Origin of the sequence: Citrobacter enshiensis, assembly GCF_029338175.1 — a bacterium.
GTDB classification, from domain to species: Bacteria; Pseudomonadota; Gammaproteobacteria; order Enterobacterales; family Enterobacteriaceae; genus Citrobacter_D; species Citrobacter_D enshiensis.
The window spans coordinates 3,045,955-3,103,625 of the sequence record NZ_CP119862.1; the positions used below are offsets into that span (position 1 = coordinate 3,045,955).

The 57,671-nt window shown below is 52.2% G+C and carries 41 protein-coding genes and 4 pseudogenes (2 of these 45 only partly in view); 19 read left to right on the top strand and 26 right to left on the bottom strand.

The genetic code is table 11. The features are described from left to right. The 4 genes in view from P2W74_RS14785 to ssuB are tightly spaced (at most 11 nt apart) and all read left to right on the top strand, a layout consistent with a single transcriptional unit that may run on beyond the window. Window positions 1-99: the 3' portion of a sulfonate ABC transporter substrate-binding protein gene (locus P2W74_RS14785; protein ID WP_276292199.1), read on the top strand. Its footprint begins 876 nt before the window's first position; only the last 99 of its 975 coding nucleotides appear in the window; its start codon lies beyond the left edge, outside the window; it ends in the stop codon at window positions 97-99. Continuing rightward, window positions 96-1,241 (top strand): FMNH2-dependent alkanesulfonate monooxygenase, encoded by a 1,146-nt coding sequence (gene ssuD, locus P2W74_RS14790; protein ID WP_276292200.1) that lies wholly within the window; start codon window positions 96-98, stop codon window positions 1,239-1,241. Before P2W74_RS14785 ends, ssuD begins: the two co-directional genes overlap by 4 nt. 11 nt (window positions 1,242-1,252) lie before the next feature. Then, window positions 1,253-2,044: an aliphatic sulfonate ABC transporter permease SsuC gene (gene ssuC / locus P2W74_RS14795; protein WP_276292201.1), complete on the top strand. Its 792-nt coding sequence runs from the start codon at window positions 1,253-1,255 to the stop codon at window positions 2,042-2,044. Then, entirely contained in the window at window positions 2,041-2,808 is a 768-nt protein-coding gene (gene ssuB / locus P2W74_RS14800) for an aliphatic sulfonates ABC transporter ATP-binding protein (RefSeq protein ID WP_276292202.1), read from the top strand. Before ssuC ends, ssuB begins: the two co-directional genes overlap by 4 nt. Window positions 2,809-2,895: 87 nt before the next feature. On the opposite strand, the gene pepN is transcribed toward ssuB, so the two are convergent. Continuing rightward, complete coding sequence (gene pepN / locus P2W74_RS14805) at window positions 2,896-5,508, bottom strand: aminopeptidase N (protein ID WP_276292203.1); 2,613 nt, start codon at window positions 5,506-5,508, stop codon at window positions 2,896-2,898. A gap of 266 nt (window positions 5,509-5,774) precedes the next feature. Here pepN and pncB point away from each other — a divergent pair, with 266 nt between their 5' ends. The 4 genes from pncB (at window position 5,775) to aspC (ending at window position 11,626) form a co-directional block, all read left to right on the top strand. Beyond that, window positions 5,775-6,977 carry a nicotinate phosphoribosyltransferase gene (gene pncB, locus P2W74_RS14810; RefSeq protein ID WP_276292204.1) on the top strand — a complete coding sequence of 401 codons (1,203 nt, stop codon included), beginning with the start codon at window positions 5,775-5,777 and terminating at the stop codon, window positions 6,975-6,977. A gap of 169 nt (window positions 6,978-7,146) precedes the next feature. Beyond that, entirely contained in the window at window positions 7,147-8,547 is a 1,401-nt protein-coding gene (gene asnS / locus P2W74_RS14815) for an asparagine--tRNA ligase (RefSeq protein WP_276292205.1), read from the top strand. A 607-nt stretch (window positions 8,548-9,154) separates the two neighbouring features. Next, window positions 9,155-10,252: a porin OmpF gene (gene ompF / locus P2W74_RS14820; protein WP_276292206.1), complete on the top strand. Its 1,098-nt coding sequence runs from the start codon at window positions 9,155-9,157 to the stop codon at window positions 10,250-10,252. Between the two features lie 183 nt (window positions 10,253-10,435). Next, complete coding sequence (gene aspC, locus P2W74_RS14825) at window positions 10,436-11,626, top strand: aspartate transaminase (protein WP_203358268.1); 1,191 nt, start codon at window positions 10,436-10,438, stop codon at window positions 11,624-11,626. A 61-nt stretch (window positions 11,627-11,687) separates the two neighbouring features. On the opposite strand, the pseudogene P2W74_RS23825 reads toward aspC, so the two are convergent. The 8 genes and pseudogenes from P2W74_RS23825 to cmoM form a co-directional block, all read right to left on the bottom strand. Further along, window positions 11,688-13,061 (bottom strand): annotated as a pseudogene (locus P2W74_RS23825) (IS3 family transposase). 73 nt (window positions 13,062-13,134) lie between these two features. Continuing rightward, a pseudogene (locus tag P2W74_RS14835) lies at window positions 13,135-13,783 on the bottom strand (MBL fold metallo-hydrolase). Window positions 13,784-13,811: 28 nt separating this feature from the next. Continuing rightward, entirely contained in the window at window positions 13,812-14,360 is a 549-nt protein-coding gene (locus P2W74_RS14840) for a YcbK family protein (RefSeq protein WP_276292207.1), read from the bottom strand. A 180-nt stretch (window positions 14,361-14,540) separates the two neighbouring features. Further along, window positions 14,541-16,391 (bottom strand): annotated as a pseudogene (gene ldtD / locus P2W74_RS14845) (L,D-transpeptidase). Window positions 16,392-16,619: 228 nt separating this feature from the next. Next, window positions 16,620-21,080: a chromosome partition protein MukB gene (gene mukB, locus P2W74_RS14850; RefSeq protein WP_276292208.1), complete on the bottom strand. Its 4,461-nt coding sequence runs from the start codon at window positions 21,078-21,080 to the stop codon at window positions 16,620-16,622. Beyond that, window positions 21,080-21,784 carry a chromosome partition protein MukE gene (gene mukE / locus P2W74_RS14855; RefSeq protein ID WP_162380051.1) on the bottom strand — a complete coding sequence of 235 codons (705 nt, stop codon included), beginning with the start codon at window positions 21,782-21,784 and terminating at the stop codon, window positions 21,080-21,082. Before mukE ends, mukB begins: the two co-directional genes overlap by 1 nt. Then, the gene (gene mukF, locus P2W74_RS14860; RefSeq protein WP_276292209.1) at window positions 21,765-23,087 is read right to left on the bottom strand and encodes a chromosome partition protein MukF; all 1,323 of its coding nucleotides are present in this window, start codon (window positions 23,085-23,087) and stop codon (window positions 21,765-21,767) included. Before mukF ends, mukE begins: the two co-directional genes overlap by 20 nt. Before the next feature lie 3 nt (window positions 23,088-23,090). Then, window positions 23,091-23,870, bottom strand: coding sequence for a tRNA uridine 5-oxyacetic acid(34) methyltransferase CmoM (gene cmoM, locus P2W74_RS14865; protein WP_276292210.1), 780 nt, complete (start codon window positions 23,868-23,870; stop codon window positions 23,091-23,093). Window positions 23,871-24,005: 135 nt separating this feature from the next. Here cmoM and elyC point away from each other — a divergent pair, with 135 nt between their 5' ends. After that, window positions 24,006-24,785, top strand: a complete 780-nt coding sequence (gene elyC, locus P2W74_RS14870; RefSeq protein ID WP_276292211.1) for an envelope biogenesis factor ElyC — start codon at window positions 24,006-24,008, stop codon at window positions 24,783-24,785. Here elyC and P2W74_RS14875 read toward each other — a convergent pair. From P2W74_RS14875 to P2W74_RS14940, 14 genes are all read right to left on the bottom strand, one after another. After that, window positions 24,762-25,655 (bottom strand): YcbJ family phosphotransferase, encoded by an 894-nt coding sequence (locus P2W74_RS14875; RefSeq protein ID WP_276292212.1) that lies wholly within the window; start codon window positions 25,653-25,655, stop codon window positions 24,762-24,764. The two genes, elyC and P2W74_RS14875, sit on opposite strands and share 24 nt — an antisense overlap. A gap of 154 nt (window positions 25,656-25,809) precedes the next feature. Further along, window positions 25,810-26,556, bottom strand: coding sequence for a 3-deoxy-manno-octulosonate cytidylyltransferase (gene kdsB / locus P2W74_RS14880; RefSeq protein ID WP_276292213.1), 747 nt, complete (start codon window positions 26,554-26,556; stop codon window positions 25,810-25,812). After that, window positions 26,553-26,735, bottom strand: coding sequence for a protein YcaR (gene ycaR, locus P2W74_RS14885; protein WP_162380057.1), 183 nt, complete (start codon window positions 26,733-26,735; stop codon window positions 26,553-26,555). Before ycaR ends, kdsB begins: the two co-directional genes overlap by 4 nt. 51 nt (window positions 26,736-26,786) lie before the next feature. After that, window positions 26,787-28,019, bottom strand: coding sequence for a winged helix-turn-helix domain-containing protein (locus P2W74_RS14890; RefSeq protein ID WP_276292214.1), 1,233 nt, complete (start codon window positions 28,017-28,019; stop codon window positions 26,787-26,789). A 41-nt stretch (window positions 28,020-28,060) separates the two neighbouring features. After that, window positions 28,061-29,038 (bottom strand): tetraacyldisaccharide 4'-kinase, encoded by a 978-nt coding sequence (lpxK, locus tag P2W74_RS14895; RefSeq protein ID WP_276292215.1) that lies wholly within the window; start codon window positions 29,036-29,038, stop codon window positions 28,061-28,063. Further along, a complete protein-coding gene (gene msbA / locus P2W74_RS14900; protein WP_276292216.1) occupies window positions 29,035-30,783 on the bottom strand; it encodes a lipid A ABC transporter ATP-binding protein/permease MsbA in 1,749 nt (582 codons plus the stop codon). The genes lpxK and msbA overlap by 4 nt, the downstream gene beginning before the upstream one ends. A 36-nt stretch (window positions 30,784-30,819) precedes the next feature. Continuing rightward, on the bottom strand, window positions 30,820-33,084 hold the full coding sequence (locus P2W74_RS14905; protein WP_276292217.1) for a ComEC family protein: 2,265 nt from the start codon (window positions 33,082-33,084) through the stop codon (window positions 30,820-30,822). A 218-nt stretch (window positions 33,085-33,302) separates the two neighbouring features. Next, the gene (gene ihfB / locus P2W74_RS14910; RefSeq protein WP_002463068.1) at window positions 33,303-33,587 is read right to left on the bottom strand and encodes an integration host factor subunit beta; all 285 of its coding nucleotides are present in this window, start codon (window positions 33,585-33,587) and stop codon (window positions 33,303-33,305) included. 160 nt (window positions 33,588-33,747) lie between these two features. Further along, window positions 33,748-35,421: a 30S ribosomal protein S1 gene (gene rpsA, locus P2W74_RS14915; RefSeq protein WP_004860074.1), complete on the bottom strand. Its 1,674-nt coding sequence runs from the start codon at window positions 35,419-35,421 to the stop codon at window positions 33,748-33,750. A 113-nt stretch (window positions 35,422-35,534) separates the two neighbouring features. Beyond that, entirely contained in the window at window positions 35,535-36,218 is a 684-nt protein-coding gene (gene cmk, locus P2W74_RS14920) for a (d)CMP kinase (RefSeq protein WP_203358283.1), read from the bottom strand. A 169-nt stretch (window positions 36,219-36,387) separates the two neighbouring features. Further along, window positions 36,388-37,155 (bottom strand): metalloprotease LoiP, encoded by a 768-nt coding sequence (gene loiP, locus P2W74_RS14925; RefSeq protein WP_276292218.1) that lies wholly within the window; start codon window positions 37,153-37,155, stop codon window positions 36,388-36,390. 156 nt (window positions 37,156-37,311) lie between these two features. After that, the gene (aroA, locus tag P2W74_RS14930) at window positions 37,312-38,595 is read right to left on the bottom strand and encodes a 3-phosphoshikimate 1-carboxyvinyltransferase (protein ID WP_276292219.1); all 1,284 of its coding nucleotides are present in this window, start codon (window positions 38,593-38,595) and stop codon (window positions 37,312-37,314) included. A gap of 70 nt (window positions 38,596-38,665) precedes the next feature. Next, window positions 38,666-39,754, bottom strand: coding sequence for a 3-phosphoserine/phosphohydroxythreonine transaminase (gene serC / locus P2W74_RS14935; protein WP_276292220.1), 1,089 nt, complete (start codon window positions 39,752-39,754; stop codon window positions 38,666-38,668). Window positions 39,755-39,968: 214 nt separating this feature from the next. Continuing rightward, window positions 39,969-40,661 carry a DUF421 domain-containing protein gene (locus P2W74_RS14940; RefSeq protein ID WP_276292221.1) on the bottom strand — a complete coding sequence of 231 codons (693 nt, stop codon included), beginning with the start codon at window positions 40,659-40,661 and terminating at the stop codon, window positions 39,969-39,971. A 136-nt stretch (window positions 40,662-40,797) separates the two neighbouring features. Between P2W74_RS14940 and ycaO the strand changes: the two genes are divergently transcribed. The 9 genes and pseudogenes from ycaO (at window position 40,798) to P2W74_RS14985 (ending at window position 53,691) form a co-directional block, all read left to right on the top strand. Next, the gene (gene ycaO / locus P2W74_RS14945) at window positions 40,798-42,558 is read left to right on the top strand and encodes a 30S ribosomal protein S12 methylthiotransferase accessory factor YcaO (protein ID WP_276292222.1); all 1,761 of its coding nucleotides are present in this window, start codon (window positions 40,798-40,800) and stop codon (window positions 42,556-42,558) included. A 405-nt stretch (window positions 42,559-42,963) separates the two neighbouring features. Beyond that, a complete protein-coding gene (gene focA / locus P2W74_RS14950; protein WP_203358289.1) occupies window positions 42,964-43,821 on the top strand; it encodes a formate transporter FocA in 858 nt (285 codons plus the stop codon). A 59-nt stretch (window positions 43,822-43,880) separates the two neighbouring features. Further along, window positions 43,881-46,163: a formate C-acetyltransferase gene (gene pflB, locus P2W74_RS14955; protein WP_276292223.1), complete on the top strand. Its 2,283-nt coding sequence runs from the start codon at window positions 43,881-43,883 to the stop codon at window positions 46,161-46,163. 997 nt (window positions 46,164-47,160) lie between these two features. Beyond that, window positions 47,161-50,196: a hypothetical protein gene (locus tag P2W74_RS14960; protein ID WP_276292224.1), complete on the top strand. Its 3,036-nt coding sequence runs from the start codon at window positions 47,161-47,163 to the stop codon at window positions 50,194-50,196. Further along, window positions 50,171-50,800, top strand: coding sequence for a hypothetical protein (locus P2W74_RS14965; protein WP_276292225.1), 630 nt, complete (start codon window positions 50,171-50,173; stop codon window positions 50,798-50,800). The genes P2W74_RS14960 and P2W74_RS14965 overlap by 26 nt, the downstream gene beginning before the upstream one ends. 19 nt (window positions 50,801-50,819) lie before the next feature. Further along, entirely contained in the window at window positions 50,820-51,215 is a 396-nt protein-coding gene (locus P2W74_RS14970) for a hypothetical protein (RefSeq protein ID WP_276292226.1), read from the top strand. A gap of 248 nt (window positions 51,216-51,463) precedes the next feature. Continuing rightward, window positions 51,464-51,649, top strand: a pseudogene (locus tag P2W74_RS14975) (tyrosine-type recombinase/integrase); the annotation flags it as partial. A 31-nt stretch (window positions 51,650-51,680) separates the two neighbouring features. Then, entirely contained in the window at window positions 51,681-52,478 is a 798-nt protein-coding gene (gene pflA, locus P2W74_RS14980) for a pyruvate formate lyase 1-activating protein (RefSeq protein ID WP_276292227.1), read from the top strand. A gap of 418 nt (window positions 52,479-52,896) precedes the next feature. Beyond that, complete coding sequence (locus P2W74_RS14985) at window positions 52,897-53,691, top strand: PA3715 family protein (protein ID WP_276292228.1); 795 nt, start codon at window positions 52,897-52,899, stop codon at window positions 53,689-53,691. 219 nt (window positions 53,692-53,910) lie between these two features. On the opposite strand, the gene P2W74_RS14995 is transcribed toward P2W74_RS14985, so the two are convergent. Together P2W74_RS14995 and P2W74_RS15000 are read right to left on the bottom strand one after the other, a co-directional pair. Next, window positions 53,911-54,393 carry an anti-virulence regulator CigR family protein gene (locus P2W74_RS14995; RefSeq protein ID WP_276292229.1) on the bottom strand — a complete coding sequence of 161 codons (483 nt, stop codon included), beginning with the start codon at window positions 54,391-54,393 and terminating at the stop codon, window positions 53,911-53,913. Window positions 54,394-54,515: 122 nt separating this feature from the next. Then, window positions 54,516-55,664: an MFS transporter gene (locus P2W74_RS15000; protein ID WP_276292230.1), complete on the bottom strand. Its 1,149-nt coding sequence runs from the start codon at window positions 55,662-55,664 to the stop codon at window positions 54,516-54,518. Window positions 55,665-55,977: 313 nt separating this feature from the next. Here P2W74_RS15000 and ycaC point away from each other — a divergent pair, with 313 nt between their 5' ends. Beyond that, window positions 55,978-56,604: an isochorismate family cysteine hydrolase YcaC gene (gene ycaC, locus P2W74_RS15005; protein ID WP_043001201.1), complete on the top strand. Its 627-nt coding sequence runs from the start codon at window positions 55,978-55,980 to the stop codon at window positions 56,602-56,604. A 114-nt stretch (window positions 56,605-56,718) separates the two neighbouring features. Here the strand turns inward: ycaC and P2W74_RS15010 are convergent, their stop codons facing one another. After that, window positions 56,719-57,671 carry the final stretch of an invasin domain 3-containing protein gene (locus P2W74_RS15010; protein ID WP_276292231.1) on the bottom strand. Its footprint extends 11,341 nt past the window's final position, so only the last 953 of its 12,294 coding nucleotides appear in the window; the start codon falls outside the window, past its right edge; it ends in the stop codon at window positions 56,719-56,721.

A 57,671-nucleotide genomic window follows, 5' to 3' on the forward strand; every position in this document is an offset into this window, starting at 1 on the left:
ACCGCCGATCTGTTTTACGACAACCGTCTGGTACCGAAAAAAATCGATATTCGCGACCGCATCTGGCACGCCACTCAGCAGGAAGGAGCAAAATTATGAGTTTGAATATGTTCTGGTTTTTACCTACACACGGTGACGGGCACTATCTGGGAACAGAAGAAGGTTCGCGCCCGGTTACTCACGGTTATCTGCAGCAAATCGCGCAAACCGCGGACCGCCTGGGCTTTACCGGCGTGCTGATCCCCACCGGGCGCTCCTGCGAAGATGCGTGGCTGGTTGCAGCGTCAATGATCCCGGTAACGCAACGGCTTAAGTTCCTCGTGGCGCTACGCCCCAGCGTGACGTCACCCACGGTCGCCGCACGCCAGGCCGCGACGCTCGACAGGCTCTCCAATGGTCGCGCGCTCTTTAATTTGGTCACCGGCAGCGATCCGCAAGAGTTGGCAGGCGACGGCGTTTTCCTCGATCACAGCGAACGCTATGCCGCTTCTTCTGAATTTACTCAGGTCTGGCGGCGGTTATTGCAGGGTGAAACCGTCGATTTTCACGGTAAACATATTCACGTTCGCGGGGCAAAACTGTTCTTCCCGCCGATACAGCAGCCGCACCCTCCCCTCTACTTTGGCGGCTCTTCCGACGTGGCACAGGATCTGGCCGCCGAACAGGTGGATCTTTATCTCACCTGGGGCGAACCGCCGGAGTTGGTGAGAGAGAAGATCGAACAGGTACGCGCCAAAGCCGCAGCGCGCGGGCGCAAGATCCGTTTTGGTATTCGTTTGCATGTGATTGTTCGCGAAACCAATGACGAAGCCTGGCAGGCTGCGGATCGGCTGATTGCGCATCTGGATGATGACACCATTGCCAAAGCGCAGGCGGCTTTCGCCAGAACCGACTCCGTCGGTCAGCATCGAATGGCAGCGCTGCATAACGGCAAGCGGGACAAGCTGGAGATCAGCCCAAATCTGTGGGCAGGCGTCGGGCTGGTACGTGGCGGTGCGGGAACCGCGCTGGTAGGAGATGGCCCAACGGTGGCGGCACGTATTAATGAGTATGCGGCGCTCGGTATCGACAGCTTTGTCCTCTCCGGTTATCCGCATCTCGAAGAGGCGTACAAAGTGGGTGAGCTGCTGTTCCCTCATCTTGATATCGCGATACCGGAAATTCCGCAACCGCAGCCACTGCTTCAGCAGGGCGAAGCGGTAGCCAACGAATTTATCCCGCGTAACGTCGCGCAAAGCTAAGGAGTACATCGATGGCAACGCGAACACACAAAGGGTTACTGCGCGTTGCCCCCTGGTTTTTACCGGTGGGCATCGTTGCACTCTGGCAGCTTGCATCTTCAATTGGCTGGCTCTCCGGTCGCATATTTCCTTCACCGGAGGGCGTGGTTGAAGCGTTCTGGACACTCTCCGTCAGTGGTGAGCTGTGGCAGCATTTGGCTATTAGCTCCTGGCGCGCGCTGATCGGCTTCTCGATCGGCGGATCGATTGGCCTGACGCTGGGGCTTATCAGCGGTCTTTCACGCTGGGGGGAACGTCTGCTCGATACCTCAATTCAGATGCTGCGTAACGTACCGCATCTGGCGCTGATCCCACTCGTTATCCTGTGGTTCGGTATTGATGAGTCCGCGAAGATCTTTCTGGTCGCGTTGGGGACACTGTTTCCTTTGTATATCAACACCTGGCACGGGATCCGCAATATCGATCGCGAATTAGTGGAGATGGCGCGCAGTTACGGCCTGTCCGGTTTCCCGCTGTTTATCCACGTGATCCTGCCCGGCGCCCTCCCCTCGATTATGGTTGGCGTACGTTTTGCGCTTGGGCTGATGTGGCTGACACTGATTGTAGCCGAAACGATTTCGGCTAACTCCGGGATTGGCTACCTGGCGATGAATGCCCGCGAATTTCTGCAAACGGATGTGGTCGTAGTCGCCATTATTCTCTATGCCCTGCTCGGTAAACTCGCCGATGTTAGCGCACAGTGGCTTGAGCGCAGCTGGCTACGCTGGAACCCGGCATATTACGTGAAGGAGGCAACCGTATGAATACCGCACGTCTGAATCAGGGTACGCCGCTGCTGCTCAATACGGTCACCAAACGGTACGCCAGCAATACCGTGCTCAATCAGTTGGATCTGCATATTCCGGCAGGCCAGTTTGTCGCCGTGGTCGGGCGTAGCGGCGGGGGTAAAAGCACCCTGCTGCGGCTGCTGGCCGGACTGGAATCACCGACGGCAGGCGAACTGCTCGCCGGAACCACCCCGCTGGCAGAAATCCAGGACGATACGCGAATGATGTTTCAGGATGCGCGCCTGCTCCCGTGGAAGTCCGTTATCGACAATGTCGGGTTGGGTCTGAAAGGCAGCTGGCAGGATGCTGCACGCAAGGCGCTGGCGGCAGTCGGTCTGGAAAATCGCGCAACCGAATGGCCAGCCGCACTCTCAGGAGGGCAAAAACAGCGGGTGGCGCTGGCGCGTGCCTTAATCCATCGACCCGGCCTGTTGCTGTTGGATGAACCGCTTGGCGCACTGGATGCCTTAACCCGTCTGGAGATGCAGGATCTGATCGTCTCGCTGTGGCAAGAGCATGGCTTTACCGTTCTGCTGGTTACGCATGACGTCAGTGAAGCGGTTGCCATGGCCGACCGCGTGCTGCTGATTGAGGACGGGAAAATCGGTCTGGACCTGACCGTGGATATCCCACGCCCACGCCGACGGGGTTCGGTACGTTTAGCAGAGCTTGAAGCAGAAGTGTTAAACCGGGTGATGCAACGGGGATACACTGAGCAACCGGTTCTTCGACACGGCTGATAATGCCGGATGGCGCAGTCGCTTATCCGGCCTACCTGTGAGTTGTGGGCCGGATAAGACGCGTTAACGTCACCATCCGGCAAATTATCAGGCTAGCGCCTTACTGATTTTCTCGAACAGATCGCCGGAGAGATTCTCCAGACCTTTTAACTGCTCCAGTGCCGCACGCATCTTCGCCTGACGTTTGGCGTCATAACGTTTCAGTCGGATCAGCGGTTCGATCAACCGTGAAGCCACCTGCGGGTTGCGACTGTTGAGTTCGGTCAGCATTTCGACCAGGAACTGATAACCGCTGCCGTCTTCGGCGTGGAACGCTGCCGGGTTGCTGCTGGCAAACGCGCCAATCAGTGAACGAATACGGTTCGGGTTGCTCAGCGTGAAGGAGCGGTGTTGCAGCAGGCCACGTACCGTCTCCAGCACGTTGTCGGCGGGGCTTGTGGATTGCAGGATGAACCATTTATCCATCACCAACCCATCCTGATGCCACTTATCGTCGTACTCTTGCATCAGAGCGTCGCGACACGGTAGTTGCGCCGCCACCGCCGCAGAAAGTGCTGCCAGCGCGTCAGTCATGTTGTTGGCTTTCTGGTACTGTCGGCTCACCAACGTATTCGCAAGTTCGGTTTCCCCAAAGGCCAGGAAACGCAGACAGGCGTTGCGCAGCGTGCGCTTGCCGATATCGGCATGCTCAACCCGGTACTCATCAAGGTGGTTAGCGTTATAAATCGCCAGGAACTCATCGGCCAGTTCCGTCGCCAGCGTGCGGGTTAATGCTTCGCGCACGGCGGCGATCGCTACCGGATCGATGACCTCAAACAGTTCTGCAATTTCATTGGCTGAAGGCAGCGTCAGGATCTCAGCCGCCAGCGCGGGATCAATCTTCTCGTCCAGAAGTACCGCGCGGAAGGCGTCAGCGACATGGACCGGCAGAGAGAGCGGTTGCCCCTGCTGATGACGCGCAACGTTCAGCTTGATATACGTCGCCAGCAGGCTTTGCGCCGCATCCCAGCGGGAGAAATCATTACGCGCGTGACGCATCAGGAAGGTCAGTTGCTGATCGCTCCATTTGTACTCCAGCTTCACCGGCGCGGAAAATTCGCAAAGCAGCGCGGGAACCGGCTGGAAGTAGACGTTATCGAAGACAAAAGTCTGTTCAGACTGCGTCACATTGAGCACGGCATTGACCGGATGGCCACCCTTCTGCAACGGAATCACTTTACCTTTGTTATCATACAGTTCGATAGCAAACGGAATATGCAGCGGTTTCTTCTCTGCCTGATCCGGCGTTGCAGGCGTACGCTGACTGATGGTCAGCGTGTACTGCTCGGTTTCCGGGTTGTAGTCGTCTTTTACGGTGACCACCGGCGTACCGGACTGGCTGTACCAGCGACGGAAATGGGAGAGATCGACGTTTGACGCATCTTCCATCGCCTGCACGAAATCATCGCAGGTCGCCGCGCTGCCATCGTGGCGCTCAAAGTAAAGCTGCATCCCTTTCTGGAAATTCGCTTCGCCCAGCAGGGTATGGATCATGCGAATGACTTCTGATCCCTTTTCGTAAACGGTCAGGGTATAGAAGTTGTTCATCTCGATGACACTATCCGGGCGGATGGGATGCGCCATCGGGCTGGCATCTTCAGCAAACTGCAAACCGCGCATTGTGCGCACATTACTGATGCGATTAACCGCGCGAGAGCCGAGATCGGAGCTGAACTCCTGATCGCGGAACACCGTTAACCCCTCTTTCAGACTCAACTGGAACCAGTCGCGGCAGGTCACGCGGTTACCGGTCCAGTTGTGGAAATATTCGTGTCCGATGACGCGCTCAATGTCGAGGTAATCTTTATCGGTGGCGGTATCAGTACGCGCCAGCACGTATTTGGAGTTAAAGATGTTAAGCCCTTTATTCTCCATCGCGCCCATATTAAAGAAGTCGACGGCGACAATCATATAGATGTCGAGGTCATATTCGAGACCAAAGCGCTCTTCATCCCACTTCATAGAATTTTTCAGCGACGTCATCGCCCACGGCGCACGATCCAGATTACCGCGATCAACGTACAACTCCAGCGCCACTTTCCGCCCGGAGCGGGTGGTGAAGGTATCGCTCAGTACGTCGAAATCACCGGCGACCAGCGCAAAGAGATAGCAAGGTTTCGGGAAGGGATCCTGCCACTGTACCCAGTGACGCCCGTTTTCCAGCTCGCCCTGCGCAACACGGTTGCCGTTGGAGAGCAGGAACGGATATTTGCTTTTATCAGCAATGATTTTGGTGGTAAAACGCGCCAGCACGTCCGGACGGTCGAGATACCAGGTAATATGACGGAAGCCTTCCGCTTCGCACTGAGTACATAACGCATCACCGGACTGGTATAACCCTTCCAGCGCGGTATTCGCCGCCGGACTGATTTCATTGACAATGCGCAGGGTAAAACGCTCTGGCAAGTCGCTGAGGATCAGCGCGCCCTCTTCTTCTTTATACGCTGTCCACGGCAGAGAGTTCACGTGGATTGACACCAGCGTCAGGTCTTCGCCATCAAGGCGAAGCGAAGCATCCGACGCGCCATGACGAACAGCCTGGCTCACGGCAGTGACCACGGTTTTTTTAGCATCCAGGTCAAAGGTCAAATCAATATCAGTAATCTGGTAATCCGGTGCACGATAGTCGTGACGGTATTTGGCTTGTGGCTGTTGTGTCATAAAAAAACCTTTAGCATCTTCTGTAGAGTCTCGACTCCAGTCTATTCCTGTTGTGTAAATCACGCTACGCAGAATGTTCATCTTTTCAGGCACAAACACCCTTTTTGCTACATTTTTATAACACGAGGCACGAAATGTACTCGACCCCAAAGAGCGCTTATGTTGTGATCGGGGTTCAATAAATCGCTAAACAAGGTATACTCCAGCGGTTTTCTTAGTTGTTTATTGTACTAAACGCTCCCGTGAGAGGATGCTACTGCGCACCTATGACACAATTCGCTTCTCCTGTTCTGCACTCGCTGCTGGATACAGATGCTTATAAGTTGCATATGCAGCAAGCCGTTTTTCACCGCTACTACGATGTTCACGTAGCGGCGGAGTTTCGTTGCCGCGGCGACGACCTGCTGGGTATTTATGCAGATGCAATTCGCGAGCAGGTGGATGCGATGCAGCACCTGCAACTTCAGGAGGACGAGTTTACATGGCTCTCCAACCTGCCCTTCTTTAATGCTGATTACCTTAACTGGTTACGGGATTTCCGCTACAACCCCGAACAGGTGAGCGTCACGAATGATAACGGTAAGTTGAATATCCGCTTAACCGGCCCGTGGCGTGAAGTCATCATGTGGGAAGTCCCGCTGTTGGCGGTGATCAGTGAACTGGTGCACCGGTATCGTTCGCCAGAGGTTGGCGTGGCGCAAGCGCTTGATGCGCTGGAAAGTAAGCTAGTCGATTTCTCTGCTTTAACCGCCGATCTCGATATGTCCCGCTTCCATCTGATGGATTTTGGCACTCGCCGCCGTTTCTCGCGCGAGGTGCAACAGGCGATCGTCGAGCGCCTCCAGCAGGAGCAGTGGTTTGTCGGTACCAGTAACTACGACCTCGCTCGCCGGTTGTCCCTCACCCCGATGGGCACGCAGGCGCATGAGTGGTTCCAGGCGCACCAGCAAATTAGCCCGGATCTGGCCACCAGTCAGCGTGCTGCTCTCGCGGCCTGGCTGAATGAATATCCTGACCAGCTCGGCATCGCGCTCACCGACTGCATCACCATGGACGCGTTTTTACGCGATTTTGGTATGGAGTTCGCGACCCGCTATCAAGGGTTGCGCCATGACTCTGGCGATCCCGTTGAGTGGGGCGAAAAAGCGATCGCCCATTATGAAAAACTGGGGATTGACCCGCTGACCAAAACGCTGGTCTTCTCAGACAATCTTGATCTGAAAAAAGCGGTCGATCTTTATCGTCACTTCGCATCACGCGTTCAGCTCAGTTTTGGCATTGGCACGCGCCTGACTTGCGACTTACCGCAAGTGAAGCCGCTGAATATTGTCATTAAGCTGGTGGAATGCAACGGTAAACCCGTGGCCAAATTGTCAGACAGCCCTGGTAAAACCATCTGTCATGACAAAGCGTTTGTGCGCGCACTGCGTAAAGCGTTCGACCTTCCGCATATCAAAAAAGCCAGTTAATCACCCCAGGGAGCCGTTTTGGCTCCCTTTATTTATTGTTTATTTCCGAAATCTTTCACTTTGCCTGTGAATTCTGCTTGTCTGATTGCAGATGCCAGGTAACATAGGTATCCCCCCAATCAGGGTGGACAAGTGTTTATTTTTTCCGACTATTAACAGAGAGAATATTATGAGCGTTGCGCCTGTTGCCGACGTACTCCAGGGCCGTGTAGCCGTTGACAGCGAAGTCACCGTGCGCGGATGGGTACGTACCCGCCGAGATTCAAAAGCTGGCATCTCCTTCCTCGCCGTTTATGACGGTTCCTGCTTTGATCCTGTACAGGCTGTCATCAATAATTCTCTGCCCAATTACAATGAAGACGTTTTACGTCTGACGACCGGTTGCTCGGTGGTTGTAACGGGCCATGTCGTTGCGTCGCCAGGTCAGGGACAAAGTTTTGAAATCCAGGCCACCAAAGTCGAAGTGACCGGTTGGGTTGAAGATCCAGACACCTATCCGATGGCGGCAAAACGTCACAGCATTGAATACCTGCGTGAAGTCGCGCATATGCGTCCGCGTACTAACATGATTGGTGCGGTAGCGCGTGTACGTCATACCCTGGCGCAAGCGCTGCATCGTTTTTTCCACGAGCAGGGTTTCTTTTGGGTATCCACGCCGCTGATCACGGCTTCCGATACGGAAGGCGCGGGTGAAATGTTCCGCGTTTCTACGCTGGATCTGGAAAACCTGCCGCGTAACGATCAGGGCAAAGTCGATTTCGACAAAGACTTCTTTGGTAAAGAAGCGTTCCTGACCGTTTCCGGTCAGTTAAACGGTGAAACGTACGCCTGTGCGTTGTCCAAAATCTATACCTTTGGACCGACTTTCCGTGCAGAAAACTCCAACACCAGCCGCCATCTGGCTGAGTTCTGGATGCTGGAGCCGGAAGTGGCGTTTGCCGATCTGAACGACGTCGCAGGCCTGGCTGAAGCCATGCTGAAATACGCGTTCAAGGCCGTACTGGAAGAACGTGCGGATGATATGAAGTTCTTTGCTGAGCGTGTCGACAAAGACGCCGTTTCCCGTCTGGAACGTTTCATCGAAGCTGATTTTGCTCAGGTTGATTACACCGATGCGGTGACCATTCTGGAAAACTGCGGTAAGAAATTTGAAAACCCGGTGTTCTGGGGCGTGGATCTGTCTTCCGAGCATGAGCGTTACCTTGCTGAAGAACACTTTAAAGCCCCTGTGGTCGTTAAAAACTACCCGAAAGACATTAAGGCGTTCTATATGCGCCTTAACGAAGACGGTAAAACCGTGGCCGCAATGGATGTGTTGGCGCCGGGTATCGGCGAAATTATTGGCGGTTCTCAGCGTGAAGAGCGTCTCGATGTGCTGGATGCGCGTATGGCAGAAATGGGGCTGAACAAAGAAGATTACTGGTGGTATCGCGATCTGCGTCGCTACGGTACTGTTCCGCACTCAGGTTTCGGTCTGGGCTTCGAACGTCTTATCGCGTATGTGACTGGCGTGCAAAACGTCCGTGATGTGATTCCGTTCCCGCGTACACCTCGTAACGCCAGTTTCTAATCACCTGTCACCTTTAAAGGCCAGCATCGCTGGCCTTTTTTCTCTGTGCAATTGTCAAGTTTTGTGAGCAAGAAGTAATCAAATCTAATAGCAACCCCGCAAAGCCCACATTCTTGTTACGTGATATTTCCCTGTAATATTTATGAATAAAATACATGCAATTTTATGTTGAAGATGAGTTTTCTCTTAGCTTATAGCATATTTTTTAACCTTCAATTTAGAAGTCCAGACGTCCTCAATTCAAATGCAAGTCACCTTATCAACGGGTCACTCACGTGAAAACACCCCGCCTTATCTAAATTAAATATAAGAAAATCATATAAATAGAATTAAAAATGCCGTTTCAAATCGCGAAATGGCGCTGAAATTTGACGCCGTTCACAAAGTTCATCGAATTTAATATTTTGTTACACACTTTTTCGTTTCGAAACAAAATCTTTATCTTTGTAGCATTTTCGCTGTAGCGAAACGGTAGTTTGAATGGAAAGATGCCTGTCAGACACATAAAGACACCAAACTCTCATCAATAGTTCCGTAAATTATTATTGACAGAATTTATTGACGGCAGTGGCAGGTGTCATATAAAAACCAATGAGGGTAATAAATAATGATGAAGCGCAACATCCTGGCAGTGGTTATCCCTGCACTGCTGGCAGCTGGTACCGCAAACGCAGCCGAAATCTACAACAAAGATGCCAATAAGCTGGACCTGTACGGTAAAGCCGTAGGTTTACGTTATTTTTCTAAAGACAATGGCAAAAACAGTTACGGCGGCAACGGCGACGAAACTTATGCCCGTCTTGGTTTCAAAGGGGAAACACAGATCAACTCCGATCTGACCGGTTACGGTCAGTGGGAATATAACTTTGCCGGTAACAACTCCGAAGGCGGTAGCGACGCTCAAGACGGTAACAAAACCCGTCTGGCCTTCGCGGGTCTGAAATACGGCGACTATGGTTCTTTCGACTACGGTCGTAACTACGGCGTAGTTTACGATGCACTGGGCTACACCGATATGCTGCCAGAGTTTGGTGGTGATACCGCCGCATCTGACATGTTCTTCGCTCAGCGTAACGGCGGTCTGGCGACTTACCGTAACGCCAACTTCTTCGGTCTGGTTGACGGTCTGAACTTCGCTGTACAGTACCTGGGTAAAAACGAGCGTGACAGCGATGTTCGTCGCTCTAACGGTGATGGTGTTGGTGGTTCAATCAGCTATGAATATGAAGGCTTCGGTGTCGTCGGTGCTTATGGCGCTGCAGACCGCACCAACGCTCAGGACGCGCTGACTTACGCTAACGGTGGCGGGAAAGCTGAACAGTGGGCAGCTGGCGTGAAGTATGATGCGAACAGCATCTACCTGGCGGCTAACTACAGCGAAACTCATAACGCAACCCGTATTTCTAACGGCCTCAATGGCCTTAATGGTTATGCTAACAAAACTGAAGACGTCCTGCTGGTTGCTCAGTATCAGTTCGACTTCGGTCTGCGTCCGTCCATCGCTTATACCAAATCTAAAGGTAAAGATATCGAAGGCATCGGCGATGTTGATCTCGTGAACTACTTCGAAGTGGGCGCAACCTACTACTTCAACAAAAACATGTCCACCTACGTCGACTACATCATCAACCAGATCGATTCTGACAACGAACTGGGTATCGGCTCAGACGACACCGTTGCTGTCGGTATCGTTTACCAGTTCTAATAGCAGACCTCTTTGTTAAATGCCTAAAAAACAGGACTTCGGTCCTGTTTTTTTATGTCTGCCAGCAAATTCTCGTGTCTTCTAAAAACAATCAGGCTTTTTGTCACTAACAGTTGGCATTTTGTAAATCTACCGTTAACCTGATTACGGATTTCCCTTCTGTAACTACAATGGAACCTCGTCATGTTTGAGAACATTACCGCCGCCCCTGCCGACCCCATTCTGGGTCTGGCCGATCTGTTTCGTGCCGATGACCGTCCTGGGAAAATTAACCTGGGTATCGGTGTCTATAAAGATGAGACTGGCAAAACGCCGGTGCTAACCAGCGTTAAAAAAGCCGAGCAATATTTACTCGAAAATGAAACGACGAAAAACTACCTCGGCATTGACGGTATTCCGGAGTTTGGCCATTGCACTCAGGAACTGTTATTTGGCAAAGGTAACGCCCTGATCAACGACAAACGAGCTCGCACTGCGCAAACCCCGGGTGGTACAGGCGCTCTGCGTGTTGCTGCTGATTTCCTGGCAAAAAATACCGCGGCCAAACGCGTATGGGTGAGCAATCCGAGCTGGCCAAACCATAAGAGCGTCTTTAATTCCGCCGGTCTGGAAGTGCGTGAATACGCGTATTACGACGCAGAAAACCATTGCCTGGACTTTGACGCACTGCTGAGTAGCCTGAGTGACGCTCAGGCGGGCGATGTCGTTCTGTTCCACGGCTGCTGCCACAACCCAACCGGTATTGATCCTACGCTTGAACAATGGCAAACGCTGGCTCAGCTTTCCGTTGAGAAAGGATGGCTGCCGTTGTTTGACTTCGCTTATCAGGGCTTTGCCCGTGGTCTGGAAGAAGATGCGGAAGGTCTGCGCGCTTTCGCCGGGCTGCATAAAGAACTGATCGTCGCGAGTTCTTACTCCAAAAACTTTGGCCTGTATAACGAACGCGTCGGTGCCTGCACGCTGGTAGCGGCGGATGCTGAAACCGTTGACCGTGCTTTCAGCCAGATGAAGTCCGTTATTCGCGCAAACTACTCCAACCCACCGGCGCACGGCGCATCGGTAGTAGCGACCATTCTGAGCAACGACGCTCTGCGTGCTATCTGGGAACAAGAACTGACCGATATGCGCCAACGTATTCAGCGTATGCGTCTGTTGTTCGTGAATACCCTGCAAGAGAAAGGCGCGAACCGCGACTTCAGCTTCATCATCAAACAAAACGGCATGTTCTCGTTCAGCGGTCTGACCAAAGAGCAAGTGCTGCGTCTGCGTGAAGAGTTTGGTGTCTACGCTGTGGCTTCTGGTCGTGTTAACGTGGCAGGCATGACGCCAGATAACATGGCGCCGCTGTGCGAAGCCATCGTTGCCGTGCTGTAAAACAGACGGAAAAAACAAAGCCCGCAATGTGGACTGACCCCATAAAGTTGGACAGTTCATGTTAAGCGGCTTTCAGGGCCTGGGTTCGGTATTCTACCGGACTCAGGCCTTTTAATTTCAGGCTTATCCGTTCGTTGTTGTAGTAATGGATATAGTCCTCTATCGCTTTCCTTAGTTCTTTGACACTGCTGAACTGACCCAGATAAAAACACTCCGATTTCAACGTACCGAAGAAGTTCTCCATCACCGCATTATCCAGGCAGTTTCCTTTGCGCGACATACTTTGCGTCATGCCCTGTGCCTTTAACCTGACCTGATAACCAGCCATTCGATAATGCCAGCCCTGATCCGAGTGCAACAACGGGGTGTCTTCTGGGCTGAGCTTCGAGAACGCATCGTGCAGCATCGTATTAACCATCTCCATCACCGGCCTTTCCGACAGGCTGTAGGGAGATAATCTCCGGTTTAAACAGATCGAGAACCGGCGACAGGTACAGTTTTTTTACCCTGCACCGAGAACTCTGTAACATCCGTAACCCCATTTTTCGTTGGCTTTTGAGGCACCGAAGTTCCGACTCAGGATATTGGGCGCTGCTTGCCCGCTTCCCCTTTCCAGGGTCTCGATATTTCTTCACCCTTATCAGAGACCGGAGCGACAACGCTGTCATCAGCCGCTGCACTGTTTTATGGTTTACCAGCACCCCCCTGTTTTCTCAGTGAGAGCGTGATCCCTGCGGTAGCCATTAGCGCCCTTTGTGATAGTGGTAAATCTCTCTGATTTTGTCTTTCAGCCCTGCATGCCTGTCCACCTCGCTTCAGCGCATTCATATTGTGATACCACGTACGCGGGACATATCCGCTGCACGCGAGAAGGTCACTGAGCGCATACTCCAGCCTTAGCTCACTGATTATTGCGGCTTTCTGCCGTTTTTCTCGCTTTGAACTAAGGCCTTCAGCTTTTTTAGATAGGCATTCTCTGCTCGCAGGTAACGGAGTTCAGCCCGCAGTTCTTCGGGAGATATACTTTTCCAGTGCAGCATCGGTAAGTGGAAGTGTTTTTTGGGGTTTTGTCATGTCCTTGCTCCGGCCATGTTTTATGCTCAGAAGTCCTTTCTCACCTGCGTCTTTGTAGACATTCACCCAGTGCCGGACAACGGTTTCATTGAGATATTAAACCGTGCGGCAGCTTCACGCATTGAAAGTTCTTCATTGAGTAACAGTCTGGACAACAGCCATCCGGAACGCTGGAGAATGGCGGTTATTTTTCCAGGTTATGCCATCAATACCATGGAGTTGCCAGGCTACTTACCCAGCGTCGCACTGATTGTTCTTCAACACCAAAACGTTCAGCGTTACGATGTGTTCCATCGTTTCCGGCAAGGTAGTGATTGACTACAGCTATTCTGGTTTCGAGGGAATATTTTGGCTTTGCCATAAAAAACTGCACCTTACTCAGTTGGGTGTCCAACTTTTGGGGTACAGTCCAATGCGCGGGCTTTTTTATGCGGTTACCAGACAGGCATTTCGTCCTGCAGGAACGGATTATGCAACCGTTCATTGCCCAGCGTAGAAAGCGGGCCGTGTCCGGGGATAAATGTCACATCGTCACCCAGCGGCAACAATTTACGTTTAATCGAATCGATCAGCTGATTGTGATCCCCACGCGGGAAATCGCTGCGCCCAACGCCGCCTTTGAAAATCACATCACCAGAAATCAGTAACTGCGATTGTTCATCAAAGAAGACCACGTGACCTGGCGTGTGGCCCGGGCAATGCAACACCTGTAAAGTCACATTCCCTACGCTCACACGATCGCCTTCATTCAGCCAACGGTCAGGCGTGCAGTGGCTGACACTCTCCGAGGCCAAACATGCGACTTTGTGCCGGTAAACCCTGCAGCCAGAACTCATCTTCTTTTTCCGGGCCGATCACAGGCACGCCATAATGCTCAGCCAGTTCACCCGCCGCACCGACATGATCAAGATGACCATGCGTGAGAAGAATTTGCGTGAGCGTAACGCCGCTGGCATCCACTTCACGTTTGATCTTCTCTGCATCGCCGCCGGGATCGACCAGCGCGGCCAGACGGGTTTGCTCACACCAGATCAATGAACAATTCTGGGCGAATGCGGTGACCGGAATAATACGATAGTTCATACTGCTCCTGTTTCGTTAAGCCTGTGGATCACCAGTGCCGTGCCGGACCGGTGTCAATATGCACAAAGTTACTGCGTGGGTAGTATCCTACACCACCTGCGCGCATAGATAACGCAGCTTTGCGAATATTACTCAATGAAACGCCTTCAATATGGAAATCCATTGCCTGCCCTTTCGTGTGATAGCTTTTTTTCGCTACACCACGGCTGCGCGCGCGTAATTCGTTATTGGTATCAGCCGAACGATAACCCGAGATGAGCTGTACGGGATTACGGGTTCCTAAGAGCCCCTGAAGGCGAAAGAGCTGGTCAAACAATCCTGGGTCGATGGACTTCACTTTATTCGCGCGAAAATCACGGAAAAAATGATTAAGTTTTGCTAATTCATCCTGAATATAGGCTCTGCCATCGAAAAACTCCGCTTTTATCGACTCTCCGGTATGGAGATTATTGAGTGTCAGAATGCGCGGACGAGGGGTAGAGAGGGTTGCAAACGTAGGCGTGGGCAAGATGGCTGCACCGAGGGCAACACCACCTAACGCCAGCAATTTGCGGCGATTAGCGTTGAATTTGTCCATGATAATCAGGTCTACAGGTAAATGTTATCGTTAATATGCACTTCTGGCGCACGAAGGGCACCTTAACTGGCAAAAAAGCCGACGTCAAGATCGCCCATCCCCAGCAACGACGGGGCCTGCAGCCAATCGGCCCCGTTGCAGCTGAATATTACGACAACAAATTAAGCAGAACGTCTTCATTTACCTGATTAATTGTTCTGCTTTTGACATGATCTGTGCACTGGATCGCCCGGTCTGATCATAATTGTAAATATCTGTACGATACTGGGTGCGCCCATCAGCACCGACGAACGCCGTCAAGTAATAGAGATTAACCGGAATATTTTGACGAATGTTGACATACCGAGTATCACCTTGCTTCAGAGCATCGGAGATGCGGGTGTCATTCCACCCCGCATCCTGCAGCAGCATATTCGCCAGCTCCGACGCTTTATTCACACGTACACATCCAGAACTGAGCGCTCGTGTATCCTTCTGGAACAACGTGTGGTTTGGCGTATCGTGCAGATAAATCGCTTCAGAACTGGGCATATTGAATTTATAGCGCCCCAATGAATTGCGCGCGCCCGGTGCCTGCTGGAAGCGGAACGGAAGATTTGATGCGGTAATGGTCCCCCAGTCGACCTGCCAGGGATCGATCGCCTGTTTGCTGTTCCAGCCACGCATCACGGTATAACCGTGACGCTCCAGATAACCAGGGTCGTTCCACAGTTTCGGTAGGATGTCTTTACGCGCCAGCGTCGGCGGGACATTCCACGGCGGGTTAACGACCACGTTATTCAATGCGCTGCTCATCATCGGCGTTTTGCGATCGGGACGGCCAACAATAACGCGTGATGCCAATACCTGATTGCCATTCTGGTAATACACCAGTGAATAGGCAGGAATATTCACCATAATACCGGTGGATAATTCACCCGGCAGTAGCCGCAGACGCTGAATGTTCAGCGCCAGGACACCCGCACGTTGAGCGGCGGTCACGTTTAACCAGTCGCGGGTTGCCGGACCCACGGAGCCATCAGCCCCCAGCCCCTGCCACACCTGAAAACGTTTAACGGCCTCAACCAGTTCACGATCGTAAACGGCGGGAGCCGATTTGCGTTGCGGAAGTGTTTTGCGCGCTGCCGGTTCGCGAGTCAAACGGCAACGGCAACAGCGGAAGGACTGACCACCGCATTAGCTGGCGTTTCATCGCCAGGCAAAGGTGATGTTTGGCCCACCGTCCAGCATACCTGTCCGCTGTAAAATCTCCCGCAGCGCAGGGACGTCATTACTCCATTGACCGGGGCGCAGCGTGGCGGTGCTGCTCAACTGCGGCCACGGGCGGGAATCCGTCACCAGCTTCAGCAAATCGCTATGCATCTCCGCGTACTGAGGGTGCTGAGGTGCCAGACTCGTCACAAACGGGGCGAGCTGGCCATTTTCCAACGCGACCTGCCACTGGTTAATGACCGAAATGGGCGGCGTAGTCAGCGCATAGGGTTTATCGCTATACAGCCAACGTGTGCCTTTCACCGGAATGTTGGCGATAAAATGGAGATACCCCATCATCGCGTCGGAGAGGACGGTATCCCGTGCGAGGCCCGTCACCGAAGGGTCGGTCAGCAATGCAACCCAGGTGGTAAACTGCGGCTGAAATCCGGCAATCGCAACCTCGGCCAGTTGCTGTTGGAACGCTTTTACCGCCTCGCGGTTCTCCCACATCGGTTTCATCTCTCGCGCCGCGTACAGAAGCTCGAGCTGATTCATGTATACCGGTGTATACCCGGACGGTAATTGCGATTGTATTTCGGCGCGGGCTTTATCTGCGGCGCCTTCTGGAAGAGGTTGAATCCCGGCCATCATCGCAGTGACGGGCGACTGGGCTTGCGGCTGCGACAACGCGGTAGGCTGTTCGCTGAGCGTGGCGGAACTGTCGCCTGGAATCATTTCAGGCTCGTCGGCCTGCACACTAAACAGTGGAGCAAATATTACGACCAGGCATAAACTGATTGCCGAGAGTCGACGACCACATATTTTATTAAGCAACATCCCTTGCCCCCTGTTTTCTTAATCATACTTTACATTGCAAGACCGTCTGCTTAACGCCAATACACACGGAAGTATGACGAGCAAGCCTGCTTACTCGTCAGGCTTACCTTCAGTATATAAACATCAAAAAGTTTTTGCCTGACCTAATGTAAAGAAGTTTAAAGATATTTCACTCAACATTGCTGTTTTCTGAAAAGGAAAAGGCGGCCTTTCAGCCGCCCTTTTCATCTAGCTTGCCTGCGATGAGGCGTCTTCGGTCCCGGGAAGGGTCTCGGGTAATTGCGGGGCAAAACCACGCAACCCGACCACATGAACGTGTTCCGTATTATGGAAGACCTTACGCACCAGTTTGTAGGTGGTGCCTTTCTCCGGACTGATGTTTTCTGGCGCCGCGATGATAAGTTGCATCTGCAAGCGTTCGCACAGTTCGAACAGGGTTGCAATGGAACGCGCATCCAGACGGGCCGCTTCATCAAGAAACAGCAGACGGCATGGGGAGATGTCTTTTCCGCGCAGTCGGCGTCCTTCATCTTCCCAGCTTTGTACTACCATCACCAGAATGGACATCCCGGTACCGATCGCTTCACCGGTAGACAAGGCGCCGGATTCGGCTCGCAACCAACCGTCAGACCCACGGTTAACTTCGACTTCCATTTCCAGGTAGTTACGGTAATCCAGGAGCTCCTCGCCAATCGTCTGCGGCGTACGCTGCCCCATATCGATCTGCGGATTCAGACGCTGATACAGCTTCGCCAACGCTTCGGAAAAGGTCAGGCGGTTGCTGTTAAACAGATCCTGATGCTGTTCATGCTGCTCAGAAAGAACATCCAGCAACGTGGCATGGGTTTCGCGAACATTGACGTTCAGACGCACGCTGTTGACCTGACCGAAGGAAACGCTCTGCAATCCCTGGTTCAACATGCGAATACGGTTCTGCTCACGCTGGATAGTCTTGCGAATAATGTTCGCCACGCTGCGTGAACTGATCGCCAGTTTCTGTTCGCGGGAGGTCAACTCTTCCGTCAGGCGGCTCAGTTCGATTTCCATTTGTTCAATGGCTTCAACCGGATCGTCAGTACGGATGATATCCTGGCGGATACGTTCGCGCAGGTGTTGATAGACCGCCACGAAGAACTGAATTTTACGCTCAGGACGTTTCGGATCTTCAGACATCCGCAGAACATCGCGCAGATGTTCGTTATCCGCCACGGCCAGGCGCAGCGCACCGAGCGCCTTATCCGACATGGAACGGAGTTCATCCGCCGACAGATAAGCCAGTTCGCGACGGTGAAGACGACGCTCAACGCCATTGTCTTTCACCATCCGCATGACGGCACACCATCCTGCTTTCGCGGTCACCACCTGCTCACGCATTTCATGATAATCACGCTCAAGCTTGCGCAGTTTGCGGGTCAGGTTGTCCATTTCCGCTTCGCAGAAGGTCAACGCTTTTTCCAGCTGGTTACGACGTGCGCGGTTGTTGCTCAGCTGCGCATGCAGCTCATCACGACGAATGCGGGCACGCTCTTCCGCGCCGCTGTCGGCACGAACGCCGATATCCTGCAATTCGCGCTGCAAATCGTTAAGCAGCTCTTTTTTGGTGTCGTACGAACTTTTCAACGACGCCAGAACCTGGTTGTACTGACCCAGCTGCGCGGCGTGTCCACGCAATGCTTCGCGAGCACGGGTTCGCTCAACTTCAGCATGCTCCAGACGTTCACGCAGCTTCTCATTCAGATCGCTGTTGCCGCTGAGCATTTCCGCCGAGTCGGAGTAGCCAAAGTGCGCACGACGCTGTACCACTTCGCTCAGCGCAAAGGCCTGCTGACGCGCATCACGCTGCACCTGCTGAGAATACGCATAGTCTTCTTTTAACTGCTCAAACTGTTCCGGGTCGCTCTGCAGAACAGAAACGATAGGTTCCAGTTTAGCCAGCTGGTTACCGTGCTGCTGCACAAAACGCGCGGCTTCCTGCGCTTCATCCAGGCGCTCCTGAATTTCATCAACGCGATCCGCCAGCGTTTCATCACTCAGCAGACTCAGGCGCGGCAACAAGCGGTTCAGGGTGGAAACGCCCTCTTTGGCCTGTTCAAACTGAACACGTTGCTGCTGATTTTCATTTTCATGATTGGTCAGCGCGCGTTCCAGTTCAACACGGCGGCCATTCAACTGGCGAATTTCCGCTTCCGGGTCAGCGTCAAAGGCAACGCTTAAGTGGCTGCCGATAAAACGGCTGAACGCCTGATGCAGGCGCTGGGTTTTCTGTACATCAAAAGAGAGCGTGGCGAAACGTTCGGAAAGCCCTTCGCGCTCGGCGTGCAGGTTTTCAATACGGTTTTCACGCGCCGCGCGCCCGAAGATCGGCACTTCCGGGAAGCGGGAGTAGCGCCACTGGCGCGCGGCCGTTTTTACCACTACCGCTTTTTCCAGTTCATCGACGCTAAAGACGCTGTCATCAAACGACTGCGGGTCACCTTCGATAAAATAGAGATCTTCAGGGCAATCCGTCAGTCCTTCCAGCTGTTCGCTGATGAGAGACAGATCCGGCACCACGATCGCATGACGCGAAGGCCCATACAGCGCGGAGAAGTACGGCGCATCTTCGAGGCTGACGTCATCATAAATTTCGGACAACAGCACGCCGCCAAAACGTTCGGCCAGCGTATTCAGACGCTGATCTTCCGAGCCGCCCGGCTGGCTTAAGCGTTCAATCTCTTCATCAACTGCGTTTTTACGCGCGCCAACTTCGTCGCGCTCAACAATCGCCTCACGTTCGCGTTCGAGCAATTGTTGCAGATACTCGGTCACATCCTGGCCGGAGGTAAACTCTTCGCCGCTCTGCTCGCACAACTGGTTCAGGCTATTTTGCGCCGCCAGCCAGATGGGGGCTCGCTGCATCAAATGCTGAATACGCGACTCAACCTGTTCCTGCTCCTGGCGCAGCGTCATCCGCTGTTCGCGTGCATTCGACACGCTGTCAGAAAGGTCGGCGATGCGTGCTTCCAGTTCCTGATGCAAAGCTTCCAGTTCGTCGATATCGAAATGCTTACCCTGACGCTTACAAAACTCAGCCAACAGGCGTTCGGCTTCCTGTTGTTCACGCAGACGCTGTTCCAGTTCGTTCAGACGCATACGCAACGGCTGAACCTGTTCCGCCAGATGACGCTGGTTAACACCGTCGCGCAGCAGTTCCCGCGCGACATCCCATGCCTCACCGCGCGCCAGCGGGCCATTGATCGCCACCACCAGCTGATACGCCTGTTCAAACTGACTGTGCGCGGTTTGCGCCACACTCATTTTCTGTTCCAGCGAGAGCAGTTTTTCCGTCGCTTCCTGCTCTTTGGCCTGGAAGGTTTCCAGCCACTGCACCGCACTGTCTGCCGTTAAATCCGGCAGATGACAAATTTCTTTAGCCCGGGTAAGTGCCTGAATCGCCTGGTTGTATTGAATGGCGCGCGTTTGCTGTACATCCAACGCCTGCTGATAATCGGCAAGCTGATTTTTCAGCTCATCCACTTCCAGCTCTGCGGCTTCGGCACGAGCTTCATTCTCTTCCTGACGATCGACCGCTTCGGCAACCACTTCATTTTGTTCTTCAAGGCGGATCTGTAATTCATCCAGGTCCGCCTCGTAACGTTCAATTTTTTCTTGCTGACGCAGGGCCGTTTGCACCAGATTCAGGTGATCGCTCGCCGCCTGATAGTCGGCTTCCAGATCGCCCTCTGCACCGTTGTGCTCGCCCAGTTCACGCGCCATATCGACGTGCTTGTACTGCTCCGCCGCCAGTTGCTGACGTGAGGTGTGCAATTCACGGCGATATTCAAGGGCTTTATCCAGATGGACCCGCCGCTCGTTAGCATGGCGCATGTAATCAGCCGCCACATAGTTAGTGGCTTCGCTGATCAGATGCTTAAACAAGTCGCGGTCAGACTGGGTGACGCGAATCGCTTCCAGCGTCATACGGTTTTCACGCAGCGCAGCTTCCATATCCTGGAATGCTTTACGTACACCGCTGTTTTCCGGCAGCAGGTAGTCGCGCAGCGAGCGCGTAATCGCACTGGAGATACCGCCGTAAAGTGACGCTTCGATCAGGCGATAGAATTTACTGCGGTCTGACGCGGAGCGGAGACGGCGAGCAATAATGCCCAGATCGAACATCAGCGAGTGATAGTCGGTAATCGAGTTGAACTGCTTAAACTGCACGCCTTCCATCTCGTCGAGCTTTTCTTTCAGCTCCGCAAGCGTCAGCACACGAGCCTGGCGATCGTTGAGGGTTTCCGTGACCAGTTGCGTCGGTTGTACCGACATCGGCAGCCCCTGAATGGCGAACGGCTTGATGTCGACTTTACGGTCACGCCCGGCAACCTGCTGCAAACGGACGCCCACAACCACACGCTGATGACGTGAGTTGAGGACATCCAGCATGGAGTAACAGACGCCCGCTTTCAGCTTACCGTGCAGACCTTTGTCTCGCGATCCGCTGGTCGCTCCGGCCTCTGTGGTATTACGGAAGTGCAGCAGGGTCAGATCCGGGATAAGCGCCGTAACGAACGCCGCCATGGTGGTGGATTTCCCTGCCCCGTTGCCCCCGGATAACGTGGTGACCAGTTCATCGAGATCAAAGGTTCGAGCGAAGAAACCGTTCCAGTTAATCAGCGTTAGTGAGCGAAATTTACCGCGTTCAATCATTATTCTTCCTCTCCACTGTCCGCCTGATTCTCTTCGGGCTCATCATTGAGCTGTAGATGGTTTTCGACGGGCATCGCTTCGCCATCACGAATTAAGCGGCGCTGCGCTTCACGAGGATCGTCGCCGCTACGGACATCCGCCCCGAAACGGAAGACCGACTCGGTGATGCGGAATTTGCTGCTGTCGTGGCCCATAAACCACACCATCCCCAGGCGACGCAGACGGTTTAACGACGAACGTACCTTTTCCTGCAGTTTCTGACGGTCAACGTCTGAACCGGTCGAGCGGTTGTTCACCAGCTTCAACAGTTTGGCTTCGTCAGCCAGCGTCAGCAGTTCGTCGTACAACTCTTGCTGGGTAAAAATCCCTTCATTCGCCAGACGTTCCGGGCTGAGATAGAGATAGCACAGGATTTTACCGACCATCATGTCCAGCTCAGACAACACGGAGCGTGGAATAATCGTGGTGGAACGCGGGCGAAGATAGAAGAAACCTTCCGGCGCGCGAATTAACTCAACGTTATAGCGGCTGTAAAACTCTTCCAGATATTCCTGAAAATCCATCAGAAAGGCATGGTTATCCAGTTCATCCAGACCAATATGTCTGCCCGAGCGTAGTGCGCTATCCAGCGCCGGAAATAACGGGTTTGCCAGCGCCTGCGCCAGCTTAACCGGCATCACTTGTTCAATATTTGTCAATGACATGCGCCTGTACCTTGGCTCCGTAATCATTAATCGGCTGCCATTTAGGCGGCAGTCCGGTGAAATCTGCTTGCGCTACGCCAAGACGTACCGCTTGATCAATAACAATACGCGCGACGTCAAAATGGCGCGCACGCGGGTATTGCGCCAGATACTCGCGCACCACCAGACCGAGATCCAGTGGTGCTTGTCTGGATTTGTAGATAGCCAGCTGTTCTTCGATGATCGCCGCCAGCTGTTCCCGAATTTCGTTAAATTCTTCATATTCCAGATCCGGCGGCAGCTCCCCGGTCACCTCTTCGTCGCGCAGGACCATCTCTTCATCGCGCATGTCCAGCAGGCGGTCTGCATTGGCGTAGGTTAGCGCCCACGGATCGTCAAAATAGGTCTGAACGGACTGACGTAAACGTTGAGCAAAGACGCGGTTTTTATCCATATCAATCGCGGTACGGATAAATTTATGCACGTGCCGGTCATAGCCAATCCACAAGTCGATGGATTGCTGACCCCAGCTAATAATGCGATCCAGTTTGCTCTGGAGATCGAAAACCAGTCTGTCGACGAAATGCAGATCGTCACGCATCATTGTGGCGTCCTGAATGAGCAACAGATTGGCCTGCAGCTTATCGCCCGCCGCTTCCAGCGTATCCTGGAGTTCGCGCAACGTGCCGGAGGTTTCAGACAGCAGCATTTCGCAACTCGAAATCGCGGCGCGCCAGTCCTTGTTCAGCAACTGGGCAATGTCATCTTTCACCTGCTGCTGCTGCTCATCCATAATGCGCTGCGTCAAATCGATACTGTCGAAGATTTCAGCCACGGAATATTTCAACGGCGCATAGACATTACGATGCCAGTGGAATTCATCGCCGCCTTCACCCGCCGCATCTGCAGCACGCTTCAATTCACCCGCCACAATGGACAGCTGCATTGAGAGACGCAGCGTGGAAAACTCACGCTGGCGAATATAGTAGTCGGTAATGCCGATCCCAAGCGGCGTCAGGCGGTATATGGCATTCCCTTCCGCCTGCTCACTGGTAAAGCGGTTCAGCAGACGTTGACGAACCATATCGTTGATCGCGTTGTTGGCGCGCACGCCGATGGTTTCGCTGGTTTGCTCAAACGCATCACTGACATGGCGGAATGCATCCACCAGTTCCCCTTCGCTCATCTCACCGTCCAGACGCTCGCCGTTGAGCGTGGCCACCGCCAGCAGGAACGAAAGTCTGTCTACCGGCAGCGCGATGGAGAAGTCATTTTTTCTGGCCCAGGCAACCAGTTCGGGGACTGTCTGGGAAAATTCACTCATAAGTTATCCTTGCATCTGCGGTTTGCGAGCGGTGACATGAATGTAACGGCCAAGGCTAATATAAGGCTCCTGCCGACAGTAGCGCGTTTCTAATTCGACTAACATTTCATAACAGTCACGCTGTTGGTGCTTCTCACGCAGATAATCATGAAACACACGTACACCCGTTTTGCCGGTAATCTGCCAGCCAATCTCTTCCAGCCACTGGTAAACCTGCCCCGGTTCACGCGGATAGTCTGGCGAAAGCGTACGTTTTTTACGTTTTGGCATCCCGACTTGCACGTAGTCAAAGTTCCCTGCCACCATGTTGTGCATCAACAGGCCGTTAGCATTGTAGAACATTAATGACAGTACGCCGCCGGGACGTAACACAGACCAAAGCGTTTGTAACATGCTGACGGGGTCAGCGACCCACTCAAGCACAGCATGAAACAATATCAGATCAACCGGGCTTTCCAAATGTGAAGCAACATCCTGAGCGGCGCATTGTATAAAATGCATGTTTCCGCTTACGCCTTTCGCCTCTGCCGCCAGTTGCGCGCGCGCAATCATTTCGCCGGACAGATCGCATAGCGTGACCCGATGACCCCGTTCAGCCATTTTGATCGCGGTTTGCCCTTCACCACCGCCAGCATCCAGGATGTGCAGCTTTTGCTCACCCATTTCCGCCAGTACACGGTCAAGGTCTTGCCACAAAATGGCCTGCCGCAACTGCCCCTTGGTGGTTCCGTAAATGTTACGGGAAAACTTTTCTGCAATGTCATCAAAATTGCGATCCCGCATCGGGCTCTCCACAGGCGAACAAAGGGGTTCTCTGATAAAACCGCTATTTTGTCACAGCCGCGCCGAGAATGAACCTGTCTGGTGTAATATCCCTGCAGATCCCCTGCTGTATGGTTAAAAAAGGAACCAAAAAGGATGCTTTTTACACTGAAGAAAGTGATTGGCGGTATGATACTGCCGCTCCCGCTCATGCTCTTGATCATGGGGGTGGGACTGGCGCTGGTGTGGTTTAGTCGCTTTCAAAAAACCGGGAAGGTGTGCCTGAGTCTGGGCTGGTTGGCATTATTGCTGTTAAGCCTACAACCGGTTGCCGATCGCTTACTGAAACCGATCGAAAGCCAGTACCCCACCTGGCAAAACACGCAACAAGTCGAGTATGTCGTGGTGCTGGGCGGCGGTTACACATGGAATCCGCAGTGGGCGCCAAGTTCAAACTTGATCAACAACAGCCTGCCGCGTCTCAATGAAGGGGTGCGGCTTTGGCTGGCCAATCCAGGTTCAAAACTGATTTTTACCGGCGCAAGAGCAAAAACGAATAATGTCAGTACGGCTGAAGCCGGAGCCAGAGTCGCGCAGTCACTCGGTGTACCACCAGGTGATATCATCACCCTGGATAGCCCCAAAGATACCGAAGAAGAAGCGGCGGCCGTTAAACAGGCCATCGGCGATGCGCCGTTCCTGCTGGTCACTTCCGCGTCGCATTTACCGCGCGCCATGATTTTCTTCCAGCAGGCAGGGCTTCACCCGCTCCCGGCCCCGGCAAATCAGCTGGCGATTGATTCGCCGCTCAATCCGTGGGAACGCGCGATCCCTTCTCCCGTCTGGTTGATGCACAGCGATCGCGTCGGATATGAAACATTAGGGCGAGTCTGGCAGTGGCTCAAAGGCTCGTCAGGCAAGCCAGGGCAAGAGTGATTTGGTCGCCAGATCAAAGTTAGTGCGGTTAAAACGCCCTGTATTAACCAGTTGCGCTACCTCATCCCACAACACATAGAGCCAACGCCGCCAGATAAAGGATTCTGCAACTGGCGCGCGTTGCAGGTAATGCCAGAGCAACCCTTCCGCCAGTGCGTTGTCCATCAAGCGAAACAACTCGTACTCGCGTGGCGCCCACAGCATCACGCCCGGTCCCACCATCGCCAGAAGCTGATCGTTGCGGGCATCTTTAAGCATACTGCGCAAACTGAAATTGCCGTGAATCAGTACGCAATTGTCGTTAAATCCTTCAAACAACGCAGGCAGGCATTCCCGGGTACGGAACAGAATGCGCTTGTCATGCATCGTTAACCCCGTATTGTTGAACTGGTTTAACGTGCTCCATAACACTTCGACACGCTGACGATACCAGGAAGGCCAGATATTTTCCTGCGTATTATCCACCGCGCCCACACAGCCACGGCTATCCTGACGATGCCAGGAAAGCAAACCTTCAACAATCTGGTCTTTTAAATGTTCCCACCGTTCAGGCGTGCGCGCTGGTGCTTCAACGGGTACGCCACGCATCCTTTCCAGCAGTAAAATATCGGGACCGGGATGCTCTTCATGGGTCATGACGCCGTAAATGACCGGCATACGCACCGTGCCGCTACGCGCCAGCATGGTCGTTTTCCACGCCAGCTGTTGCGCCATACCCGGCGTGGTGAAACTTCTCGCCATGAGCGGCATCGGTTTTCCCTGGCTGTCATACAGTGACCACAGCGCCGTATCTACTTTTTCATTCACGCACTCTATACGGCTGAGTTTTTCACCCAGTAAATGACTCAATTCGGCTCGCAGCTGTTCCATTTCAGATTACCCTCATAAACGCTACTGCTTTCATAATGAGCGTCGCATGGACAGATGTCACCCTGATGAGATCAATTGATGAAAAGAAAAGTGGAGGAAAATCGTAACGGTACGACACCCCTCTCATAACTGAGCGGAGTGTCGGTATTGAAGCTTAACGCATTTCAGCGCGAACGCGCTCAAGGTCTTCGGCAGTATCTACGCCAGTACCGGGGGCTTCTTTAGCAACGGCAACATGGATTTTTTCGCCATACCACAACACACGAAGCTGCTCCAGCATCTCAATATGTTCCAGAGGGCTTGGCTGCCAGTTCACATAGCGGCGAATAAATCCGGCACGATACCCGTAGATCCCCAAATGACGCAGGAAGGTATCGCCAATGGTCTCACGGCTATTGGCAAAACGGTCGCGATCCCAGGGGATCGTCGCACGAGAGAAGTAAAGCGCGTAGCCTTCAGCGTCCAGCACCACTTTCACCGCGTTTGGATTGAATGCCTCTTCCGCACTGTGAATCGGCACTGCCAGCGTTGCCATTCCGACCTGACGCTGCGCCAGGTTGTCCGCGACCTGGCGAATAATCACCGCCGGGATCATCGGCTCATCGCCCTGGACGTTCACAATGACGGTATCATCGCTGAATCCACATTTTCCCACGACTTCCGCCAGTCGCTCGGTACCCGACTGATGATCGGCGCGGGTCATGCACACCTCACCGCCAGCCGCCTCTACCGCACGCGCCACATCTTCATGATCGGTCGCCACGATAATACGATCGGCCCCGGATTCACGCGCACGTTCCAGCACGTGCACAATCATCGGCTTGCCGTTGATATCCTGCAATGGTTTACCCGGCAGGCGCGTCGATGCAAAACGAGCAGGAATAATGACCACAAAACTCATGATTTGCTCTCGTCGGAGGTCAAAGGACGGGCTTCGGTTTCCAGTAATACCGGAATACCATCGCGTAATGGGAAAGCGAGGTTATCCAGTTTGCAAATCAGTTCTTGTTTTTCCTGGTTGTACCAGAGTTTGCCGTTACATACCGGGCAGGCAATGATTTCGAGCAGACGATGATCCATAGTTCCTCCAGATGGACCGGATTGTGAATCTGTAAATATTAACATAATCGTCTAGATATCTGCGTCTATTTCCCAGCCCTGACGGCAGTCACTAAACAACCCCTGGGGACAAACGCCCAGCGTAACGCGCCTTGCCTGCTGCCAACGCGCGAAATCACTGATCGCCTGAAACAGACCTTTTTGCAGGGTTGATCCGGGCTTGATCCCCTCTTGCAAGTACAGCGCAATCACGTCCAGCACCCCCGTTTTACGGTGCATTTTGGCATCCATCCGCCCGACCAGCGCCCCCCGATGCAACAACGGCAGGACAAAATAACCGTATTGTCGTTTAGGTGCTGGGGTATAGCACTCCAGACGATAGGTGAAATCAAACAGTTGCTCTACCCGTTTTCGATCCCAGACGACAGGGTCAAACGGCGACAAAACAGCACTGTGCGTCGCCGTTAATTGGCCCGCCATTGCCTGTTCCAGAAACGGTTGAAGCTCTGCATGGAGCCACAACGTGCCTAATGTTTCAACCTCGACTGGAATGATTTGCTGTTGCTCAGCGCGGGCGTCCCGCCATGCATTCAACGCGGGTCGTTTTAAGCGGTAGTAGTCCGCCAGCCACTGTTCACGGAATATCCCCAGGCTACGCGCACTGTTATCCAGCATGGCGGTTTCCGCTTGAGCCTGAGAAAGTAAGTCACGCTTATCATCCCAGTGAGGCATGACGCGTTGCGTCAAATCATACACCCGCTGAAAGTTGCGACGTTCCACTACCATCACTTTTCCGGCGGTAAACAGTCCTTCAAGATGACGTTTATGGGGTTTCCACTCCCACCAGCCGTTGGCCCCTTTGCGTGGATGTTCAAAATCCGCAGAGCGCACCGGGCCATTGTGATGAATATGCTGCATCAGCTGGTCGATTTCATGGGCATGCTCTTTCATCCAGGCCGCTTTATACTTCCAACCCATTTTCTCTGGCGACAGCATTCGGTGGCGGATGAGCGTAAAGTCGCTACGCGGCAGGAAGCAGGCCTCATGCGCCCAGTACTCCATCAGTTCTCCGCGCAATAATGCGTCATCCAGCCACTGCGGCGGATAGTTCCCAAGGCGGCTGAATAGCACCAGATACGGGCTACGCGCAACAATGTTGATGGTGTCGATTTGCAACAGCGACATGCGTGAAATGGTGGCGAGAATATCGCTGGGCTGCGGGCGACGGCGTGATTTTTTTAACAGCCCCTGGGCTGCAAGGTGAAGGTGACGGGCATCAGTAAGAGAGAGTTGCGGCAACGACATTGAAAACTCCATAAATCGTTCGCCGCCGCAGCCTGATTCAGCTAGCGAACCAGCGAAGTGAGTTGCTTAAGCAATGCGTCCGGCTCTTCACCAGACAACTGAGCATCAACAGGCAAATACCACCAGTTATCGTCTGCAAACGAGCGGCACTTAACGGCATCCTTTTCCGTCATCACCAGCGTCTGACCTTCGGTGAGCAATGCGTTGACGTCACCATAACTGAGCAACTGATGATCGGCCAGCGCGACGCATTTTTGCGGGTGTGCGCCGCATGCGTCGAGCGTCGCAAAGAAACGGGGAGGATGGCCGATGCCCGCCATGGCGACAATATTACGCAGTTGCGCCACGTTACAGCGCTCACCGGTGCGCAAATTGACCGCCAGGCCGGGTTCCAGATGCATAGGAATTTCACCCGGTTTAGCAATACCGCCATTAACAATGACCGCATCCACCGATTTAAGCCGCCCCGCGCGCTCGCGCATCGGGCCTGCCGGCAGCCACCAGCCATTGCCAAATCGGCGAACGCCGTCAATCACCACAATTTCAACATCACGCGCCAGACGGTAATGTTGCAGCCCATCATCAGTCACAATAATTTGCACATCATGGTGAGCCAGAATGGCTTTCACCGCATCGCAGCGATCGGGCGAAACGGCAACCGGCGCACCGGTACGTTGAGAGATCAGTACCGGTTCATCGCCCGCTTCCGCTGTCGTGGTTTCGTGCGTCAGGAGCAACGGATAGGATGACGCCTTTCCGCCGTAACCCCGTGAAACCACCCCCACGCGAATACCGCGCTGTTGGAGCTGTTCAACCAGCCAGATAACGACAGGCGTTTTACCGTTGCCGCCCGCCGTCAGATTCCCCACGACCACGACCGGCACTGGCGCACGCCAGGTTTGTTTTAATCCCAGCCTGTAGCACAAGCGGATACCCCCGCTCACCAGGCCGTAGAGCCAGGAAAGTGGGAGTAACAGTCGCCACAGGGGCGACTCACCGGACCAGATGCGTGCGATCATTGACCAAATTGCATTTTGTGCAACTGAGCATAAACACCGCGATGTTCCAGCAGCTCAGTATGGGTTCCACGCTCAACAATCAGCCCGTCTTCCACCACCACAATCTCATCCGCCTGTTCAATGGTAGAGAGACGGTGTGCAATAACCAGCGATGTACGGTTTTTCTGTAGTTCGTCCAGCGCAGCCTGGATCGCACGCTCCGACTCGGTATCCAGTGCGGAAGTGGCTTCATCCAGAATCAGAATCGGGCTGTCGCGCAGCAGGGCACGTGCAATCGCAATACGCTGACGCTGACCGCCAGACAGCAGGACGCCGTTCTCACCAATCACCGTATCCAGACCGTTATCCATTTTATTGATAAAGTCCATCGCATACGCCATACGCGCAGCCTCTTCGATCTGCTCGCGGGTGTACTGTTCGTTACGTGCGTAGGCAATGTTGTTGGCGACGGTATCGTTAAAAAGATGCACGTTCTGCGAAACCAGAGCAACCTGGTTACGCAAGGATGCCAGCGTATACTCGCGCAGGTCATGCCCGTCCATCAGGATATGACCTTCATCAATGTCATAAAAACGGGTGATAAGGCTGGCGATCGTCGATTTCCCTGAGCCTGAACGCCCGACTAACGCCACGGTTTTGCCTGCCGGAATATTCAGGTTGATATTACGCAGCGCAGGCACTTCACGTCCTGGATAGGTAAAGGTGACGTTGCGGAATTCCAGATCGCCACTCGCACGCTCAATAACACGTTTGCCTTCGTCTTTCTCTTGCTCGCTGTCCAGAATCGCAAATAGTGTCTGGCATGCCGCCATCCCACGCTGGAACTGTGCGTTGACGTTGGTCAGAGATTTCAGCGGGCGCATCAGGGCAATCATGGATGAGAAGACAACGGTGATCGTCCCTGCGGTCAGGTTTTCCATGACGCTCGGGAAGCTGGCCGCATACAGGACAAAGGCCAACGCCAAAGACGCAATCAGCTGAATGATGGGGTCAGAGATAGCAGAGGCCGACACCATCTTCATCCCCTGCAGACGCATTTTATTGCTGACTTTGTCAAAACGTTTGGTTTCGACTTCCTGACCACCAAAAATCAACACTTCTTTGTGGCCTTTCAGCATCTGCTCAGCACTGGTCGTGACCTGCCCCATCGTGTTCTGCATGTTTTTACTGATGCTACGAAAACGCTTAGAAACCACGCGAATCGCAATTGAGACAACGGGCGCCAGTACGATCAGAATGATCGACAGTTGCCAGCTGTAGTAGAACATCAAGACAAACAGACCGATAATCGAGGCCCCTTCACGCACAACGGTGATCAGCGCCCCGGAAGAGGAAGATGCGACCTGCTCTGAGTCGTAGGTAATGCGCGAGAGCAAAGTGCCTGTCGACTGCTTATCAAAAAAGGAGACGGGCATCCCCATCATATGGCCGAACAAGCGACGACGTATGGTCATCACGACCTTACCTGACACCCACGAAAGACAGTAGCTGGAGACATAGCTGGTGATGCCACGTAATACCATCAGACCAATCACCACCAATGGCATCCAAAGCAGCACCGAACGGTCTGTTTTACCAAAACCTTCATCCAGTAACGGCTTAAGGAGCGATAACATGAAGGTATCGCTAGCTGCGTTGAGGATTAACGCTACCCCCGCCACGATCAGGCCCAATTTGAACGGCGCAATGGTTGGCCACAGTCGGCGGAATGTCTGCCACGTAGAGAGATCTTTATCGTTATGCATTCAAAAAACCAGCATTTGTTGAAATAGCCGCATATTCTACCCGTTATCCTCTGACACGCCAAACCACTGATGATACCAACGAGGTAAAATTTGCTCCCGCAGACTGCGTATTTGCCAACCTTGCGAGGAAAAGATAAGCGAAATCTGCCCCTGATGCGGCGTATCCAGCCATTGATATCCCTGTTGTCGGTATCGCTGCCTGACTTTCCATGACGGCAATCGCCAGGCGTTGTAACGCGCTGCCGAGGCCAGCGCCCCCTGCCCCTCAACGCGTTGAATTAACGCCAGCGACGATGAGGTATTGCTGCCATGATGCGGAACCTGAATAAATGTCGCCTGCAAATGTTGCCAATAATAACTTAGCATTTTTTGCTCTGCGTCGGATTCAATATCCCCCGTCAACAAAACACTGTGTTTACCATCATCGACTTTGACGACGCAGGAACGGTTATTTCCGTTTTCTTTATTGCCTTTGACAGGCCAGTGCGCGCGAAACGTCAATCCTTGCCATTTCCACTGTTCTGCCCGAAAACAGGGCTGGTGCCCTTCCCATCCTAACGGACTTCTTATCCAAAGCGTTGGCCAGGCTCTCTGTAATGAGTGCAATCCACCACGATGATCCAGATGTTCGTGGCTGAGAATAATGCCTTCGGGTTGCAGGTTGTGCCAGCGTAGCCAGGGAATGATCAACTGCTGCCCGCTGTCGCCCTCCGACCAGGCTCGCCCGGTATCATAGAGGATGGCCTTTCCATTGCGGGCAATGACCATCGCCAACCCCTGCCCGACATCCAACATGTGGACCTGCCATTCATCTTTCGGCTCTGTACGCCATAGGGGCCAACTGACTAAGATCGCCCCTGCCAGGCATACCCCCGGCCAGGTACGCCAAATCGCAAACCGCCAGGCAATGATTATTAACCAGGGAGACAATGCCAGCCATTGCCACCGCTTATCAATACTGATCCAGCCTTCCGGTAAATGGCTGAGCAACCAAAACAAGAGCGCCAGTGAACGATCTGCCAGATACCAGCACCCCTCTTCAATGAGGAGTGGTCCCGTCAGATGCACCACCATACCTGCCAGAATGAGCGGGACAGAAATAAATGTCACCAGCGGTACAGCAAACAGGTTTGCCAAAAATGCGGTCACACTCATGCCATGAAAAATCGCAATTTGCGCAGGTAAGAGCAACACCGTAATACCTAACTGCAGATGGATAAGACTCCATATCAAGCGCCCCGCGCGTGATACCGAACAGACTGGAGCAGGTCCCCATTGATACCAGAATATCAGTGCGGCAACGGCCAACGCCGACAACCATAAACTCTGCGACAGAATGGCAACAGGATCGGCAATCACAATCGCCGCCAGACAACAAAGCCAGACCTCCCATCCACTCCATTGCCGTCCGCTTAATTTAAGTACTCCCCATGCACTCAAGGCGATGACCGTGCGTAACGCGGGTGGCTGCAACCCCGTCAACCAGGCATAAAACAGAGCGCTGCCGATTCCACCAATAAGGGGAGCTGGCCAGCGGATCCACCCCGTCGGAAACACAAATTGTGCGCATCGAATGATTCCCCCCGCGAGCAGTGCAGCAAAGGCAATATGCAGCCCGGAAATCGCCATCAGATGCGTTGTGCCAGTATCCCGCATGAGGTCTTTCACCTCCTGCGGCACCGACAGACGCTCCCCCATTCCCAGCCCCAGAATAACCTGCCGCCAGGGATAGTTTGCCAGCGCAGTGGTGAGAGAAGACAAGTAACGAGCGCGTAAACTGCACCGGGAGTCGATGACACTTGCCTGCAAGAAACGTCCCGTCAGAGGTTGGTGCTGGGCCAACGCATAACGTTGGCTATCGAACCCACCGTCATTCAGTTGACCATGTACCGCGCGTATCTTTAGCGTCATTGCCCACTGTTGCCCGGCGCACACTTCGCTGGGCAAATACTGACCGTTTAAAACGATTCCCACCGCAGGAAATAGTCGCTGCCCCTGTATATGCGTAATTTGCCCATAATGCGTCGTCATATGGTCCGTCGCCGTTATGCGCACAACAGCCTGCTGCGTTGCACCAGGCAATGTATTTCCCGGCCAGAGAGTCTGTTTCGCAGCGAATATTCCCCACAGAAAGAAGAGCACGGTCAGTCCGACATAACGCGCCCATCGCCGGGGAATAACACAGAACACACACGCCAGAAGGAACACGACGGCGAGATACGGCGTATCCGGTAGCGCGGGCAATAGCAACAGAGGAAGAATGCCAGACAATGCGCACGCGCTCACCGTTGTTATTTTCATAGACACCTCCCTGTTAGAGAAAGTGTGCCGTTTTGTGGTGTGGTTGTCCGGTGGCGGTTTGACAACTTGCAGCAAGGGTTCCACTGTTTTCGCGTGGCGGGTGAAATGCACAAATACAAATGCGAAGGGGATTCCAGTTCCCTATATTTGACAGGATTCCAGAAACGAAAAAAGCACCTTAACGGTGCTTTTTTCTGGCTCAAGTTTTAAGTTAAAACTTAACCGTAAATATTGGCGCGATCGCGCAGTTCTTTACCCGGTTTAAAGTGTGGAACATATTTTCCTTCCAGATCCACTTTGTCGCCAGTCTTCGGGTTACGCCCGGTACGAGGTGCGCGGTAGTGCAAAGAAAAACTGCCGAAACCGCGGATTTCAATACGCTCGCCCTGCGCAAGAGTCGAGGCCATATGCTCCAGCATCTCTTTCACTGCATCTTCAACCGCTTTCGCGGGAATATGAGATTGCTGGGTTGCAAGTCTTTCAATCAATTCTGACTTGGTCATGATTCCTCCGGTTCCTTAAAGGCAAAATTAGCTGTTGCTGTCGCTGCATTGATTAAGGGCGGCCGTAGCCGCCCTTAGTGCTTGATTACAGGACGAATCCCGCAATCTGTCAAGTAAACTCGTGATACTTCAGGATGAAACACCCCGAAGTGTCAGAGAATTACTCGCCTTTAGCTGCTTTGAAAGCTTCAGCCATTGCGTTGTTGGAGAAGTTTGCATCTTCCTGTTTGTTAACAGTTGCGATTGCATCTTTCTCATCAGCTTCGTCTTTCGCACGAACAGACAGGCTGATTGCACGGTTTTTACGATCAACGCCGGTGAATTTAGCTTCAACATCGTCGCCAACGCTCAGAACCAGAGTTGCATCTTCAACGCGGTCACGGGAAGCTTCAGAAGCGCGCAGGTAACCTTCAACGCCGTCAGCCAGTTCTACGGTTGCGCCTTTAGCGTCAACTGCAGTGACTTTACCGTTTACGATTGCGCCTTTCTTGTTCAGTGCAACCCAGTTGTTGAACGGATCTTCTGCGAGCTGTTTAACGCCCAGAGAGATACGCTCACGCTCTGCGTCAACCTGCAGAACAACTGCTGCGATTTCGTCGCCTTTTTTGTATTCACGAACTGCTTCTTCGCCTGCAACGTTCCAGGAGATGTCAGACAGGTGAACCAGGCCGTCGATGCCGCCGTCCAGGCCGATGAAGATACCGAAGTCAGTGATAGACTTGATTTTACCTTCAACACGGTCGCCCTTGTTGTGGGTTTCCGCGAACTGCTGCCATGGGTTGTTTTTGCACTGCTTCAGACCCAGGGAGATACGACGACGTTCTTCGTCGATATCCAGAACCATAACTTCCACTACATCGCCAACGTTAACAACTTTGGACGGGTGGATGTTTTTGTTGGTCCAATCCATTTCGGAAACGTGAACCAGGCCTTCAACGCCTTCTTCGATTTCAACGAAGCAGCCGTAGTCGGTCAGGTTGGTCACGCGACCAGTCAGTTTGGTACCTTCCGGATAACGCTTAGCGATAGCTACCCACGGATCTTCGCCCAGTTGTTTCAGGCCCAGAGATACACGGGTACGCTCGCGGTCGAACTTCAGCACTTTAACAGTGATTTCGTCGCCCACGTTTACGATTTCGCTCGGATGCTTAACGCGTTTCCATGCCATGTCAGTGATGTGCAGCAGGCCGTCAACACCACCCAGATCAACGAATGCACCGTAGTCAGTGAGGTTCTTAACGATACCTTTAACTTCCATGCCTTCCTGCAGGTTTTCCAGCAGCTGATCGCGTTCTGCGCTGTTCTCGGATTCGATAACGGCACGACGAGAAACAACAACGTTGTTACGCTTCTGGTCCAGCTTGATTACTTTGAACTCAAGCTCTTTGCCTTCCAGGTGCAGCGTGTCGCGAACCGGACGAACGTCTACCAGAGAACCTGGCAGGAACGCGCGAATACCGTTCAGCTCAACAGTGAAGCCACCTTTAACTTTGCCGTTGATAACACCGACTACAGTTTCAGCTTCTTCGTAAGCTTTTTCCAGCGTGATCCAAGCTTCGTGACGTTTAGCTTTCTCACGGGACAGCAGAGTTTCACCGAAGCCGTCTTCTACTGCATCCAGTGCAACGTCAACTTCGTCACCAACCTGGATTTCCAGCTCGCCCTGGGCGTTTTTGAACTGCTCTGCCGGAATGGCAGACTCAGATTTCAGACCGGCGTCAACCAGTACGATATCTTTGTCGATAGCAACAACAACACCACGAACGATGGAACCCGGACGGGTTTCGATTGTTTTTAAGGATTCTTCAAATAGTTGAGCAAAAGATTCAGTCATGTTTAATCTTCAGGTTTCATATTTAACGTCCACCTGGCTCCATGCCGGATGGGGTTGTTTAACATACCCGCTGTCATTCCATTGCAACGGGGGTACTGCAAATTCGGTCGCGTTTAAGCGAGTGCCAGTTTTTGGCGCGCGTATTGTAACGCTTTTTCAATCACTTGCTCAATGCTTAATCGGGTAGAATCCAAAACTAAAGCATCAGCAGCAGGAACCAGCGGCGCTACAGCACGATTACGATCGCGATCGTCGCGTTCTTTGATCTCGGCCAAAAGGCGATCAAAGTTAACACTAAAGCCCTTCTCCTGCAACTGAAGCATACGGCGATGAGCACGTTCTTCAGAGGAGGCGTCAAGGAAAATTTTTACAGGCGCATCAGGGAATACCACCGTGCCCATATCTCGTCCGTCAGCGATCAAACCAGGCGCATCACGGAACGCGCGCTGACGGCGTAGCAACGCTTCGCGAACGCGTGGAAAAGCCGCCACTTGAGAGGCGGCATTGGCGACGTCCTGAGTCCGTATTTCGCCACTCACATCTTCCCCTTCCAGTATCACTTCCAGAGTGCCGTTCGTGGAGACAAAACGGACATCCAGATGAGATGCCAGCGGCACCAGCGCGTCTTCAGAAGTTACATCGACATGATGATGTAATGCTGCCAACGCCAGTACACGATAAATCGCACCAGAGTCCAACAGATGCCACTGCAATGCTTCCGCCATTGCTTTGCACAAGGTGCCTTTACCTGCACCGCTTGGGCCATCAATGGTAATTACCGGGGCAATTGCTGTCATCTTTATCTCCTTAAAGGCATACCGTTAACGTGAACGCCGCGCATTATACGCGTCTGTACGACGGAAAGTGAGTATTGCTTGCAAATTACGGGCAACAGGAGATGGAATGCAGAATAATTACGCAATTATAGCGGGCTGAGAGGGTATCAGCCCGGGAGATGACAAACTTTTACTTTTTATCCGCAGCGATACGTTCGCGGATATGTTGCGCACGTTCGGTTGATGGCGGGTGGGAATCGAACATCGATTTAGCATGACCAGCATCCAGGCTCGCCAGCTTATCAAAGCTGCCGACTAACCCTTTCGTGCTGATACCGCGTTTTTTCATGAGATCGTAAGAGAAATCATCCGCTTCCGACTCTTTATCACGCGAGTATTTGGCATTGATAGCCCCTTCTGCGATATCACCAAGCTGAGATTGAGAAAGCTGAGCCGCTACGCCGCTGGTTGCAGAGATAGCGTCGCGTGCGGCAACGATAGCGTAAGACGCTTTCATTTCTGCCAGCGAGTGACCCAGCGCGACGTGACCCAGTTCGTGGCCCAGAACGCCTTCGATTTCATTGTCGTTCATTATGTCCATCAGGCCGCTATAGACGCGTACGCAGCCGTTTGCCATCGCCCATGCGTTAACATCGCTGGTCATGTAAACCTTATAGTTAACCGGTGTACCGTTGATGTTATTACCCAGCGCTTTGGCGATGTTGGCTAAGCGTTTGCTGTATTTGCTGGACGAGCTGGCTATTTGATTTTGGCCGTCCATTTCCTGACAACCCTGGTTCGCGAGCGCTTTAGCATCGGCATCCGTCAGCGTCGCTGCTTTGTAAGCAGACAACCCAGAACTGACCGCCAAATTGGTGTCGATACCGTGTGTATTCTGACAGCCGCTCAGCAGCGTGGCGGAAACGGCCAGTGCCAGCAGTAATTTTGTATTTTTCATGTGAATCATCCGTTGATTAAACATAATTTATATAAATATTAATGAGTTATGAAAGCATTCGGAGATTAACATTGTTGCGAGCGGCCAGAAAGTCCGAAAAAAAACGCCGACCTGAAGGTCGGCGCTTGCATTACGTATTCATTATTCAGGCAGGATTCAGGCAGGGGTACTCATTCGCGCCAACTGCTCGAAATAATCCGGGAACGTTTTAGCGGTACATTTAGGATCAAGAATCGTTACCGGCGTGTCGGATAACGCCACCAGCGAGAAGCACATCGCCATGCGGTGGTCGTTGTACGTTCCAATCTCGGCAAACTGCAATTGAGCAGGCGGCGTGATGCGAATGAAATCGTGCCCTTCTTCTACTTCGGCACCCACTTTACGCAGCTCGGTGGCCATTGCAAATAAGCGATCGGTCTCTTTCACACGCCAGTTATAGATATTACGCAGCGTCGTCGTGCCTTTCGCAAACAATGCCGCAGTTGCAATGGTCATTGCCGCATCCGGGATATGGTTCATGTCCATATCAATGGCATTTAATTCACCGCGCGTGCAGGCAATAAAATTGTCGCCCCAGGTTACTGTTGCGCCCATTTTTTCCAGCACATCGGCAAAACGAATATCGCCCTGCATGCTGTTACGGCCAATACCGGTCACCTTCACCGTACCGCCTTTAATGGCGCCCGCCGCGAGGAAATACGAAGCAGAAGAGGCATCCCCTTCCACAAGATACCCCCCCGGAGACTGATACTGCTGTCCCCCCCTGACGACAAAACGCTGGTAATTCTGGTTCTCAATCTCTACGCCAAACGTTTTCATCAGATTCAGCGTGATATCGATATACGGTTTGGAAACCAGTTCGCCTTTGATCACAATCGTCGAATCTTGCGGCGCCAGCGGCGCGGTCATCAACAATGCGGTGAGAAACTGGCTGGAAACACTGCCGTCGACCTCAACCTGCCCACCGGTAAAGCCACCGCGCAGACGTAACGGCGGATAGTTTTCCTGCTCCAGGTACTCGATATTCGCCCCGCCCTGACGCAAGGCATCCACGAGGTGTCCAATCGGACGTTCTTTCATGCGCGGTTCGCCCGTCAGCACGATATCGTTCGTCCCCAGGCACAACGCGGCCGCCAGTGGCCGCATGGCGGTTCCCGCATTGCCAAGGAACAGTTCCAGCGAACCTTCAGCCTGCAGTGCGCCACTGTTGCCGTTGATCTCACAGCGGGTACGATCGGCAGAAAGGGTGTACTCAATCCCCAGCGCACTCAGCGCACTCAGCATATGGCGAACGTCATCGCTGTCCAGCAGGTTAGTCAGAACAGTGGTGCCGCGAGCTAACGCCGCCAGTAGCAAAGCGCGGTTTGACACACTCTTGGAGCCAGGCAGATTAATGGTGCCATCGACCCGCGCGATAGGTTGTAACGTCAGGGATTCCATGAAACTCAACTCTCAAAAACAGAAATAAAAACCCCACAGGCACGCTGTGGGGATGAAAAAGTACAGCCAATTAGCCGCGGCGACGCTCGAAATCGATCATGAAATCGGTCAGTGCTTTAACGCCTTCAAGAGGCATGGCGTTATAGATAGAGGCGCGCATTCCCCCCACCACACGATGGCCTTTCAGCGCATGTAAACCTGCTGCAAATGACTCCTCCAGGAAGTGTTTATCCAGCGCGCTGTCAGCCAGCTGGAACGGTACGTTCATGCGGGAGCGGTTAGATTTCGCCACATCGTTACGATAGAAATCACTGTTATCAATCACGCCATACAGCAGTTCGGCCTTTTGTTGATTGATTTTATCCATCGCGGCCACGCCGCCCTGCTCTTTCAGCCATTTGAAGACCAGGCCAGAGAGATACCAGGCGAATGTTGGCGGCGTATTGAACATTGAGTCGTTCTCGTTCAGCACGCTGTAGTCAAGGATAGACGGACAGGATGTATGCGCTTTGCCCAGCAAATCTTCACGAACGATAACAATCGTCAGACCTGCGGGACCGATATTTTTCTGCGCACCCGCATAAATCACGCCATAACGGGAAACATCCAGCGGCGTAGAGAGAATCGTAGAAGAGAGATCGGCGGTCACGACCACATCAGACGCAAAATTCGGTGTTTCATTGATTGCGATACCGTCGATGGTTTCGTTCGGGCAGTAGTGCAAATAGGCGGCATTATCGGACAGTTGCCATTCGCTCATCGGCGTAACCGCACGCAGACCGTCAACGGTGACTTTGGCGTCAATCACATTGGGGGTGCAGTATTTTTTGGCTTCTTTAATGGCGCTGGCGGCCCAGTATCCGGCGTCAACATAATCCGCCGTCGTTTTATCGCCCAGAATATTGAGCGGAACAGCGGCAAACTGACCACGACCGCCGCCATGACAGAACAATACTTTGTAGTTAGAGGGGATACTGAGGAGATCGCGAAAATCTTTCTCTGCTTCCTCTGCGACCTGGATGAACTCTTTGCCGCGGTGGCTAATTTCCATTACTGATGTGCCAAGACCCTGCCAGTCACAGAGATCCTGTTGCGCCAGTTTAAGCACGTCTGCCGGTAGCATTGCCGGACCTGAACTAAAATTGAAGACCTGAGCCATTTCCCCTCACCACGTTGTATTGTTATCAACTCAACATCCCGTCGGTTGCGAACAGCAGAACGACAGACATTGGATATACGTTATTCCTGTGGATATCGGTTTTATCATTCAGTGACACGCGCCGCAATGGGTAAAACTGACCGGAGCAAAAATGAGCGGTGCATCACACAACAGAATCTGTCGGTTTGCCGGGTTAAAACCGATATTTTTGCTGTCAGACGATCCGTTTTGCCTGACTTGCCTTCGACCATTCTGGATTTGCACAGCGCGGACATAATTGATGATCGCCAGCTTGCATCTTGATCACTTCGCTGCAACGCACGCAGGCGTAGTCCCCCGCCTCGGGAACGACTTTAAATCGCTGCGTGCACTGTTTAGGCAGAATGCTGAGTCCAGACTTCACTTCTTCGTCGGCAAAAAAATAGACGCTAATTTGTCCATTGGTTTCCAGGATAGCGAGTTTCACCTGCCCCAGTTGTTCAACGCCATTTAGACGCAGTTCCATAAAGAACTCAAACTCGGTCATATTCGCCCGCCCGAGCTTCGACCAGGCCAGTTCACCGTCTTCAATGATCACCACGGGCTTGCCTTCCAGCATATCTTCCAGTTTCTCGCTGTGCGCCATCAGCCACATGACCAACCGATAAAGCAAGGCCAGTGAGAGAAAAACGACCAACACCGGGAGCAGTGGAACATCATCATAAAACGCGACATCCCCGGCAGCCGATCCCAGCGTCAAAATGATCAACACTTCAAAGAGCGACATCTGCCGAACGCCACGGCGTCCGGTCATCTTCAGAAAAAGGAACACCAGAACAAAGGTATAGAAACTTCGCAGCGCAACTTCACCCAGAAACTCCAGTGGTACGTTATCCAGCGCCATACGTTGCCAATCGAACGCCTTCATTTTTATGCCCTTGCGCGGGTGAGTTTTGTAAAAGCATAGTCAATACTTTTATTTACGCCGAAGGACCGGTGACGATAGCGCCATGCCGGGAAAACCCGTATCATTGCGCGCTTTCCGTACGACAAAAGTGATTTTCATGACGCAAACATTTATCCCTGGCAAAGACGCTGCTCTGGAAGATTCCATCGCTCGCTTTCAGCAAAAACTGCTCGACCTTGGTTTCCATATTGAAGAGGCCTCCTGGCTGAATCCGGTGCCAAACGTCTGGTCTGTGCACATTCGCGACAAAGAGTGCGCGCTGTGCTTCACCAACGGTAAAGGCGCGACCAAAAAAGCAGCACTGGCCTCCGCGCTGGGCGAATATTTTGAGCGTCTGTCTACTAACTATTTCTTTGCTGATTTTTGGCTCGGTGAAACCATCGCCAATGGCCCGTTCGTACATTACCCGAACGAAAAATGGTTCCCGTTAACCGAAGATGACGACGTTCCTGAAGGTCTGCTGGATGCGCGTCTGCGCGCGTTCTACGATCCGGAAAATGAACTGACCGGCAGCATGCTGATTGACCTGCAGTCCGGTAACGAAGAGCGCGGCGTCTGCGGTCTGCCGTTTACCCGCCAGTCTGATAACAAGACCGTATATATTCCGATGAATATTATCGGCAACCTGTACGTTTCTAACGGGATGTCCGCCGGTAATACGCCTAATGAAGCGCGCGTTCAGGGGCTGTCTGAAGTTTTTGAACGTTATGTGAAGAATCGCATTATCGCAGAAAGCATCAGCCTGCCGGAAATCCCCGCCGATGTCCTGGCGCGTTATCCGGCAGTGGTGGAATCCATCGCGAAACTGGAAGCGGAAGGTTTCCCGATTTTCGCTTATGACGGTTCATTGGGCGGTCAGTACCCGGTTATCTGCGTGGTTCTGTTCAACCCGGCCAACGGTACCTGTTTTGCTTCATTTGGCGCACACCCGGATTTTGGTGTCGCACTGGAGCGTACCGTCACCGAACTGTTGCAGGGTCGCGGTCTGAAAGATCTTGATGTGTTTACTCCGCCAACCTTTGATGACGAAGAAGTGGCTGAACATACCAACCTCGAAACCCACTTCATCGATTCCAGCGGTCTGATCTCCTGGGATCTGTTCAAGCAGGATGCCGATTATCCCTTCGTTGACTGGAATTTCTCCGGCACCACAGAAGAAGAATTCGCGACCCTGATGGCTATCTTCAATGCTGAAGATAAAGAAGTGTACATCGCCGATTATGAACACCTGGGCGTTTATGCCTGCCGTATCATTGTGCCGGGCATGTCTGACATCTACCCGGCCGAAGATCTGTGGTTAGCCAACAACGGCATGGGTAGCCATCTGCGCGAAACGATCCTTGCTCTCCCGGGCAGCGAGTGGGAAAAAGAAGCTTACCTGAATCTGATCGAACAACTCGATGAAGAAGGTTTTGACGACTTTACCCGCGTACGCGAGCTGCTGGGACTGGCAACCGGGCCGGATAACGGTTGGTCTACGCTGCGCATTGGTGAGCTTAAAGCGATGCTGGCGTTAGCAGGCGGCGACCTTGAGCAGGCGCTGATCTGGACCGAGTGGACGATGGAATTTAACGCATCCGTCTTCAGCGCTGAACGCGCGAACTACTACCGTTGCCTGCAGACGTTACTGTTGCTGGCGCAGGAAGACGATCGTCAACCTCTGCAATATCTGAATGCCTTTGTTCGCATGTATGGCGCGGAAGCCGTTGAAGCGGCAAGTGCAGCATTAAGCGGAGAATCGGCGTTTTATGGGTTACAGGCGGTAGACGGCGACTTACTGGCTTTCCCATCGCACCAGTCTCTGTTGAAGGCCTATGAGAAACTGCAACGTGCAAAAGCCCTCTGGTGGTCAAAATAAAACCGAATAGCTTACTCTAAGTAGGCTTGAACACTCGGTTGAGCTATATTACGGGGCGCTTTTAGTGCCCCGTTTTACTTATTTTTGCCTAACCAAAAATAAATGTAATGACAAGGTTAAATATTGGTAGTTGATATTACATAAAATAATGCGTAAGTGTTGCTATACATGTCAATTACTCCATTTTAATTAACTGCATTTCCAGAGGTCCAGAGAAAAAATTCAACTCACATTATAACTTTTAAAATTTATTTTTATTTTATAAATCAATCAATTACATCGCAATCGTGCAAAAACCATGCGACTTGAAGGCCTATAAGCCAGGTGAGATATGATCTATATCAAATTCTCATCTATAATGCTTTGTTAGTATCTCGTCGCCGACTTAATAAAGAGAGAGTTAGTGTGAAAGCTGACAACCCTTTTGATCTATTACTCCCTGCTGCAATGGCCAAAGTGGCCGAAGAAGCAGGTGTCTATAAAGCAACGAAACATCCGCTGAAGACTTTCTATCTGGCGATTACTGCCGGTGTATTCATCTCAATCGCCTTTGTTTTCTATATTACCGCCACAACCGGTACCGGAACGATGCCGTTCGGTATGGCTAAACTGGTGGGGGGTATCTGCTTCTCTCTGGGGCTGATTCTTTGTGTTATCTGCGGCGCAGACCTCTTTACGTCAACCGTACTGATCGTCGTCGCCAAGGCCAGCGGCCGTATCACATGGGGTCAACTGGCAAAAAACTGGCTCAACGTTTATGTTGGCAACCTGATCGGCGCCTTGCTGTTCGTATTACTTATGTGGCTATCTGGCGAGTATATGACCGCCAATGGCGCATGGGGACTTAACGTTCTGCAAACCGCCGACCACAAAATGCACCATACTTTTGTCGAAGCTGTCTGCCTCGGTATTCTTGCTAACCTGATGGTTTGCCTGGCCGTGTGGATGAGCTACTCGGGTCGCAGCCTGATGGACAAAGCGTTCATCATGGTATTACCGGTCGCGATGTTTGTGGCGAGCGGTTTTGAGCACAGTATCGCAAACATGTTTATGATCCCTTTGGGTATTGTAATCCGCGACTTCGCAACACCGGAATTTTGGGCCGCAGTCGGTTCCGCTCCGGAGAATTTTACTCACCTGACCGTGATGAATTTCATCACCGATAACCTGATTCCGGTTACGATCGGTAACATTATCGGCGGCGGTTTGTTGGTCGGGTTGACATACTGGGTCATTTACCTGCGTGGCAACGATCATCATTAGTCCTGTGATGTTGGTTATACGCAGTAAATAAAAAATCCACTTAAGAAGGTAGGTGTTACATGTCCGAGCTTAATGAAAAGTTAGCCACAGCCTGGGAAGGTTTTACCAAAGGTGACTGGCAGAATGAAGTAAACGTCCGTGACTTCATTCAGAAAAACTACACTCCATATGAGGGTGACGAGTCCTTCCTGGCTGGCGCTACCGATGCGACCACCGCTCTGTGGGACAGCGTGATGGAAGGCGTTAAACAGGAAAACCGCACTCACGCGCCTGTTGACTTTGACACCTCCGTTGCATCCACCATCACTTCTCACGACGCGGGTTACATCAACAAATCGCTTGAGAAAATTGTTGGTCTGCAGACTGAAGCTCCGCTGAAACGTGCGATTATCCCGTTTGGCGGCATCAAAATGGTTGAAAGTTCCTGCAAAGCGTACGATCGCGAGCTGGACCCGATGCTGAAAAAAATCTTCACCGAATACCGCAAAACCCATAACCAGGGCGTATTCGATGTTTACACCAAAGACATTCTGAACTGCCGTAAGTCTGGCGTTCTGACTGGTCTGCCGGATGCGTATGGCCGTGGTCGTATCATCGGTGACTACCGTCGCGTTGCGCTGTACGGTATCGACTTCCTGTTGAAAGACAAATACGCTCAGTTCGTCTCTCTGCAGTCCGATCTGGAAAACGGCGTAAACCTGGAAGCGACTATCCGTCTGCGTGAAGAAATCGCTGAACAGCACCGCGCGCTGGGTCAGATCAAAGAAATGGCCGCTAAATACGGTTGCGATATCTCTGGTCCGGCTACCAACGCTCAGGAAGCTATCCAGTGGACCTACTTCGGCTACCTGGCCGCTGTTAAGTCTCAGAACGGCGCAGCAATGTCCTTCGGTCGCGTATCCACCTTCCTGGATGCTTACATCGAACGTGATATCAAAGCAGGCAAAATCACAGAGCTTGACGCTCAGGAAATGATTGACCACCTGGTCATGAAACTGCGTATGGTTCGTTTCCTGCGTACGCCTGAATATGATGAACTGTTCTCCGGTGACCCGATTTGGGCAACTGAATCTATCGGTGGTATGGGCGTTGACGGCCGTACTCTGGTAACCAAAAACAGCTTCCGCTTCCTGAACACCCTGTACACCATGGGTCCTTCTCCGGAGCCGAACATCACCGTTCTGTGGTCTGAAAAACTGCCTCTGAACTTCAAGAAATTCGCCGCTAAAGTGTCCATCGACACCTCTTCTCTGCAGTACGAGAACGATGACCTGATGCGTCCGGACTTCAACAACGACGATTATGCTATCGCTTGCTGCGTAAGCCCGATGGTTGTTGGTAAACAAATGCAGTTCTTCGGTGCGCGTGCAAACCTGGCGAAAACCATGCTGTACGCAATCAACGGCGGCGTTGATGAAAAACTGAAAATCCAGGTTGGTCCGAAATCTGAACCAATCAAAGGCGACGTTCTGAACTTCGACGAAGTAATGGACCGCATGGATCACTTCATGGACTGGCTGGCTAAGCAGTATGTCACCGCGCTGAACGTTATCCACTACATGCACGACAAGTACAGCTACGAAGCTTCTCTGATGGCGCTGCACGACCGTGACGTTATCCGCACCATGGCGTGTGGTATCGCTGGTCTGTCCGTTGCTGCTGACTCCCTGTCTGCAATCAAATATGCGAAAGTTAAACCGATTCGTGACGAAGACGGCCTGGCTGTTGACTTCGACATCGAAGGCGAATACCCGCAGTTTGGTAACAACGACTCTCGCGTTGATGACATGGCGGTTGACCTGGTAGAACGTTTCATGAAGAAAATTCAGAAACTGAATACTTACCGTAACGCTATCCCGACTCAGTCTGTTCTGACCATCACCTCTAACGTTGTGTATGGTAAGAAAACCGGTAACACCCCAGATGGTCGTCGTGCTGGCGCGCCGTTCGGACCGGGTGCTAACCCAATGCACGGCCGTGACCAGAAAGGTGCTGTTGCCTCTCTGACCTCCGTTGCTAAACTGCCGTTTGCTTACGCTAAAGATGGTATCTCTTACACCTTCTCTATCGTTCCGAACGCACTGGGTAAAGACGACGAAGTTCGTAAGACCAACCTGGCAGGCCTGATGGATGGTTACTTCCATCACGAGTCTTCCATTGAAGGCGGTCAGCACCTGAACGTGAACGTCATGAACCGTGAAATGCTGCTGGACGCGATGGAACACCCGGAAAAATATCCGCAGCTGACCATCCGTGTATCTGGCTACGCAGTACGTTTTAACTCCCTGACTAAAGAACAGCAGCAGGACGTTATTACCCGTACCTTCACTCAGACCATGTAATTGGATTTGACTGAAATCACGCGTTAAAAAACGTACAACCAAAGGCTCCACATCAGTGGGGCCTTTTTTTTACAGGTCATTCCTCTCCCCTCTGCCCGCGTTGTCAGCAGCCTCTCTGTATGGATGACGGACAAAACCGCCACGACACAGTGAACAACTGTGCACTCCAACTCAGGAAAAACACGATACACTGAGTCTCTATTGCAATACACATAATAAGTCCGGCAAAGCCGAAGAGACACTCAAAGTGATAGGTTCAACCTGTACCAATGCTGTGAATGCAGGTGGTCTCAAGAATATTGAAAAAAATGCAGTCGATGATATATGCTTAACATGCTATTAAAATTTAACCGAGATAGCTTATTAAATATGATACAGGTTTTGATTTAAGTCTGTAATACTTACATATGAAATAAAAATACATCACCCTGCATTCACTACCCTGCTATTTTCGTATGTAACAATAAGCCATCTGCAACGACTGGCAGCAAACGCTGCCGTATTGTGATTTGCCGAAATGGCACAAACTGAATCGACACAGATCATCCATACATCATTGATGTACTCATCTATAAGAAGCTGATTATAAGAAAATAGCTGCCAACAGCTCTGGATTCGTTAAAATTACCAAACAATCTGGATCATGGCAAAAATACGAAATTAGTGTTAATTAATGCCCTGTCAACCTGGCTACAATACAAAGTAATAAATAAAAATTAAATTAACTAACTTTTCCGTATCAAATAAAACAAATCTAATGACTCACTACAAAATAAAACTCATTGAATAATCATGAATGCTTTGCTAAAAATCGATTTACATTAAAATCCACTTTAGTGTTAATAACACCAACTATTCCTACGCCTTAATAATTAGAAAGAATGTTCAATATTAAGGAGGGTTAAAACTTCAGCAAGATGGTGAGTTATATATTCAATGGCATATTACAAAAAATGATTCTGTAACAGAACCCAGGCTACAAAGACTAGGGGTTATTATGGCAAGTAAAAAGACACCCACCGCTAAGAACTCCGCGAGCAAAACAATGCCACATTTTCAACATAAGTATCGAGAACAAGTACGACTGTTACTCGTGAGTGGAATCCTGCTGTTTACACCGCTATTTTCATTCGCGTCCGATGGGCAAGGTACTGTAGAGGCTGCATCAATAATAGCGTGGAAACAATTCCGTGCTGCACAGCCTTTCCAGACGCAAGTGATTGCTCTGTCACAGGCACCAGGCGGCAAGCCCAGAACACTGATTCTTTCCGAACCAGCCCCCCAGATGACCCAGGCCAGACTTATGGCGATTCTTGGTACACACGCCGCTGGCTGCAAGAAACAGGAGTGGACTGTGATGTCTGGCGGTATCGTTAGCGACCTGGTGTGCACGGTGGTCAAGACCAACCAACCTGACTGGCCTGAGACGCTCGCACAGATCCAACTTGAAGCTCTCGGGTCAACCGAAGGCGCTCCTGTCATCAGTTTGCCTGTACCTGTCCGCAAGATGCTGGGCCAGAGTATGGATGTGCGATTTACGGCCAACGACCTCTATAATTGGCTCGTCAATGACAAGCATACGTTTTCCAGTAACCCTATATCCCCGTCGTTGATATTAAGCGACCTCCTCACTGGCGGAACGCGCGGCGTGTTCAGGAGTGATGATGGCCAGTTGATCATCTGGATTGTCGGCCGTAACGCAGTGCTGGATGAACGGGCTCGTGGGGATATCCATCGCTTTGCTGTTGGTGGCGATCTGATCCTGGGAGCCGTAGCAAACAAGCAGTCCGTGGTGATCGTGGGGCGTGCCCGTACGGCGTCGCTTGCACACCTGCCTCCGCTCAGAAGCGAAACCATCCTGCTCCTGGCAGGCAGTAGCGAGCGACAACTTGAGCAGTCCTACGAGCGCAACGACCTGATTGCCGGCAAGGGTACTGATGGCATCGATCGCGCGCCCATATTGTTGAGTCCTCAGCTGGTAGACACCGAGTTCGGTACTTTACTTAATGTCGCCGACCAGTTGCTGAAGGGCTGGTCCATGGCAGGACTGGTCCAGTACGCCAGCTTCAATTATCCGAAGCCTCGCTCATACCCCTTTGGCGCGACGCCTGCGTATAAGGTTGAGCCAGGCCGAGACCAATTTCTGTTCAACTGGAATACGGATGGCGTCGCCTACCAGCAGGCTATCGGCGAACTGGATGTCATCGCACCACAGCGAACGGGATCCCTCTCGGTAATCTATGGCGATATAAAAGACAGGCCGCGCAGCATGGAGGACACCGCCTACGAATACTTTGCCCAGTCAGGGGATACCTCCTTAGCCAGGGTGGTGCAGTACACACTCCTGTATCAAATCTTCAGGCAGTTCAACATTACGGCTGCGCAACCACCCGTGTCTGCGCGGTACAAGGAGTTCACCACCAGACTGGACCAGGTGACCCGAAGCCAACTGAAGTACCTGTTGAGCGATGTGTCCGAGGCGCAATTGAAGGCTCTCATATCAAGCTATTGGACCAACTTTTTCGGCGGCACCAGCGATGCCGAACTGGCATCGTATGGCATTCAGCGTAATGAGTTAATCGCCAATCGCGTCGATGTGGCGATGACCGTTGCTCAGGTACTTCGCGAAGCAAATAAAACCAGCAATGGCAAAGTGCTGGACGCACTTGTCGATATTACAGAAATTTTCAGACTACGGTCGCAACCCACAGCCGTTGAGGAAGCTCGCTTTAACGCAGCCCTAACCACACTGGACGCAAGTCTGGGAGCCGAATTTGCGCAGGAACTGCTGCAGAAGCGGGGCTATCTGTTCAAACAAACAGGCCTCATTCAGACCGTAATGAGCCAACCAGGAGGCTGGAATTCGCTAATGTCCGCCGGGCCGGTGACAGCAACGAGCAACCATACAGCCTATATCGTCGAATCTCATGGACAGGGATCGGGCGTCGGCGGCCACAACATAGACGCATCGATAACTCGCTTTCACGCTGAAGAGTCACTGAGTAAGGGCAACATCCGGGTGAACCAGGCGGACAACGGTGATTGGGTCGTCGATTACAGTCCTGCCGACAGCGACCGGGTTCGGGCAATCGCCCGGGACCTGGGTACTCTTGACAAGGATCTAAGCAAAGAGCAGATCGAAGCCGGGGTTGCCCAGGCCCTGAATACCGCGCTCCCTGAAAAGCCTGTGACCCTGAGTTCGATCCGCAAGGTGACTGGCCATGACGAAGATTTCAACCCCTCGAAAGCAACCGCACCGACGCATCAGGTCCGGGGGCTTAAACCCGACGAACGGAAAGTGCTGGACGCACTGGCCGCAAGCAAGGAGGACGCCATCATCATAGAGCTATCCAGCAACGGTGCGTTTACGCTGATGCGAACCGGGTCTCTCAACGTTATGGAGGTCAACTCTGTGACTGCGGCTACCGACGCGCTGGCAAACGGGCTTATCGCAAATGCAGGTGGCAGCGGTGGTGTTTCTGTCCTGGTCAAAGGCGTCGCAGCGGAGAAAACCGAAGCTATGCTTAGCACTGTGAAAGCCTCGTTGCTACATCGCGAGAAGAGCTCCGTTGATGCTGTAATAGCTGCGGATTCCGGTTTCGTGGTCACTCCAGGACGCGTGAAAATGCTGAACGGGAAAATCGCACACAATGGCCTGTACATCGACCACAGCGACATCAAGACGACGAAGGTCAAGGGTGGGAAGTTCGATGGCTATACGCGTGTCGAAGTGCCGATCATTGTGCAATCCCAGGCTAAGTGGTACCTGCAGCTCATCTTCTTCGTGAAGGACATGTCGACGGCCAGTATCAATGCGATTGTGAGCAAAGTCTCGAACGTGCTCGCTACGCTGAATATGCCTGCATCACCTACCGATATTAACTCTGCCATACGCCACAGCCTGCAGAAGGATTTTCAGGAGCTCCATATCGATGCCCTGCTGAAGGTCAAGGGAAACGATGCTTCCCACAAGATTCACAGCGTGACAATTGCTCAGGATATGAAACATGCAAAAGATAACACCAGCGCCTGACGTCGCGGTCCTGTGCTGCATCCCGCTGGATGCGGATCGCTGGATGGAGGTCGCCACACAAAGGCCTCACGGAGACTTCGTCCGCTTCAACACGAATCGGCTGAAAACGTCGGTCTCCGGAGCCTGGTCTGCGTTTGCGGGGGAAGCCAGTTTCGTCTCGCGCAAGCTTGAAAGCATTGAGAAGCGGGGTATGCAGGTCGTGCGTGCAGCAACGGCAACCGACATTGCACTCGCGGCAACCCGACACCGTAACATCGTCTTGATTGCGCACTGGAAGGGCATGGAACTGCCTTCGGATTCTGGATTGCCCAGTGCGAGGCTGGAGACATACGATGCAATGATTGCAGCAGCAGAGTTCGCGAGCCTCTTCCCTGACGATTTTGCCGGTACGGTCTACCTCATCGTCTGCACCTCCGACATTCCAGCCGAAACGTTCAGGCGTAAACACCCTGACGCGATCTGCATTTGCAGTAGCGAATCTGCATTGGCTGGGCTGTCGCTGGCGAAGCTGGATGCGGCACTAAAGCTGATGCAGGCAAATAACCTTCCGCTTTGGAAGGCGCTCTTACAAGCCGCCGATCTCATCGATTCCATAAGCAGATAGGAAACCATAGAGGACTACTATGAAATTGATCGAATTCCTGCAGAAGCACACCGCAACAATACCGCTGGGCGGCGGAGCGGATGAGCAATTGCGCACGGGCACCGACCAGGCGGTGCGTGACGATCTGCGGTTGGTGCAGGCCACCAATAATAGCTTATTCAAAGTCTACTTTGTCGTTTTGATCGTCATCGTGGTTTTGACAATTTTCACCGCCCTCACGTTTCACCAGGAGATGGGAGGGATGGCGACCGTCCTCGGAACGGGTGGCGTCATTCAGGGGGGGCTGGTCTTAAAACTCGCCAACGTCTGGATGGACAAGGCCCGGATCGACATTATCGCCACGCTCGCCATTAAGCTGCCGCCAGACAAATTACAGCTTGTGCTGAGTGACCTGTCAAAGCAGTTACGAAAATAAGTTTAACTGCTTCAACTTTAAACGCTTCAGGATAATGCTTACCGTTCATGGGCACCTCCCTTTAAGCCATCTTAAATGACTCTGAGGTGTCTGTTAAACCTGTGGCGATTCACGCAGCTAAATGACAATGTGTTAAGGTAATCCGCGTTACGCACCTGAACCAACTCACGCCAGTGTGCCCCTGGTAAGCCTTCCGTCGTTGCCCTTCAGGGCGTAAAACGACCATTTAGCGTTGTGCGGCTACGTCCAATGTTTTGAAGCATACATTTGCCACACATTTTATAATGAATGGAGGTAACATATTCACATTGCAGCGCATATTGGGTCATTCGAACATACAGCAAACGATGACCAACGCACACTTCGCACCGGATTTTCTGCAAGATACAGTGACGCTAAATCCGGAGTCTGGAATGCCCATAATGCGTCCATAAACCTGAGTTAATTAGAGCGAATTAGAGCGATATGAGTAATTTAAATCACTGTAATACAACAGAAAACCACACTACTTCGGAGGATACCAGGACCATCATTGGTCGCATTCACTCCTTTGAATCCTGTGGCACCGTTGACGGCCCAGGTATCCGTTTTATTACCTTTTTCCAGGGCTGCCTGATGCGCTGCCTGTATTGCCATAACCGTGATACGTGGGACACGCACGGCGGTAAAGAAGTGACCGTTGAAGAGTTGATGAAAGAAGTCGTCACCTATCGTCACTTTATGAACGCCTCCGGCGGCGGCGTTACCGCATCTGGCGGTGAGGCTATTCTGCAGGCGGAGTTCGTTCGCGACTGGTTCCGCGCCTGTAGGAAAGAGGGTATTCACACCTGCCTCGACACGAACGGTTTTGTCCGTCGTTACGATCCAGTGATCGATGAGCTGCTGGAAGTGACTGACCTGGTCATGCTTGACCTGAAGCAAATGAATGACGAGATCCACCAGAACCTGGTGGGCGTCTCTAACCATCGCACGCTGGAATTCGCCCGCTACCTGTCCACGAAAAATATTAACGTGTGGATCCGCTACGTCGTCGTACCGGGATGGTCAGATGATGATGACTCTGCACATCGGCTGGGCGAGTTTACCCGTGATATGGGCAACGTCGAGAAAATTGAGCTGCTGCCGTATCACGAGTTGGGTAAACACAAATGGGTGGCGATGGGTGAAGAGTACAAACTTGATGGCGTTCATCCGCCGAAGAAAGAGACCATGGACCGTGTAAAAGGCATTCTCGAGCAGTATGGTCATAAAGTGATGTATTGATATTGATGTATTAATGAAGCAAAGCATGGATGGAATTTTGCGACATGGAATGTTCGCGCTTCTGTTACACTCCAGGAAGCTCCGCCCCGGGCTGATTCCGGGCCGGGGCTTTGTTAGTTGTATAACGATGACAATACTCGCGCTCTTCTACGATAATACCTTTGCACGCTGTAATGAATGCAATCCCTACAGCCAAAGCGATATCGATGCACGACGCTCAGCACCGCTCAACACCCGAATGGGCAATATTTATAAAGTTGCGAATGCTAAAATCTGCGCCGACGCAACTGAGCGTTTCCCCCTTCCCATAAATAGTCAAAAAGAGTCGTCCTGGGCCTATACCGATGATCGTTGATTTAACCGACAGCGATCAGGTTGCAGCCAGCGTCTACCTGTCAGGCCGTTAAAGGAGATAATTATGCGCTTACTTATTTCAGGGATTTTACTGCTGTCCAGCCAGGGCCTGAATGCCGCTACCCGCTGCGATATTAGCGCCATTGTGCAGCATGTGTGGCCGGATGCAAAACCGGCAGCGGAAGGTACGATGATCACCCCAGCTAATCAGGTTATCGATATCACGGGCAATTCGCCGCAAAGCGCGATTTGTCGCGTCTGGCCTGCCCAGCCTGAATTGACACTTGCCGCTGTCCCCCTGATGTCCCAGGAGAAAATCGACTATGGGCACAATGGCGATCTGGAGTTGCTGGTGCTCAACTCTGTCACCCTGGAGGTTAAACAACGATTACTCCTGCCAGAACGGATGAGTGATGATGCTATCCGCATTACGGGTATCGCCCTTGATACCGCACGCTGGAAAGTGGCTCCCAACCAAACCGCCTTTGGTCTGCACATTACCCGTAGCGGCAGCTCGCGCGTTAATCCGATTGGTGAAGATGCGCTGTCGTTGTACGTCATTGAAAATAACCAACTACGCCTGGTATTAGCGGGGATAGCGCTGACGGCTAACAGCGGCGAATGGGACGGAAACTGTGCTGGAGAGTTTAATGATATCAAACGTACCCTTGCTATCGGCTCCTCTTCCCATAAAGGTTACGCCGATATCCGTGTCAGCGAAAAAAGTGTGGCATCCACAGCCTTTATTGATGCTAAAGGTGAATGCACTGCCAAGGATACACTGGGTAAGGCCACCGGGACCCTGCACTATGACGGGAAACAGTATACCGTCCCGCAAACGCTGGCACCGTTGGAGTAAGATCTTTACGACATAAAATTTTCCGAAAGCGTATTTGCCGCGTGCTCGACCGAAAAAATACGCTTCTTATGCGCTTTGCTGCATTCCGCATAGCGCTCATCCAGTCCCTTCAGCAGCACAGCAGGTTGTAGTTTCCAGCCTGAAAGATAAGCCAGGCGTCAAGAAAAGTACCTCGAGCAAATAAATACGTACGTCATGCTGTTAATGCGGTTTTTATGCTTACTTAAAGACGCCGTTTATCACGGAGGTGACAATTGCGGTACTCAGTGCAATTAACACCAGATCCTCACCGACAATCCGCCATTCATAACCCGGATAAGCCGGTAATTGCCCTAACATCGATGAAGGCACCATTTTCTTTGCAATTCCCGGAGGCAGAGGCTTGCCACGGGCGAAGTTTTTCGCAATACCGGGAGGAAGCGCTTTATATCCGGTTAAACCGTAGTTGAGTGCCAACGACCGTGCGCGATCGTAATTAATCCGAATAGAGACATCATCGTTGACATCCTTTTTGTCCGACTTGGGCTTATTCTCATGATTTTGTTTATTTCCATGGTTTGCGGAATTTCCATTACCATGATTGCCGCTGTTGCTTTTACCGCCGCCATTCCCGTTACCCGGATCGGCGATAACCGGAGCAGAAGCGAATGTTAAAGACAACACCACCGCCAACGCGGTAGTGAGAAAACGACGTGTTGACATGATTACTGCCTTTTAAAAGAGATACCTGATTGAATTATCGTTTCTCAGAGGAAGTAAACAATGCGTAAAACTCTTAGATATGACGCCATTAAAAAAGCCTGTTATTAACAGGCTTTTTTTGGTCAGGCGTGCGCCACGGGGGTTGGATGTTCTCCAGCCTTACGCAGTAACATGAGCAGATAAATAAACGACACGCTGGCAATCATGATAAACAGCAGATTATCTGAATAATTTTGCATCAGCATGGCCGTAAATGAGGGGCCAAGCAGGCTACCAACGGTATAGCTCATCAATAACGCCTGATTCATCGCAACAAGTTGGTGCTGTCCGACCTTTTCACAGGCCCAGGCCATCGCCACCGGGTAAAGCGTAAAACCGGCAGCACCCAGAATAAACAACGCTGGCGCCATCGCAGCCTGCATCATCATGGCAAGACTGCCGAGGATCACCACAAAAACCTGTACACGTAAAACCAGTAGTCGACCAAATTTATCCGCCAGACGGCCTATCGGCCATTGTCCCAGAATACCGGCACTCACCAATACCGCCATCCAGAAACCGATACTGGCATTACTGATCCCCTGGTGCTTGAGATAAAGCGGCATCAGACCGTACAGAGAACCCAGCACAATTCCGGAAATAATGCAGCCATTCACGCCCAACCGCGCCTGGCGCAGCTTAAGCATAGAGACAATCGGCGTCGTGCTTTGGCCTTCAGACTGCTGATTCAGAATACGGGTAAAGAGCAGCGGTAAAATCCCCGCCAGAATCATACCGGTTACCCAGGGCAGCACGTTCATCAGATCCGTCGGCACTTTACTGACCAGCACCTGGCCAAGAAATGTCCCCACGTAATAGACCATCATATAGGCAGCAAGCAACCGGCCACGGTTTCGCGACGTGCCGCTACACATCAGAGCGCTTTCGACGACGACCCAAATCATGGCGCAACCGACGCCCGCGATAAAGCGCCAGGTCATCCAGCTCCAGAATCCGACCATCACTCCCAGTCCTACGCAACCGGCGGCAAAAATCAGCGACGCGATGTAATAGCTGCGATTAAACCCAAGGCGCTTAATTAAATATCCGGTGAGTAATGTCCCGACCAGGTTCCCGGTAAAGTAGGACGAACTGACAATCCCGACCTGCCAGGTCGGCAGTTCTTCCTGGGCGAGCCATAGCGGAACGAGCGTGTTTAATACCGCTATCGCCAAAGTCAATAAAAGCAGGCCACACAGCAACAGCATGACAGGCCGGGTATAGATGGACATGGATAAAAACCGTGAGGAAGTTCAAATTTCATGCGCATCATGCCACCGCCAAAAACATTGTCAATCGGCGAAATCAGCGGCGTGGCGGGGTTTCAGGGCTATCGATTTGAAATACTGATTCTTAACATGAATGAATAGAAAGTGATAAATCTCAGGTTATTGTTTTAATTGATCTAAGACAAAATTGCCCCGTTTCGCTCAGTCGAAAAATTTCATAGTCCCGGCAGCATTTTTTTTCCGTTCTATGCTTTGAATGAACCTTATGCACCTGAATGAATCAGGGCGCATAGTTGACTCAAGCAAGGAGAAGAGAATGACCAGACCTTATGTTCGTCTCGATAAAAACGACGCCGCGGTTCTTCTGGTAGATCACCAGGCCGGACTACTCTCACTGGTCAGGGATATTGACCCTGATAAATTTAAGAATAACGTGCTCGCACTGGGCGATTTAGCCAAATATTTCAAGTTACCCACCATTCTTACCACTAGCTTCGAAACAGGTCCAAACGGCCCGCTGGTCCCCGAATTAAAAGCACAGTTTCCCGATGCACCCTACATTGCGCGTCCAGGCAACATCAACGCCTGGGATAACGAAGACTTTGTGAAAGCCGTCAAAGCGACAGGAAAGAAACAGCTGATTATTGCCGGCGTGGTAACCGAAGTGTGCGTGGCCTTCCCGGCGCTGTCTGCCATTGAAGAGGGTTTTGACGTATTCGTGGTGACCGATGCTTCAGGGACGTTTAATGAAATTACCCGCCATTCAGCGTGGGATCGCATGTCGCAAGCTGGCGCACAGTTGATGACGTGGTTTGGCGTGGCGTGTGAATTGCACCGCGACTGGCGCAATGACATCGAAGGGCTGGCGACGCTGTTCTCCAACCATATTCCGGACTACCGCAACCTGATGACCAGCTACGATACGTTAACCAAACAGAAATGACCATCCTGGATGGTTGAAGCGTAAAAAAGCCACCCTAGAGGGTGGCTTTTGCACTAACGTCTTATCTGAAAAAGCGAGACTATTAGGATAGTTAACTGGTTATGACATCCATTATCAAAGAGGACGCATACACTCTTGTACTGCAGTTCCTGTCCATCCTCCCACTTGGTACACAGTACCATCATTCGGTGAAGCTATATTATGTCCACCTTGATAGGATGTAGAAGACCATAACCAAGAAGCTGACCATCCCCAGGTCGTTAAATTACCCCATTCAGACCATAGGTTCCCCACAGCCCTGGAGCCAGTGCCACCAACAGAGGCATTCGTCAACTTTTCTATTGGTGGGAGTATTGCTCCATTACTTGTACACCATGCCTCTGCGCTGTTGTAATCTGCCATAACCGTGCTGGAAACAAACCAGCTGGTTACTGTGAACGTATATTTCAGCGTCAGGCCCGTCGCTTTAGGTGTGGCCAAAATGACCACTGTTTTAGTAGCGCTTTCTGGAGCGCCCCCCCCAAAGGTCACAACGCCTCCTGCGCTCACCGTAGCCCAGCTTGCTTGATCGCTCGTCCAGGTATAGTCAGAAGCAACGTCCCCATCAGGCATATTCAACGTGAAGTTTGCCTTATCAAACCCCGTTGTCGGGAAGCCCGCATTATTCGCAAACGTATGGCCATTAACTGTTACGTTTTTAAATGTTCCAGGCACAAACTCCACTGTATCGCTCATTGATAATATCTGCTCACCGTTATAAAGAGGTTTCAATGTTAACGTGTCAGCAATCAAGCCCTTTATTGTCGCTGTATAGGTCCCTGGTGTAACGGCATCTTCCGTAATACTGCTCAGTGTATACTCGCTTGCTTTCGGTGTTTTCTCACCACTGTCTTTCACCTGGATCATCAAAGCACCGGTCTGCGCAAGTCCCGTAATCGGATTATCAAACACATCCGCCAGCTTCATGGTCAGAGTGCTGGTCTCCGTATTATCCGCCTTCACCGATTTCGGATTCGAACTGAAAGTCGACGTTGCTTCTGCAGGTTCGCCCACCGTCAGCGTCACAG

Coding starts and splice junctions, on each gene's coding strand:
- ssuB (WP_276292202.1), top strand. CDS start 2,041: ATGAATACCGCACGTCTGAATCAGGGTACGCCGCTGCTGCTCAATACG.
- ssuD (WP_276292200.1), top strand. CDS start 96: ATGAGTTTGAATATGTTCTGGTTTTTACCTACACACGGTGACGGGCAC.
- kdsB (WP_276292213.1), bottom strand. CDS start 26,556: ATGAGTTTTGTGGTCATTATTCCTGCTCGTTTTGCATCGACGCGCCTG.
- P2W74_RS14940 (WP_276292221.1), bottom strand. CDS start 40,661: ATGAAGGCGTTCGATTGGCAACGTATGGCGCTGGATAACGTACCACTG.
- pflA (WP_276292227.1), top strand. CDS start 51,681: ATGAGTAATTTAAATCACTGTAATACAACAGAAAACCACACTACTTCG.
- mukB (WP_276292208.1), bottom strand. CDS start 21,080: ATGATTGAACGCGGTAAATTTCGCTCACTAACGCTGATTAACTGGAAC.
- P2W74_RS14905 (WP_276292217.1), bottom strand. CDS start 33,084: ATGAAAATAACAACGGTGAGCGCGTGCGCATTGTCTGGCATTCTTCCT.
- aspC (WP_203358268.1), top strand. CDS start 10,436: ATGTTTGAGAACATTACCGCCGCCCCTGCCGACCCCATTCTGGGTCTG.
- cmoM (WP_276292210.1), bottom strand. CDS start 23,870: ATGCGGGATCGCAATTTTGATGACATTGCAGAAAAGTTTTCCCGTAAC.
- P2W74_RS14985 (WP_276292228.1), top strand. CDS start 52,897: ATGCGCTTACTTATTTCAGGGATTTTACTGCTGTCCAGCCAGGGCCTG.
- lpxK (WP_276292215.1), bottom strand. CDS start 29,038: ATGATCGCACGCATCTGGTCCGGTGAGTCGCCCCTGTGGCGACTGTTA.
- P2W74_RS14960 (WP_276292224.1), top strand. CDS start 47,161: ATGGCAAGTAAAAAGACACCCACCGCTAAGAACTCCGCGAGCAAAACA.
- ssuC (WP_276292201.1), top strand. CDS start 1,253: ATGGCAACGCGAACACACAAAGGGTTACTGCGCGTTGCCCCCTGGTTT.
- pflB (WP_276292223.1), top strand. CDS start 43,881: ATGTCCGAGCTTAATGAAAAGTTAGCCACAGCCTGGGAAGGTTTTACC.
- cmk (WP_203358283.1), bottom strand. CDS start 36,218: ATGACAGCAATTGCCCCGGTAATTACCATTGATGGCCCAAGCGGTGCA.
- ihfB (WP_002463068.1), bottom strand. CDS start 33,587: ATGACCAAGTCAGAATTGATTGAAAGACTTGCAACCCAGCAATCTCAT.
- serC (WP_276292220.1), bottom strand. CDS start 39,754: ATGGCTCAGGTCTTCAATTTTAGTTCAGGTCCGGCAATGCTACCGGCA.
- mukE (WP_162380051.1), bottom strand. CDS start 21,784: ATGTCATTGACAAATATTGAACAAGTGATGCCGGTTAAGCTGGCGCAG.
- elyC (WP_276292211.1), top strand. CDS start 24,006: ATGCTTTTTACACTGAAGAAAGTGATTGGCGGTATGATACTGCCGCTC.
- asnS (WP_276292205.1), top strand. CDS start 7,147: ATGAGCGTTGCGCCTGTTGCCGACGTACTCCAGGGCCGTGTAGCCGTT.
- P2W74_RS15000 (WP_276292230.1), bottom strand. CDS start 55,664: ATGTCCATCTATACCCGGCCTGTCATGCTGTTGCTGTGTGGCCTGCTT.
- loiP (WP_276292218.1), bottom strand. CDS start 37,155: ATGAAAAATACAAAATTACTGCTGGCACTGGCCGTTTCCGCCACGCTG.
- pepN (WP_276292203.1), bottom strand. CDS start 5,508: ATGACACAACAGCCACAAGCCAAATACCGTCACGACTATCGTGCACCG.
- P2W74_RS14965 (WP_276292225.1), top strand. CDS start 50,171: ATGCAAAAGATAACACCAGCGCCTGACGTCGCGGTCCTGTGCTGCATC.
- rpsA (WP_004860074.1), bottom strand. CDS start 35,421: ATGACTGAATCTTTTGCTCAACTATTTGAAGAATCCTTAAAAACAATC.
- P2W74_RS14890 (WP_276292214.1), bottom strand. CDS start 28,019: ATGTCGTTGCCGCAACTCTCTCTTACTGATGCCCGTCACCTTCACCTT.
- ycaC (WP_043001201.1), top strand. CDS start 55,978: ATGACCAGACCTTATGTTCGTCTCGATAAAAACGACGCCGCGGTTCTT.
- P2W74_RS14840 (WP_276292207.1), bottom strand. CDS start 14,360: ATGGACAAATTCAACGCTAATCGCCGCAAATTGCTGGCGTTAGGTGGT.
- P2W74_RS14875 (WP_276292212.1), bottom strand. CDS start 25,655: ATGGAACAGCTGCGAGCCGAATTGAGTCATTTACTGGGTGAAAAACTC.
- msbA (WP_276292216.1), bottom strand. CDS start 30,783: ATGCATAACGATAAAGATCTCTCTACGTGGCAGACATTCCGCCGACTG.
- ycaR (WP_162380057.1), bottom strand. CDS start 26,735: ATGGATCATCGTCTGCTCGAAATCATTGCCTGCCCGGTATGTAACGGC.
- mukF (WP_276292209.1), bottom strand. CDS start 23,087: ATGAGTGAATTTTCCCAGACAGTCCCCGAACTGGTTGCCTGGGCCAGA.
- P2W74_RS14995 (WP_276292229.1), bottom strand. CDS start 54,393: ATGTCAACACGTCGTTTTCTCACTACCGCGTTGGCGGTGGTGTTGTCT.
- ompF (WP_276292206.1), top strand. CDS start 9,155: ATGATGAAGCGCAACATCCTGGCAGTGGTTATCCCTGCACTGCTGGCA.
- P2W74_RS14970 (WP_276292226.1), top strand. CDS start 50,820: ATGAAATTGATCGAATTCCTGCAGAAGCACACCGCAACAATACCGCTG.
- pncB (WP_276292204.1), top strand. CDS start 5,775: ATGACACAATTCGCTTCTCCTGTTCTGCACTCGCTGCTGGATACAGAT.
- aroA (WP_276292219.1), bottom strand. CDS start 38,595: ATGGAATCCCTGACGTTACAACCTATCGCGCGGGTCGATGGCACCATT.
- ycaO (WP_276292222.1), top strand. CDS start 40,798: ATGACGCAAACATTTATCCCTGGCAAAGACGCTGCTCTGGAAGATTCC.